Raw genomic sequence first — 52843 nt, 5'->3', positions numbered from 1 at the left:
TCAGTTCCGCCAACCACAGCACAGGCGCGTCTCGGCATACCTCGCCCGTATCGGGGTTGATACGCTCAACATCGCGCACCAGTGCCATCCCTGTGGTCTTGCTGCCCGGATCGAGCTTCAGGCGCAGCGGCTGAGTCTCACCGCCGATGCGATCCTTGAGCCGAATGGTGAAGGGAGCCAGACGCACCACCACGGCGCGTCCGCTCTCCAGTAACAGCCACGCGCGTTTCTCCGTGCACGGCATCAGCGGACACTTCTGTTTGTCGAGGACGAAGACAGCCATTTCAATTCCTGCCCTTACGGGCCTGGTGACGGAGCCTGACGGCTCGCTCCCCTCGGGAAGGTTTGCAACCGGCTCCCACCTTACGGCGGCGATCAAAACCTTCGGCGCTTTGCCTTTCGCCCGCATGATCCTGATCTTCCAGAGTCCGGGACTGAGGAAGCATCCCGGAGTGGGTCTTGACGACCTGTTACAAACGTAGCGGGTTGGATACCGCTTTCCCTGGTCAACCGAGCTCTTGCAAGCTCCGGCCTTTAGGCCGGGGTAGTTGACTGAGGCTCCTGTTTTTATCTTGCTGCTCTGAGCTTGATTGAATCACACATTTGAAATATGAACCAACGGCTATCGCATTCGTCGCCGACATCGGCAGATAACCGTTGGGAACGAGGTCAACGGCGAACATGCGCCTGATCGACCGTCGTGAGGGGCGCAGGTGGACCCCGCTGTGCATTCTGAACGAATTTTGGCGCAAGCGGGCACAATAACGCAACAACCGCCAAGTCACCCGGCGGCAGGCTGATGTTGTGGATCACCAGCAGATCAATCAGCGTCCGGACCGGGCGCTGATCACAATTCGGCGACGGACTGGGGGCTGGGGGTTGGTGAAAGCTCCGTGTCCCCATGTTTGGGTACGGGTTTTTGCTTGGTTGAAGTCGCCGTTATTCGGACCGCAGGCGGTACCAGAAGGTTTTGCCGATGCGGTTAGCGCCCGTACTGGGTTCGGGTGCATCAAAGACATTCAGGCCAAGCACCGCAGCATAGTTAATCTTGTTATCGATCTGAATCACGGCAGGAACCGGCGGCGGCAGCAATCCGCCTCCAGGAACCTCCGTATAACGGGTTAGCTTTCCCTCAGGATACACTTTGGCGTCGCAATAAGTAGCCTGATAGACCCGCGCAACGCCAAGATTACCGGCGCAAGTTTCCGTATCGATCTCGGTCGCCGGAGGCTTGGATGTTCCGAAGGTAACCACACCGCCAATAATGAGCGGGTTGCCGACGACCTTTTCGCCCGATTCCAGATCGATATACCAGCCGCAGACATCGGCACCGCAGGCATTCGTGCCGCCGGTGCCACTATTGGCGGTCCAGTCGATCGTCGAGGCCGAGCTTGTCAGATCGGTGAGATGCGAGAGTACGATGGGTTCGCTGATCGCGCCGGTGTAATCCCGATCCTTCATCAGGAAGAAGCTGTTTTGGGTTTCAGCAAGGTTGGTGCCAAAGACTTCATTGTAAGTCGACATGGCGAGCGGATGCTCGCGGTCACCTGAACCGATCATTACCGCGATGGTGTTATCGGTCTTGGGTACATCACAGTCGTTACCAAAGAGTGCTAAATCGGGCTGATACAGAAATTTGACGCGATCCGAACCGACAGAAGCCGTGAAGCTGGCAAACTCGGCGACTGTCCAGGCCGCAGGATCACTGCCCACGAAGTTCATGCGCCAGATACGGCCACCGGTATCGCCCACATAAGCGACATCAGCAATGTCGTCGCCATCCACATCCACGATCGCGACATCGGAAGGAATGGCCTGCATGTCACTGTCTGAAAAAAACCGAATGACATCGCCAGTGACGGCATTGACCACAAAAATGCCCTCGCCGAGGCTGGCATTGCCGGCCGGCAGTGCATCGTCGGCCGTCGGATCATAACCCGCGCCAAAGACCAGCATAGGCGTTGCGACATCGCTGCCAGAAGCGTCAATGTTAAGTGTGACTACCTTGGGCGTCGACCAGGTTTGGCCTAACTTGGCCCAGGCGGCATCGGTACTGGAATCCGCATTGGAGCGATGCCAGAGCAACTTGGGCGAGGCCGGTACCGTAACATCGAGTGCGTAGATGAAGCGCCCACCCCGGCGCGCAGTCAGATAGATATAGACTTTGTCACCATCGGCGCTCTCAACAAGTCCATCATCGTCGTTGTCGAGCAGATAAACCGCCGTGCCGCCGTCGAAGAAAAAATCGCGGTTTTCATCGTCGTCATCCGCTGTGGTGCTGGGATCATCTGGCTTGTTGTGTGGCACCTTGATCAACGGGAGTTTGTCCCTGAGACGCTTAATGTTACCTAGAAATTCCTCAGCCACGAAGGCCCAGAGTTCCTCGCCAGCGCCGGTTCCCGTTTTGCCGCCACGCACGGCGTGATAGAGACCGCCATTATCACCATAATAGGCCATAATTAATCCATCGCCGTAGTTGATGAGTGCCGGCGAGGCATGCACCACATCGCCATGCAGATAAGGTCTCGGCGCATCACCATCATCCGAGTCAAATAGATTGAGATTATCGGCTCCGCGCAGCCATTCGATAATTTCCTCGCGCTCGGTAGCGTTATCCGCACCAAGTAAAGCCGCACTGATCGCAGTATTCGTTGTTGAAAATGGTTGTCCGGATAATGGTGCATTCGCAGCACAACCAATACAGGTATAAATATTGCGGCTGTCGAATTGATCGCGCTGTTGTTGCGCCGCCGCGCCTTTCTCGACGATATCCCCGTCTGGTGAATCCGAAGCGCCGCCCACACCACTCGGATCTGGCGTCCAAAATGTTGAATCTGTAGTCCAGTAACTGGTGACATCTTCGTTGACAAAACCGGTAACCGGGCTTTGCACCAGTTTGCCATTACGATCATGCAGCTTGAGTTGCTGGGTGGAAGACTCGAGTGCTAATTCGTATTCTTTGAGATTACCGATCCAGAGTGGTTCGCGGTTTGCATCCGGGCGAAACATGCCAAGATAGACCTGGTTCTCATTCGTGCCACGCACATTGACGCTAATAGGTAAGGCGCTCGCTGCATAGACACTGCTAACCGATTGTATTTCCTCAAAAATAGTGCTCAATACATCTTGTAATTGGGTAGCGATGTCGCCATCACTCTCATGAATGCCAAAATAACGTCCGTGCCCCTGATTGGCGATACTTTGATAGAGTGCTGAAACCGCTATTCCAGGATTGTTCTTCGTATTAGGGACAACCTCAATGACGTAAGTATGAATATCCCGCTGATAAAGAAAGCGCGCATATTCGTCCGCCCAATTATCTTCCTCATTGTTTGGAGATAGATTAATCGGGTCGGTTACCACGGTTCCACCGAGTTCGTCGAGTAAATCCTCGGCCGCGTTATTTTCTCCACTATCCGCCTTGCCATTCGCAATAAGAATGATGTAATTGCCGCCACAGGCGCTTAAATCCTCTGGTGACTGATAAAGATAACTCGATGCCGAAGACCAGGCGCCCGTATCGCCAGGACTATAATTGGGAATATTATAGGGTTTGCAACTTTGCCCGTCATCGGACTTCGTCTTAATACCTGTATAGGCTTCCAGGCCCTTAAAGTAACGATAGCCTTCGTTTAGCACGTGGGCATATTCTGTATTATTTGATTTGTCGTCTCCCTCATCGAGATTTCCGATCAGCGTTGCAAGCGCATTGGCATTGGTTGCATCCATTGGGCGAATTGCGTAACGAACATAGCCACCACCATCGGCATAAGGGTCTCTGTTTTGTTCGTCGCTGACCGTACAGCCTGCTGGCGAGAACCTACTTGATTCGGAAAACAGCATTAAACCGACATTGTATTCCGCAGACCCGCCGACCGCCGGTGCGAGCGAACTGAAAAAAGCTTGCAAGGCGGATTTTTCAAAAGCGAACTTGGTGTCCTTGCTACCACCGACAGGGGTAGCGGTGCTCGACCAATTTGCCGAATTATCTAATACCATTAGGACTTTCGGCATCACTGCGGCGGAGTCAGTGTTGACAGTTGGATTCACGAACAAATCGTAATCGGCGGCCCGTGCAATCGATCCAGCCGTGACAGCAATAAAAAACCCAAAGAAAAGCGAAAGTCGGCGACTCCAGGATTGTTCGCGGTTTAACATTATATTTTTCAACATTTCTCTCTCCTTTAAAGATTTAGCTCGCTGTCTGAAAAATCTTGGAGATTCATTAAGTGATTAAATTAATCAATGGCTGGAGCAGCGAAACCTTGATGAACTTCAACAGACGTATTGGTGGCTGTGTCGTTGATTGTTGCCACTAAATCCCAGTAATCCCTGCCACTACCGGTGGCTAAGCCGGTCAGCATCAGCGATGTTCCAGGTGCGTCTTCGGGAGGCGAATTGCCGAGATAAACCGCCGTTACTCGAGCGATCCAACTCTGGTTGCCGACGGTAATGGTGTAATCAGTGTAGGAAAATGGATAGTCAGTATCGGCAAAGGTGGTATCGGGATTAGCAATGGCTCGTTCGATGGCGACTTGTGCGGCTGCCTCGGCCGATTTGCGAAACTGGATGTTGTTCGTCACCTGGTTGTAGGAGACGGTATCCTGCACTGAGGAGATCGCAAGCATGGACATCATAGTCAACATGATGAGACTGACGATTAGAGCGACACCCTGCTGGTGGATTCGAGGACGAAAAAGATAAGACATATCCCTGCTCCTGCTAGCTCTCAATGTTGCGGTCAGAGAGGTTATTGAGACGGAGTTGAACACGAAACACCCGACGCTTAAAACCATCATCGGCATCGATCCAATTGGCATCCACGGTGGAATCCGGCCCAAGCAGATAGCGGCGATCCTGCTCGTTAGTACCCTGGATTGTCTCCTGGTCAGCGCGGAACAGCAGAAAAAGCTCGGCGCCCGTTATATGCGCCCAGGCGGCGATTGATGGCATGGCCGAGGGGGATATCTGGAAGCTGTCTGGGTCACCGTCGTAGGGAGAGGAATCAGTATTGAGAAACACCTGAAGGTTATCGATATTGCGCGAAATCGTCACCGGTTGCAGGGTGACATTTCCGGAAGTATCGGAAATAATCTGGCCCCGTTTCAATGTCGGTAGGTCATCTCCGTCGCTAGAACAATCGTCGCATGCACTGAGGTAATAGATATAGGTTAGCATTTCCCGCAGATCCAAAGCCGCAGCGGATGAAAAACAATCAAGATAATCACTCCAAGAATCATACCCTATGGGTTGAGCTTCAGTCGATCGATCACGCCCGCGAAAATCAAAACGATCCGCATTGGTTGCACAATCGGTGGTCGCTTGATCGACCGTGAAATTGGTCCCGAGTTCATCTGTTTGAATAAAGAAACGCCCGGCGTTATCCTTGAGCGCCGATGGGGCGATCAAAACCGTGGAAGCACGATGCACAACCACCACATCGGTATTCCTCAGGTAATTGCTCAGACAGCCACCGGTTGGATCGGTGTTCGCACCTTCATAAACGCGCAAAGGCAAGGAATCGCGGATGATGCTTTTGAGGGTGTTTTTATCGATACTGCAAGGGGTCGGCAACGGACCACTAGGCTCAAGATCGGGATCCGTCGCATAATGCCCAAAAAATCCAACATGGTTGATTTCGTTTGCTAACAGGTCGGTGACATAGCGCCCGTTATCCACCATGGCAGCTTCGTTCTGGACGGCGCGAAACGCACCGCTCGATTGCACCATGAGGGCACTCAGTCCGGTCAACAGCAAGAGGCCGAGAAACAATCCGACCAAGAGTTCCACCAGGGAGAACCCCCGAAGGTGCGCCCGAGGGCAAGAAAAACTGCGGCGGACGAGCGGAACAATGCCTCGATTCATGGTGGTTGTTCTCATGGAATGTAAACCGGCAATGTCACGACGCGTCGGAGATTTTCGCTTTCGTAATGGTTCTTGCCGCAACTGCTAATCCCTTCGGGAAGTGGAACTTCGCTCATTCCCTGCCAAGCCACGGTGACATACCAAAGATTGGTCTCGCTAAGGTCATTTTCGATACAGCCGAGCGCACCGAGCAGACCACCAACTTCGGTATCTGTTGATCCCGCCAATTCGCCACTGCCGCGTAGCATTTCATTCCAGGCCGCTAGATCGACATTGGAACTGGGGCTGCAACCGGCCATGGAAGTACTCACACCAGTGTCCCATTGACCGGGAAGTGTCTCCTCGCCAGCGGTATCATAACAACCCGGCGAGCGAGCAGCCGCCATGCGATTAACCATATCCTCGGCCATCACTAATGCCTGACTGCGCTGAAAACTGTCAAAATCGGTATTCTGAGCCTTGATTTGCAGCGCTAGCATGCCGAGCAAGCCAATGCCTAGTACGATGAAGGCAATGAGCGCTTCAATCAGTGTTGTGCCGCGCTGTGATTCTTGGTGGCCTATCATGAGCGCTTATCCCTCGCATGGACTGAGCCGGTTGAGAGTAATGGAGGAACCGGAAACAATGAGCCTGCGTTGATCAATTTGGACGCTGGTATCGGTTGGACAGATAGAGAAATCAGCTGCAGTGTTGGGGTCGACCCGCCCGGAAGCCTGGAAGGTAATCTTTGAGTAATTATTGTCCTCGACAATGGACCAGATTGACGCATTAACAGTGCGGGCCGCTGGGCAGCCAGTGCCGTCGACCGTGCAGTTGCCACCGCAATCGACGATCTGCCAGCCGGCGGACCAGCCACTGGCATTCGCCTTCAAGGAGCAATCGGTATTTTTGTTAATCGCCTCACTGCGCGCGTTTCGCAGGTCGGCCATCAGGCGGTAACTGACGGCTTGAGCGCGCTGGTTGGCCATATAGATGCGGTAATTTGGCGCAGCAATGCTCAGGAGTATCACAAGGATCGCAATTGTGATGACCAATTCGATTAAGGAGATGCCGATTTGGTGGTTACTAAATGCCATCGTTTTTCGAATCTCAAACGATTGAATGATTATAATTAATTCATTAATAAATTGTCAGTCTTTCCAGGTATTTACTGGCAATTTATTCCCCTTATGATCGAGCTTTAGGGTGTCCATTCCCGCTTGGCGCGTGCTGGTTTTCGGCGTTGCCGTGACACAGAATCCAGGTGCCGAAGTGCTGTTATTACAGTCCTTGTCCTCGGTTAAGGCAATGCTGTAATAATCCCCAACCTCTTCCGGAGCCGTCGCCATACCAATCGTGCTGAGGCTGCCATAATCACGCATATTGACGAAATATTTCGATTGGACCGAAGCAATTTCCATCAGCCAGCTTTTCGCAACATCTTCGCTAGCGCGCTTGATGTGTTGCTGATAGCTTGGGTAGGCAATTGCTGAAAGGATGCCGATAATGGCAACGACAATCATTAACTCAATCAGGGTGAAACCGGATTTTTCCATTTTTGCACTAAATCGATAAGATAGGATTTTAAATTGTATTGTTTTGAGATGCCATCAGTATTGATTTATACTTAAAGTCTGGCAAGCTGGAGGCTCTCGGTGATACAATTGTGGTTTTCTTGTCTTTTTTAAAGTATAGCAGGTCCAATGGATACAATAAGTGACAATTACCTAAATTGAGAACCGGCACTCAATAGTGTTGACGCAACGCCATGAAAGGATTAAAAAATTTCTGTTTTTGGGCAACTATTTATATATTCTTTGAATTACGTATATCTTACTGTCGTTATTTAAAGCACGAAAAAACAATCGCCCAAGAAATGATTAGCTTTTTATTTAGCATCTTAGCTTCGATTGAGAAAGCTATTTCTTGAAAAGTCAAAATTTTACGTGTGTTCCAGTGAGTGCAATAAATATCCGATTTGAAATTAATGATAGGCTGCTTTATGTATCTTTAGACACACCAAAAAAATCGCCTTAACTGGCCAAAAGCGACCCACTGGGCCGCACAACTGACCGAAGTGTGCAGAAACTGTGTAATTTTGAATGCGTGATAGAAACCGGCGGGGCATCAAGGAGCGGTGCGGCCGTGGGTGCTGGCACTGGGTTATAGAGGACCCCAGATGTTGAACAGCCATTTAAGCTGCTTGCCGTTTGTAGGTGGTACGTCTGCCAAAGGTGGCGTGGGGATCATCAGTTCACACGCCACCCGAGCCCAAGAAGGTTCGAATAGACGATCAGAAGAATCCAGAAGCCAGCGACGAGCCAAATGACGCTCGGCGCCATCGAGAGCGTCTGAGCAAGTCCTGGCTCCGCAGGCAGGCCGCTGAGCTTGACCCCAATGCGTAGAAAGGCTGCACTGGCCAGGGCGGCGAAGAGCAAGCCGGTATAGGTCGACAGCCTTCCTGGACTTCCCGATTCTGCCGCCATGCCAAACGCGCTGGGTAGAATCGCGCCCCAGCCGAATCCTGCGAGGACGTAACCACCAATAGCGGCGGCAATGCCTGGCAGGCCCGTCAACCCCACCCCAGCAGCCGCAGTCAAGCAGCCGGCCACGAAAAGTCGAGAAGATCCCCAACGCTTGGCGAGCCGCCCGGCACCGAAGACGACGAGACTGAACGCGCTCCAGAAAACGGGCATCAGCCAGGGCAACCAGACCGGATCGACCTCGCGCAGATAGCGCGGCCCCGCATTGATAAAGACGGCAATTTGAAAAGCGAGTGCCGCAAGCAGGATGCCCGGCAGCCAAACCCAGCTTGGTAGGCGCCATGACTTGGGCGTCGCGGGGGGCGCCGACGGCGCTGGTGCATGCCGCTCGGCTCGGATGACGCCGACAGCCGTCGCCATCAGGGCCAGGCTGGCGATCAGGAAAGGCAGACGAGGATCCTCACCTTTCAGCACAGTTCCAAGATAGGGCGATGCGGCGGCGGCGAGCCCCATGCCCACGAGACTGAGCGCGGCCAGCTGCGGCACCTCAGGTGTTGCCGCGTGGCGGGCCAGGAGTCCAAACAATGGGGAACGCAGTGCCGACGAACTAATCGCCCAGAGGGCCGTGATGGCGAGGAAGATCTCAGGACCCGCGCCGACCCGGGGCAGAAGGGGTAAGGCGACGAAGGCGAGACAGGACAGGAATGTGATAGTGACTACTGTGTATCCAATTTTCGCATAGAGCCTGAAAGCACGATCTGCCATGAAGCCGGCGGCAACATCGAAGCAGGCAAAAAGTACCTGATCGGCGAGCAGGACCCAACCAGTCCAGTGCCGGTCGACCCCAACCGCTTCAAGCAATTCAGGCAGATAGATGGCGTAGACCGTCCAACTCAGCAAGAGAAAGAACTGAACCATACCCAGATAGCGGGCCAAGGCCATCGGGTAATGATCGAGGCGTGCTGTCATTGGCGGCTCCAATCGGATCGGGTCAATCAGGGATGCTGCAACTCCGAATTCGGGCCTTCAGGTTCAATCTGCAAGTGTCAGAGGCCAACTATCTCGTCAGTCAGCCTGTCAAGTCCCGGAAGATTGTTAGGGCATTCACGGTTGTTTACTCCCATACATATCCTGCGGGGAGATCGCAATCCACACCGCCCTGACTTAGCTGGAACGATTCGCTAAATGTGATGGGGCATTCGCATTGCGCATACTCTTGACTGTCATCGGTGTAGTAACAGGGTGCTGTCATACATCCAGCGACATAGTCATTTGAGCACGAAGTCGTATCTGTCGTCTGGTAGTGGCTGTTCATGGTCAAGCCATAGGTAGAAATGAGATCCGCGCCGGGAATGAGCGAAAGATGGGGAAACCGGGAATCCTGGTAGGCAACGTATTTACAAACTGGTGCGATTGTGCCGGTGTAGCACGCTTCTTCCTGGCCAGTCGGGCAGGTGCTCATGTTGACGCAATTCGATCCATCCTCACCACAGGCGGCGATGGTTTCGTAATAGGCGCCTAGGTTCATAATGGCCGTCAGATTGACCCAGTTAGGACCACGTACGACTTCACATGTGCAGTTGGCGACCGTCGTTCCGGGTTGCACTTCGCAGGGCAGGGCAACATTGCTCGGGTCAGTCCCTGTGGCATAGGGCGGTCCCGAGAAGTGACAGTTAGCGTATTCAGCGTATGGGCAAAACAGCAGATCGTTCTGGGATTGACCGCCACCCGCCCAAGCTGGGCCCGCTTCAGTGGTGTAGCAGTCTGGAATGCAGTAAGGCAAATTCGAACAAAACGGTTCACAAAACGGCTTTACGTCGCTGCAAAGGGTCCCAGGCATCGTTTGCGGACACCACTGAACCTCGGCTCGCCAGGGCAAGTACCGGTGTGAATGAACAACAGATTCTGAGTATTCGTCCATGATTTCGCCTAAACCATCGCCATTATCGACGGGAATCTGTTCGGCCAAGGCCGCTGGTACCAAACAGACCAAGAACAGGAAGGCGACGAACGATACGGCAGAAAACATCAATGGCATGACTCGATGAGAAACATAACGTGCGGAATTGGACATAATGAGCCTCGCTAAGCTGGCATTAGGAGTCGAATAGATGCTACAGCGGAGTGATGGCCTGATGAGGTCTGGCAATCACTTGAGAATGTAGGCTAGCCACAACGGCCGGTCTAGTCAAGCGATCTCATCCGTGTGGTGCGTCTTTCGCATCGGTTGAAGTTGAGTTGGTGTATTCGGATGAGGCGACGAGACAAAGGAAGCGGCGGTTTGCGCGACGAATGTGCGTCTCAATAGCGACCATGTCGACAGGTAGATCGGCTCGAAACAACACCTGCTCGAAGAAGTTGCCAAGCCAGAGATTGCGTAGGTCGGTTGCTGCGTTAGCATGATCTATCGGTGGCAACCGGCCAAGTTCGGTCATTCGCTCCAGGCAAGTGGCGATGGCCCTTGAGGTTTTTTGGACACCGCCCAGATAGCTTTGAGCAAGGCTCGGATAAGACGCGGCTTCTCCGATTACAGTTCGCCGAAGAACAGCGAAGTCGGGGTTCAGAATGATCGCCATATAGCTGATGCCAAGCGACAACAAAATCTCTTCGGCCGATGCGGTAAAGTCGAACGTATCCGGCTCAGCACCAAAGGTTGGGAGCTTGCTGGGAAGTAGTGCGACCAGCAGCGCTTCCTTGTTGGGAAAATGTGAATACACTGTCTGTTTGGCAACCCCAGCGTTCCTCGCAACCTGTTCGATACTGGTGCCGCGCAGTCCTCGTTGTTTAAACAAAGCCTTTGCCGCCTCTAGGATGGCCGCCCGTTTTTCTGGATCCTTGAATGGTCCAGTGCCAGCCCGACCCGCATGGGTCAACCGTCGTTGGGCCGGATCCTGTCCTGGATCCGAGCACGTATTCCGCATGACTGATCTCCTTGAAAAAACTCATATAGCCGTTGGCTATGATGCCAACTCCGGGTCGGCATTGGAATGTGTGGATTATCAAGTTTCTGCGTTGACCTTGAACTGGCCAACGAGCTGGTGCAGATCCTCGCCCAGATGGGAGAGTTCATGGCTGGCAACGGCGGTCTGATTCGAGTTTCCGGCTGATTCCTCCGCCAGATCTGAGATCCTCACTACGCTGCGGTTGATCTCTTCTGCTACGGTAGACTGCTCTTCCGCCGCGCTTGCGACCATGGTGCTCATATCGCGGATACGCGTGATGGACTGGACGATTTGGGTGAGCGACTCTTTTGCCTGAACGGTCTGGGCAAGCGTCTCCTGGGTTGTGGCCTCTCCCACGAGGATGGCATCCACTGCTTCCTGGGCGCCGTTGCGAAGGGTTTCAATCATGCCCTGGATCTCGGTGGTCGACTGCTGGGTGCGACCGGCCAGCGAGCGCACCTCGTCGGCAACCACAGCAAAGCCACGTCCCTGCTCTCCAGCCCTGGCGGCCTCAATCGCGGCGTTGAGCGCTAGCAGATTGGTCTGCTCGGCGATGCCCCGGATGACGTCCAGCACGGTTTCGATCGCGACGCTTTCTTTAGAGAAGCGGCGGATAGTTGCGGAGATGTGCTCAACCTCCTTGGTCAGTTTCTGGTTGGATGCAACGACGCTGTCGACCGTCTTACCTCCTGCATGTGCATTGCTATCGGCTTGCGTAGCGGCGGCGGCAGTTTCTTCAGCGTTCCTGGCAACCTCTTGGATGGTCGCAGTCATTTCCGTCACAGCCGTGACAACCTGCTGGATCTCGTTACGCTGGCGATCCATGCTCTCGTTGCTGGAATTGGTGATCGCAGACAGCTCCTCGGCGGCTGTGGCAATCTGGCGCGTCGCCTGGCCGACACTGGCAATAGCGCGCTCAGTCTTAACGGCGAAATCGTTGAATCCGATCGCCATATCGGTGATTTCATCGCGCCCGTCGGTCTCAAGACGCTGGGTCAGATCCCCGTCGCCCTTGGCGATGTTGTGCATGGCGTGGGCCGCGGCACGGATCGGCAATACCACCGAGCGTCCCGTCATGGTGGAGATGAAGGCAATGATGAGCAGGAGACCGCCAGCGAGAACGCCAAACCACTTGACACTGCTCCAAAACTTTTCGTTCACATCATCGACATAGATCCCTGTGGCGATGAGCCAGTCCCAATCCGCTAGCCGTTGAAAATAGACGATCTTGGGGACAGGTTTGCTGGAACCGGGTTTGGGCCAGACGTAATCGATGACCCCTTCGTCCTCGGTACGCGCCCGGTTGAGCATTTCTTCTGAGAAGCGTTTTCCATTGCTATCTTTGGTTTTGCTGGCATCGATGCCGATGAGTTCAGGTTTGATTGGATGCATCAGCATGCGGTTGTTGCTGAGGTCTATCACCCAGAAGTAATTATCATCGTCATAGCGCAGATCCTTTATCATCGCCAGCGTGGCCTCCTGCGCGTCGGCGAGCGATAGCTCACCAGAAACGACACTTTGCTGAAAGTGCTGTTTAACACTCTGAGCGTTTTCCACTAGCTTCCGAACTTGCACAATCTTCTCTGCCATCAGCATGGTGCGTAGCTGCAAGAGCGCCAACAGAAGTATGACGACCAGACCGGTCACCATAAGACCCGCCTGTATCCACAAGCGTTGCTTGATTGAGATGGCCCGCAAGAATTTCATCTGAATGCTCCTTGATAGTTCGAAGACGTCTCCAGACCGACCAGTGACTTCACCATTCCTTTCGTTCCATGGGCCTTGACCACATCGCTTGACCCAAAACTAAGTGTACAAGTATCACCACGGCCATCACCGTCTCAGCCCGCGCTGACGGCCATGCAGCATTTCGCTGCAGGGGCAGGCCCTGCGCCGTCGCTCATGCGACAAAGCCGATGCATGATCCACGCCGGGTCGGCATTGGAATGTGTGGATTATCAAGTTTCTGCGTTGACCTTGAACTGACCGACGAGCTGGTGCAGATCCTCGCCCAGATGGGAGAGTTCATGGCTGGCAACGGCGGTCTGATTCGAGTTTCCGGCTGATTCCTCCGCCAGATCTGAGATCCTCACTACGCTGCGGTTGATCTCTTCTGCTACGGTAGACTGCTCTTCCGCCGCGCTTGCGACCATGGTGCTCATATCGCGGATACGCGTGATGGACTGGACGATTTGGGTGAGCGACTCTTTTGCCTGAACGGTCTGGGCAAGCGTCTCCTGGGTTGTGGCCTCTCCCACGAGGATGGCATCCACTGCTTCCTGGGCGCCGTTGCGAAGGGTTTCAATCATGCCCTGGATCTCGGTGGTCGACTGCTGGGTGCGACCGGCCAGCGAGCGCACCTCGTCGGCGACCACAGCAAAGCCGCGTCCCTGCTCTCCAGCCCTAGCGGCCTCAATCGCGGCGTTGAGCGCTAGCAGATTGGTCTGCTCGGCGATGCCCCGGATGACGTCCAGCACGGTTTCGATCGCGACGCTTTCTTTAGAGAAGCGGCGGATGGTTTCAGCGATGTGCTCGACCTCCTTGGTCAGTTTCTGGTTGGATGCAACGACGCTGTCGACCGTCTTGCCACCGGCGTGTGCATTGCTATCGGCTTGCGTAGCGGCGGTGGCAGTTTCTTCCGCGTTCCTGGCAACCTCTTGGATGGTCGCGGTCATTTCCGTCACAGCCGTGACAACCTGCTGGATCTCGTTACGCTGGCGATCCATACTCTCGTTGCTGGAATTGGTGATCGCAGACAGCTCCTCGGCGGCTGTGGCAATCTGGCGCGTCGCCTGGCCGACACTGGCAATAGCGCGCTCAGTCTTAACGGCGAAATCGTTGAACCCGATCGCCATATCGGTGATTTCATCGCGCCCGTCGGTCTCAAGACGCTGGGTCAGATCCCCGTCGCCCTTGGCGATGTTGTACATGGCGTGGGCCGCGGCACGGATCGGCAATACCACCGAGCGTCCCGTCATGGTGGAGATGAAGGCAATGATGAGCAGGAGACCGCCAGCGAGAACGCCAAACCACTTGACACTGCTCCAAAACTTTTCGTTCACATCGTCGACATAGATCCCTGTGGCGATGAGCCAGTTCCAATCCGCTAGCCGGTGAAAATAGAGGATCTTGGGGACAGGTTTGTTGGAACCGGGTTTGGGCCAGACGTAATCAACAACCCCTTCGTCCTCGGTAAGCGCCCGGTTGAGCATTTCTTCTGAGAAGCGTTTTCCATTGCTGTCTTGGGTCTTGGTGGAATCGGCGCCGATGAATTCAGGATTGATCGGGTGCATCAGCACGCGTTTTTTGCTGAGGTCTATCACCCAGAAGTAATTATCATCGTCATAGCGCAGATCCTTTATCATCGCCAGCGTGGCCTCCTGCGCGTCGGCGAGCGATAGTTCACCGGAAACGAAACCTTCCTTAAAGTGCTGTTTAACACTCTGAGCGTTTTCCACTAGTTTCCGAATTTGCACGATCTTTTCTTCCATCAGCATGGTGCGCATCTGCAAGAGCGCCAACAGAAGTATAACGACCAGACCGGTTACCATAAGACCTGCCTGTATCCACAAGCGTTGCTTAATTGAGATGGCCCGCAAGAATTTCATCTGAATGCTCCTTGATAGTTCGAATACGTCTCCAGACCGACCAGTGACTTTCACCATTCCCTTGGTTCGATGTGGGATCAGAGGCTGGCTGTGTCGCGGTTTGCCGCCTTATTAGCCTAAATGCCTTATTGGCCTAAATATTTAATCTATAAGTACTTATTAACAATAAATGAGGCCAATGGCCTCACAGCTTATCAGGCGCGCAGCGGGCATTTTGCCGTATTGTGCGCTCGATAGAAAGATGATACATCTCCAATAGTCAGCATAGCGCGCTATTTTAGCGCACAGTGCTAACAGGCGTATTTAGGTAGGGCATCGACGCTCATCAAATCGTGTCCTTAGCTGACCAAAACACGTTTTGGTTTTAGGTGGCAATCTTCAGAAATGGGCAAAATGATCTCTGACTCCTCCGCCAACATCTCGCCACAAAGAGCCGCCTTCGTTGCCGGACTCTTGTTCTTTTTGACCGTCTCCGTTTTTGCTGTCTTTCTGGAGAACAGCCTCTGGCAGGGAAAGGTCGAGACCGCGCGGCAGGTATCCGAACGGATGGCGCGCAATCTGTCGGCGACCTATGCCTTGGCGGCGCTGGTCCGTGAAGGCGATGGGGCGATCGGTCTCAATCTGCTGACCGACGTGCCACGCAATCGCGAGACCCGGCAGGCCCTGGAGACTGGCCAACTGACGCTGGCCGGGCCTTTTGGCCTGATCCAGGGCGGCACGGCGGTGATCGGACGTCTGCCGCTTTTCCTGGACCAGCCGCAGCCGCAGCCGCAGCCGCAGCCGCATACATTCTGGGGCTTCACCACCGCCCTGATCGAATTGCCTGAATTCCTGGAGATCGTCCATCTTGCCGACCTGGAGGCCGAGGGCTATCGCTATGCACTGTGGCAGCAGCGCGCCGACGATCGGCAGCGCCACGCCTTCGCAACCTCCCGCCAACCCTTGACAGCGACGCCGGTCACCTCGGTCATTGATGTCCCCAACGGTCGCTGGATGCTCGACATCGCTCCTGCCACCGGCTGGTTCTCCGTGCCCCGCCTGATCCTGGAGGCCACGGCTATCCTGATCCTGTCAATTCTGCTGGGCTGGATCGTGCGGCGCCATCTGGAGCAACAACGTCAAATTGAAGACAATGCTGGACTGTTCCAGGCGGTGATGGAGGTCTCTCCCATTCCCTTCGTTATCCTGGAACAAGATTCCATTCGCGCTCTGAATCCAGCCTTCGTATCACTGTTCGGCTATACCTTGAACGACATTCCAACGCTGGATGCCTGGTGGCCCAGAGCCTATCCGGATTCGGTCTATCGGGAGCAGGTGGCGCGGGAATGGCAATCTCGGATCGAGCAGGCACACCGCGCGGGCACGCCGTTTGAGCCCATGGAGGTGCGTGTTCATAGCAAGGATGGCACCGTCCGCACGATCCTCGCGTCCGCCCAGCCCTTAGGGGCCGCCTTTGCCGGTCGCGTTCTGGTGTCACTGGCCGACATTACCCAGGTCCGCGCGGTGGCCGAGCGCCTGAGAATCTTGCTGGACAGTGCTAGCGACGGCGTTCACATCCTCGATGAAGACGGCAACATCCTTGATTGTAGCCAGTCATTCGCCCGAATGTTGGGCTACTCCCTTGACGAGGCCCGGCGTCTCAATGTCACCGACTGGGAGGCCCAGACCCCTCGCGATCAGTTGCTCCCCGAGCTGCGTCGGCTGATCCGCGAGCCGGCTACCTTCGAGACTCTGTATCGTCGCAAGGATGGCTCCACCTTTTTTGTTGAGATCAATGTGGCGGACGTTGTCCTCGATAGTCGACGTTATTTGTATGCCTCATCCCGCGACATCTCGGAGCGTCATTTCTACGAGGCCGCCCTCAAGGACCGTGAGACACGTTTCCGGCTGCTCTTCGAGAACATGAACCTCGGCGCGGCGGTTTATGAAGTGGTGGACGACGGTGACGATTTCGTGTTCCTAGATGTCAACCAGGCTGTTGAGCGTTACGAAAAGCGACAACGCACCGACCTTATTGGCCGTCGAGTCACCGATGTTTTTCCGGCAGTACGTGACCTCGGTTTGCTCGATGTATTCAAGCGCGTGTGGTGCACCGGTATTTCCGAACATTGTCCGCTCGGTTTTTATCGGGACAACCGCGTTTCGGGCTGGCGGGAGAATTTCGTCTATCGCCTGAGTCACCATGAAATCGTGGCCTTATACGAGGACATCACGCCGCGCAAACAGGCCGAAAAGGCGCTCAGGGACAGCGAAGCCCGTTTTCGCGGCATCTTCGAGCGTGCCAATATGGGTATCGCCTTCAGCGATCCGGCGGGTAATCTTATTGTCTACAATGCGAGCTTCAAGACCCTGTTGGGATACAGCGCAGACGAATTGAAGGGGGTGAATTTCGTCGATTTTACCTATCCAGAAGACCTTGAGCAGGAACAGGTTTTCGTCAAAGAAATTCTTGCCGGCACGCGTAACGACTACCGCATGGAAAAGCGTTATCGGGTGCGTGATGGTGGCGCGGTGTGGGTCGATCTGGTCGTGACAGCGATTCGTGACGATCAGGGCGAGGTGGTCAATTTCATTGGCATCGTGGTGGATATTACGGAACGTAAGGCGGCCGAGAAGTCTTTGCGCGAGAGCGAGGAAAAATTCCACACGGCGATGTTCCATGCCCCTATCGGCAAAGCACTGGTTGCGCCGGACGGCCACTTTCTAGAGGTGAATCCAGCCTTGTGTCAACTCGTCGGCTACACACGAGACGAGTTTCTGACGTGCGACTTCCAATCCATCACCCACCCGGACGATCTCGATACCGACCTCGACTATCTCCACCAATTGCTCGCGGGGAAGATCGAGACGTACCAGATGGAAAAGCGCTATTTCCACCGGGACGGACATCTGGTCTGGGTGCAGCTCAATGTTGCACTGGTGCGTGATGAGAGTAAGGCGCCACGTTACTTTATCTCCCAGATTCAGGACATCACCGAACGCAAGCTGACCACGGCGAATCTTGAGGCCAGCGAGCGGCGTTATCGCGCCCTGATTGATGCCTCCGCACAGATCGTCTGGAGTTGCAACCCCGCTGGAGTTATCACCGAGGACTCGCCCAGTTGGCGGGCCTATACCGGTCAATCCTTCGCGCAATGGAGCGGGCATGGCTACGCCGAGGCTATCCATCCGGATGATCGGCCGGCGGTCATGGCACAGTGGCACGATGCCTTGGCCAAGGGGGAGGTCAATACCAACGAGTACCGACTCCGGCATGTTTCGGGCGAATGGCGTTGGAATCTGGCGCGGAGCGTGCCGATTAAGGACGACACAGGAAGGGTTCTGTCGTGGGTCGGCATGAATTCGGACATCCATGACCGGCGCATGATGGAAGAAGAGTTGCGCGAGAGCCAGGAACGTTATGACCTCGCCGTGCGCGGCAGCAACGATGGTATTTGGGACTGGAACATCCACACCAACGCGCTCTACCTGGCGCCTCGGTTCAAGGAGATCATGGGGTATCAGGATGACGCGTTTGCATCCACCCTGGAGGGGTTCTGGTCCCAGATTCACCCTGAGGATAAAGACCCCGCCTGGGCCTCGGTTGAGGCCCACCTGAGAAACGCGGCGCCCTACGAAGACGAATATCGTCTGCGCCACCAGTCAGGCGACTATCTCTGGATCAAGGCACGCGGTGCGGCGATCTTCGACCTGCACGGCCAGCCCTTGCGCATGGCGGGCTCAATTCGCGATATCACGGAGCAGAAAGAGGCCGATCTGCGTCTTCAAGAGGCATTGAGCTTCAACGAGTCGGTCCTATTCCAGTCGCCGCTGGCGATCGCGGTGTATCGCGCAGCGGGGCCATGCGTGGTCGCTAACCAGGCCCTCGCAAGCCTCGTGGGCGCCACCCGCAAGCAACTACTGGCGCAGGATTTTCACCAAATCGATATGTTTCACGAGACCGGGCTGCACGACGATCTCCTTGGCGCGCTGGCGGACGGCCGATTGCGAGAACGGGAGGTCCACACCAAATCATCCTTCGGCAAGGACCTTTGGGTCACCTGCCAGATCCTGCCCACGGTTCTGAACCATGAGCCGCATCTCGTCATGCAATTCTCGGATCTGACGGAATTGCATGCGCGCAATCTCGCGCTGCGCTCGGCGATGAATCGTCTGGAGTTGGCAGCCGAGGTGGCGGCGATTGGCATCTGGGTGTGGGATCTGGTCGATCACAGCCTGACCTGGGACCAACGGCTATTCGAGATCTATCAGGTGCCGGAAGACACCCGAGCCAGGGGTATCGACTATGACTTCTGGCGTTCGCGCTGCCACCCGGAGGATCTGGCGCGTACCGAGGCGGCGCTGGCGGCTGCGGTGCGAGGAGAACGGCTCTTCGATAACGCATTCCGGATCTTGCTGCCGGATGGTTCGATGCGTCATGTACAGGCAGCCGCGATTATTGAGGAGGACGAATCCGGCGAACCGCGTCGCCTCGTCGGCATCACTCGCGACCTGACCGACGAAAAAGCCGCCGAAACGGCGCTGTTGGTGGCAAAACAGCAGGCGGAGACCGCCGCCTGGGAAGCGGCCGCAGCCAACCGTGCCAAGAGCGAATTCCTGGCGAATATGAGCCACGAGATCCGCACGCCGATGAATGCCGTGATGGGGCTCGCGCAATTGCTGCTCGATACCGAACTCACCACGCGCCAGCGCGACTATCTGACAAAGCTGTACAACGCGGCACGCTCACTACTCGGCATCCTCAACGACATCCTCGACTACTCCAAGATCGAGGCCGGCAAGCTGGACCTGGAGACGGTCGATGTCGAGATGGCCGAGCTTTTGGAAAATTCAGCCAATCTGTTCAGTCTGTCTGCGGAAGATAAAGGCTTGGAACTGATTTTCGAGGTGGACCCGGACATTCCGCCGATCCTGGTGGGCGATCCGCTGCGCTTGCGGCAAATCATCAATAATTTGCTTGGGAATGCCATTAAATTCACTCACAAAGGCCACATCCTCTTGTCGATCAGCCTGTTGGAGCAGAATAGCGATGAGGTCACCCTGAAGATCTCGGTGCGTGACACGGGGATCGGCATGACGCCCGAGCAGCTTGGCCGACTGTTTAGCGCCTTCGAGCAGGCCGATACCTCGACCACGCGCCGATTTGGCGGTTCCGGGCTGGGGTTGGCCATTAGCAAGCATCTGGTCGACATGATGGGCGGCGAGCTCTCGGTCGAGAGCAAGCCGGATCAGGGCAGCACCTTTGCATTCAGCGTGAGCCTGCAACGCTCGCCCACCACCAAGCAACATACCGCCGCCCATCTGCCGGCTATGCGCACCCTGATCGTGGATGACCAGGCGATTGCCCGCGATGTGCTGAAAAACCTGGTGGATATCTGGTCGTTCGAAGCTGAGGTCGCCGACTCGGGCGAGGAGGGCTTGGCAAAGGCGTCGGAAGCGCTGCGTAACGGACGCCCCTACGACCTAATCCTGATCGACTGGAAACTGCCAGGGATCGACGGGATCGAGCTCGCCCGCTACCTCCGCGAAGAGGAGCGTCGGTTTTCCGGTGATGCGTGCCAGTCGATCGTGATCATGGTGACTGCCCATGGGCGCCTGGCGGCCCAGCAGGCGACGCAGCAGATTAAACTTGATGCCATTCTGGACAAGCCGGTCATGCCTTCTCAGCTCTTCGATGTGGTTGTCGGTTTGCGCAATGGAGGATTCGACGCCAAGTCGGTCCAGCAGTTGAGCGCCCTACAGCATGTCCGTGGCCGCCTGCAGATGATTCAGGGTGCCCGCATCCTGCTGGTTGAGGACAATCCGACCAACCAGTTGGTCGCCCGGGAGCTGCTGGAGAACATGGGGCTTGCGGTGGCCCTAGCCAACCAGGGGCGCGAGGCCGTCACCCAGGCGATAGCGCAGCGCTTCGATGCCATCCTGATGGACTTGCAGATGCCGGAGATGGACGGGCTTGAGGCGACACGGCGGATTCGCGCCTTACCGCAAGGCCTTGAGGTGCCCATCATCGCCATGACGGCCGCCGCCATGACGGCCGATCGCGAAGCCTGTCGGTCCGTCGGCATGAACGATTTCTTGTCCAAGCCCATTGATATCGCCGAGTTGACCACCGTCTTGTTGCGCTGGATCTCGCCGCAAGCGGTGGAGGCGGAAGAGGCGTCGGTCATCAGGATGACCCGATCCGACGGCCTGGACACCCCCTTCACAATACCCGGCCTAGACCTGGACCAGGCGCTGCGGTACATGGGGCAGAACTGGGGGCTGTTGCAACGGGCGCTGGACAGTTTTGCCCGAGACTTCGCCGAGAGCGCCTTAGACCTGGACGACCATCTGGCCCAGGGGCGGTGGACGGAGGCCCACCGTCTGGTCCATACCCTCAAGGGGGTTGCCAAGACCATTGGTGCGACCGCGCTGCATGAGGCCAGCCAACGACTTGAAAGCTCTTTAGCGGCCAAAAAACGCGACTCGACGACGCCGTTCAAAACCGCACTGGCCGATACCCTGACGGCTCTCACGACGCTGTCACCGGTCGCGTGCGCTACGCCTGTGTCCCGCGCTGCGCCGGTGTCCTATGATGACGAACGGATTGCAACGCTGTTGCGGGAACTGCAAGTGTATCTCAAACGCTCCGAGTTCGTACGGCCCGAATGGCTGGACGAGATCGAACAGGAATTGGTTGCACCCCAGGCCCAGGCGGCGTTTCGCACGCTCAAGACCGCGATTGAGGCATTCGACTACTCAGCCGCCAAGACAGCGCTTACCACGCTCGCGTCACTGCTCGACATTGCCCTTGATGCGTGAAACCCGATCAAGACAACATCGTAATGCCGCACAGGCCCCCGCCCAGTTCCGCCTAAGCCAGCTTACCGACAAGAGCATTGACAACAATTTTGTTGATCGTATAATTCAACGAAACTGTTGACGATGGCCGCATCATGAAATATTCCGCAGATCGCTGGGATCTTCCGCTCAGCTATCACCAACAAACCGGCCGCTGCCTGCGGGACACCATGAGCAAAGCGACCGTTACGCCGCGACCGCGACTACGCAAATTCCACGTCGGGACCGGGCAAAGTGACCAGGAAATCATCGACCAGTTCGTCATTCGCCAGAACGCACTCGCGACCGTTCTCGAGGTTCTGAAGGGGAATATCGAGTCGGACTCCTGCCAGCACCTGCTGGTGGTGGCACCGAGAGGTCGGGGCAAGACGACGCTGCTCGTACGGGTCATCGCCGAACTGCGCACCAATCCTCACTACAGGGAGCGACTCTTGCCCCTGAGATTGATGGAGGAGAGCCAGGAGATCTTCACCCTGGCGGACTTCTGGCTGGAATGTCTGTACTACCTAGCCAAGTCATCGACCGAAATCGACCAAGCCCTAGCTGACGACCTGCGCGCCAGTCACGCCATGCTGGCAACGAGCTGGACGGATCCCACACTGGAAAGCCGCGCCCGCGCAACCGTCCTCAATGCCGCTGACCGACTCGGCCGCAAGCTGGTGATCATGGTCGAAAATTTGCAAGCGCTGTGCCAGGATGCCGACAAGGATTTCAGCCGGGAGCTGTGCCAAGCCCTGCAAGCGGAGCCGCAGATCATGCTGTTGGCCACCGCTACCGGTCGATTCGCGGCTCTGGAAGATGCGGAAGCGCCCTTCTTCAAGCTGCTCCGTACCCTCGACCTGCCACCCCTGGATACCGAGGAATGCTGCCGGCTGTGGGAGGCGATCACCGATGAAGAGGTCGACAGGCGCAGAATTCGTCCCTTGCGGATTCTCACCGACGGCAGCCCGCGGCTGCTAGTGATGTTGGCGGGATTCAGCCGCGATCACTTACTGTGCCATTTGATGGAACGTTTGGTGGAGTTGATCGACGACCATACCGAATATTTCCGAGGACACATTGAGGAACTCGCGGGGTCCGAGCGTCGCGTCTACCTTGCGCTGATCGATCTTTGGCAGGAATCGACTACCGCCGAGGTCGCGGCCCGGGCCAGGATGGAGATCCGCAAGGTGTCCGCCTTTCTTAGCCGACTGGTTGAGCGGGGCGCCGTGGTGGCTGAGGGATCGGGCCGCAATCGCACCTACTTCCCTGCAGAACGGCTCTACAGCATCTACTACAAACTGCGTCGGGATCGCGACGAGGCAGTGGTGGTGCGCCATCTCATTCAATTCATGATCACCTACTACCAGGGCGACGAACTGGCGGACCTCTCGCGCCAACTCGTGAACGAGGCGCGTGAATCGGAAAGCATTCGCGAAGGGCTTGCACGCGCGGCAAGCGAAGTGCCAGAGTTGCTGAGTCTGTTGGGGCGTCAAGGCATGAAAGGCGCCGATATGCCCAAAGAGGAGGGGAGCTGGGAATCGTCCAAGGCACTGATCCAGATCTGTCAGCACTTCGAGTCCGGTGATTTTGAAGCGGTGATTCAATTGGTGGATAACCTGCTGGACGAAAACACGAAACATTCGATCACCAATCCGGTTACGGAGGCCAAAGCCATCATTTGGAAGGGGGTCGCGCAAGGCCGGCTCGGTGACTCGGCGGCGGCGATCGAGACCTACGCGGCGGTGATCGAACGCTTCGGCGACAGTAAGGACCGGGAGTTGCAGGCTCAGGTCACCCGGGCGCTCTTCAACACGGGCGTCAGGCAGGGCCACCTCGGCGACGCAGCGGCGGAGATCGCCACCTACGCAGCCGTTGTGAAGCGCTTCGACGAATGCGCGGGCCGGGAGCTACAGGTTCAGGTTGCCCGGGCGCTGTTCAACACGGGCGTCAGGCAAGGCCAGCTTGGCGATTTGGCGGTGGCAATCGTGACCTACGCGGCAGTGGTCGAGCGCTTCGGCGAGAGCGCGGACCGAAAACTGCGGATTGAGGTTGCCCGGGCGCTGGTCAACATGGGTGTTGCGCAAAGCCAGCTTGGCGACGCGACGGCGGCGATTGCGACCTACGCGGCGGTCGAGGAGCGCTTCGGGGACAGCGCAGACCGAAAATTGCGGATTGAGGTCGCCCGGGCGCTGGTCAACAGGGGCGCGAGTCAAAGCGAGCTTGGCGATTCAGCAGCGGCAATTGCAACCTACGCGGCGGTGGTGGAGCGCTTCGGCGAGAGCGCGGACCGGGAACTGCAAGTTCAGGTCGCCCGGGCGCTGGTCAACATGGGTGTTGCGCAAAGTCAGCTTGGCGACGCGGCGGCGGCGATCGAGACCTACGCAACAGTGATCGAGCGCTTTGGCAATGGCACGGGCCGGGAACTGCAAGTTCAGGTCGCCCGGGCGCTGTTCAATACCGGTGTCAGACAGGGCCAGCTCGGCGACGCGGCGGCGGAGATAGCAACCTACGCAGCTGTCGTGGAGCGCTTCGGCAAAAGTGCGGGTCGGGAACTGCAAGTTCAGGTCGCCCGGGCGCTCTTCAATACAGGGGTGAAGCAGGGCCTGCTTGGCGACGCGGCGGCAGCAATCGCAACCTATGCGGCGGTGGTGGAACGCTTCGGCGACAGCACGGACCCGGAACTGCAAGCCTCTGTTGGTGCTGCAATGCGCAATGCCGGAGAAACCCTGTGTATGATAGGCGATGCGGAAAGCGCCTTACGCAAGGTGGATGAGCTGCGCGCCTTAGCTAGTCGTGCCCATGCCACTGTACCTTTGACCTATGCCGCTTGGGTTGAAGCCATGGCTAGAGCCTTGCTCGGAGAAACGCCGCGCGTCGAGGCGCTATTCCGGGAGATTCGCTCCACCTTTGATCCCGATGATAAGGCGATGCTTCGCGCCTTCCAGGAGGATATTCCCACCCTCGTTGCGCTCGGCGCCGAGCCGGGCGTGCTCGCGGGCGTGCTGGAGGAAGACAGCGAAACACATGAGGTTCTGCGGCCGTTTGTAGTTGCGCTGCGCCTAGAGGCGGGCGACAAGATCCGCGCGCCCGCCGAGATGCTGGAAGTGGCGGCGGATATCCAGATAGCGATCGAGGAGAAACGCAGGTCGCGCAGCCGCTGAAGGGGTTCGTTCGCCAAGAAGAGAGAGCCACCCATGGCCACAATCTAGCTGCGTAGTGTGGATAACAGCATATCTACCCGACTCTCAGAAACCCTCCATCGCTATGTCAGACTCTACACGGATGTGGCGATCAAGGGTAGGATTTTCCGGCTGGGCGGTTGGTTTTTTCGGGGGCGCGGGTGGTGCTGGTGAGCGAGGATGCGCGGCTGACTTGGTGGTGGCCAATATCCGATCAGGCTGTGCCGCAAAAGATAATCAATGAACTGAAGCAGCGTGAGCGTCAGCACCTCGTGCTGATCGCCTCGCTGCGCGCGATCATTCGCCCCCGCCAAGCGCGAGATATGAGAGTATGAGTTGATCAGTCCCAAACCAGCCCAGACGGAGTGACCCGAGATGCTGACTAAGAAGATCGAAGCGATCCACCCGGAAGACGCCGATGCGCTACTGGCGCCAGCCTATGCACGTCGTGGCATGCAGCGCGCCGTGCCTAAGTATCGGCTTCCTGAGCATGAAATGGCCCCGGATACCGCCTATAACGTGATTCATGACGAGCTAATGCTCGACGGCAACGCGCGACTCAACATGGCGACCTTTGTCACCACTTGGATGGAGCCGCAGGCCGAGCGGTTGATGGCTGAGTGCTTCGACAAGAACATGATCGACAAGGACGAATACCCGCGCACCGCCGAGATCGAGGCGCGCTGCATCAACATCGTCTCCGATTTGTTCAACGCCCCGGACCAGGGCGTCGGCGCCTCTGCGATCGGCTCCAGTGAGGCGGTGATGCTGGCCGGCATGGCGCTCAAGTGGCGCTGGCGCGAGCGCCGCCGGGCGCAGGGTAAGGACACCCATCGCCCCAACCTGATCCTCGGCGCCAACGTCCAAGTGGTGTGGGAAAAATTCTGCCGCTACTGGGACGTCGAGCCACGCTACATCCCGATACAAAAGGGCCGCTACGTGATTACACCCGAGGAGGTGATCGAGCGCACCGACGAGCGCACCATCGGCGTGGTGGCGATCCTCGGCACCACCTTCACCGGCGAATACGAGCCGATCGAGGCCATCCACGACGCGCTCGCCGCACAGAATGCAACCAGCGGCTGGGAAATCCCGATGCATGTCGATGCTGCCAGCGGCGGCTTCGTCGCGCCCTTCCTCCAGCCGGAGCTGAAGTGGGACTTCCGCCTGCCGCTGGTCAAATCGATCAACGTCTCGGGCCACAAGTACGGCTTGGTCTATCCCGGCATCGGCTGGGTGGTGTGGCGCAACCACGCCGATCTGCCCGAGGATCTGGTATTCCACGTCAACTATCTCGGCGGCGACATGCCGACCTTCACGCTGAACTTCTCGCGCCCCGGCAATCAGGTCGTCGGCCAGTACTACAACTTCCTGCGTCTGGGCCGGGCCGGCTACACCCAGATCATGGAGGCCCTGCGGGACACGGCGATGACCCTTGCTAAGGGAATTGAGGCGCTCGGGCCTTTCGAACTGGTCAGCGACGCCAGCAACATCCCCGTCTTCGCCTTCAAGCTCAAGGACTCGATCACGAATTACAGCGTCTTCGACGTCTCGCACAAGCTGCGCGAATCGGGCTGGCAGGTGCCTGCCTATACCATGCCCGAGTCTGCCGAGGAAGTTGCGGTGCTGCGCATCGTCGTGCGCGAGGGGTTCAGCGACGACATGGCCGAAATGCTGCTCGCTGATATCAGTCAGGTGGTCGAGCACTTCGAGGGACTGAGTGGACATGAACCCAAGGCCCCAGCGCCACAGTTCACGCACTGAGCGAGATCACATATTCAAGTGGACGCAATTCAAACCTGACACGAGGTTCCAAATGATCATCAACAGCTATATCAAGACAACGCCTCCCGAGTACGGCCAAGGCATTCGCCTGGCCGTGTTTCAGGGCCAGGGACCGGCCGGAACGAAGCAGGCCATGCAACACAACCTCAATCAGCTCAAATCCGCCGCAGAGGTCGCGCTCAGCTTCGGCGCCCAACTCATCAGCTTTCCAGAACTCTATCTGAGCGGCTACGCGGTCCCACCGGAGCAGCTCTACGCACTTGCCATGAGCCCTGATGACGAACCCCTGAGCCAGGTTGCGGCCATTGCCAGGGAGCAGGGCATCGGCATCATCTGCCCCTATCCGGAGCGGGCCGAGGTCGCCGGCGAGACCCGCTACTACGATGCGATCACCCTGTTCGGCCCCGATGGCAGCCTGCTCAAGAACTATCGCAAGACCCACCTCTGGGGGCCCGACGAGAAAAAGATCTGGACACCTGGCTATCTCTACCCGGAGGAAGGACAGGCCTTCACCGTCCACGAGATCAACGGCTTCCCGGTCGGTTTGCTGAACTGCTACGAGGCTGAATTTCCCGAACTCACGCGACGACTGGCACTGAATGGCGCCAAGCTGGTGGTCATCCCGACCGCTGCGGATGAATCGACCAAGCTCTCGACCGGAACCTGGACCTCACCCGCCTACCCGGACATCGCCAAGACCCTGATCCCGGCTCACGCCTGGGAGAACGAGCTGTTCGTGTGCTACAGCAACCGCTGCCAGGGCGAGACGCTGGACTCGGAACCCGTTGGACGCTATCTAGGCAACAGCGTGATTGCCAATCCGCACGGCGAGCTCATGGTTGCCGCCAAGAATGAGCCCACGCTCCTGATCGCCGACTGCATCCCCTCCGACTATGGCCCGACGCATCCGGAGAACACCGACTATCTGCAGGATCGGCGCCCTGAGCTCTATTGAGGATTCGAAGGGCACGGGTTCGGTAACGTCGTCTGTTCGACCTCGACCCGATTGCGGCCGCCTTCCTTGGCCCGATACAGGGCGGCGTCCGCCCGCGCGAGCAGGCTTTCGATGCAGTCGCCCTCACGATACGCGCTGACCCCAAAGCTCGCACCACAGCAGTCGCTGACCGGAAAGCGGTGGGCCGCGACCTCGGCCCGCTGCTTCTCGGCCAGGTGGGCGGCACCTGCCAGAGCCGTCTCGGGGCAGATGATGAGGAACTCCTCTCCCCCCCAGCGCCCGGCCCAATCGGTGTCACGAATCGTGCGGCGTAGAATGTTGGCAAGCTCAATGAGAACCCGATCGCCCATCTGGTGGCCATGGGTGTCGTTGACCCGCTTGAAGCGATCGATGTCCAGCAGCAAGATAGCAAACGGCGTGCCATAACGCTTGGCCCGTAACAGTTCGCGCTCGAGTTCCTCGTCCAGCTTCAGCCGGTTATAGAGACCAGTGAGGCGGTCTGTGACCGAGAGCTGCTCAAGCTCCCGATTTTTTTCCGCCAGCTCGCGGGTGCGCGCGGCGACCTTGAGTTCCAGCTCCTCGTTGAGCCGACGCAACTCCTCGTTCTGACGCTCCAGTTCACGCTCTTGGTCGTAGGCAGTGAGCGCGCCCCGCAGTGTCAGCAGCAAATCCTCGTTTTGCCAAGGCTTCTCGATGAACCGATAGAGATCGGCCTCGTTAATCGCCTGTTTCACCCCGCCGATGTCGCTCTGCCCGGTGAGCAAGATCTTCTTAATCCGTGGCAGGCGCCGATGGATGCGTACCAACAGCTCGTCGCCACGCATCTGAGGCATGATGTAGTCGGCGACGACCACCTTCAGCTCGATACCGTCACTCAGCAGCTCGTCCACCACCTCCAGCGCCTCGGCGGCCAACTCGGCCACCTCAATGACCTGGACTTCCTTCAGATGCTGCTCCAGCAGCGTGCGCAACGCGCTAATGACCATCGGCTCGTCATCGACACACAGGATCGCACTCTGGGTCATACATCTCACCTCGGCTCAGCAGGGGCGAACTGACTTGGAATCCAAGCCCACCTCCGCACACTCCGCGCGCTCAATCAGGTGACGATCACCATAGATGCGTTGCAGGTGGTCTTGTAAGGCACTGAGCGCCATTATTTCGACTCCGGATAGGGTAAATAGATCTTGAAGGTCGTGCCGACACCCATCTCGCTTTCCAGCTCAATGTGGCCGTCGTGCTTGGCGACGATCTTCTTGACGATGTCGAGCCCTAAGCCGGTGCCTTCACCCGCCCGCTTGGTGGTGAAAAAGGGCTCGAAGATGTGCTCGCGGATCTCTGGCGGTATCCCGCCGCCAGTATCAGCGATCGTCACCACGGCACCGCCATTTTCGGCGGCGAGATCGATCTGGAGCGTGCCACGACAATCCATCGCCTGCAAAGCATTGTGTATGATATTGGTCCACACCTGACAGAGCTCGTCGGGATAGCAGGGCAGTGGCGCGATCTCGGCATAGTGGCACACTAGTTCAACGTTCTGCTTAATCTGATTATGATAAAGCGTGAGCACGGTCTCAATGTTCTGGCGCAGATCGGTCTCGCTGCGCTCCCCGCTCGTGTCATGTCGGGAAAAGGACTTGAGCGCTATGATGATCTTCGCGGCACGCTCGACGGCGTGGTTGATGTTGGCGGTATTGGTGGTGATCGCCGCCAGGCTATAGGCCGTCTCGAGGATGAAATCGCGCTGGGGATGGCAAATCAAGGGAAGATAGCGAGTCACTGAATCATGTACGCCGATTCGTACCAGGATGTCGGCGACCCCGCGCGCGGCCGTTACTCCGCGTTCCTCCAACTCGCCGGTTAGTACACGGGTCAGCCGACGCGCCTCGCGGCTGGAGAGGACGCCCGTTCGCGCCCGCGCGCATGTTAGCAAATCGAGGAACAGCGGTTCTTCTTCCGGCGTAAGGAGGCGGAAGAGCTTGGGCAGATTGCCGAGTGCCTGCTCCAATGAGTGAGCGATATTGTCCCCGCTGGACTTGACCGCACCCAGCGGGGTATTGATCTCGTGGGCAACCCCGGCGATCAGATGTCCAAGTGCCGCCATCTTCTCGGACTGGATGAGCTGCGCCTGGGTCGATTGCAGCTCCGCCAAGGCGTGCTCCGCCTGCTGGGTTGCATCAAGGAGGCGCTGTTCGGTCTCCTTGATATGACTGATGTCCATATGGGTTCCCACCACGCGGGCAGGATGGCCATCGGGGTCGCGCGCGACAATCTTTCCCCGTGCTAAAATCCACAGATAGCCTTCATCCTTGGTGCGCACCCGGTACTGGGACTCGTAATGTAGCTCTTCTCCAGTTAGATAGCGCTCGAAACGCTGGAGGGTCTGCTGAATGTCGTCGGGATGAATCAGCGACTTCCACACATCGAGACGAGAGCCATTCTTGTCAAACTCGAGACCGAACATGCGTGCCCAGCGTTCGTCGATACTGTATAGGTCACTCGCAATGTCCCAGTCGAACGAGCCCAGACGCCCACCCTCAAGACTCAGCTCCAACTTTTCGTTGGCTAGAAGCAGCTGACGGGTGCGTGCCTCGACCTTTTGCTCGAGCGTCGCGTTCAATGCGTTGATCGATTGGAGTAGCTCGGCACTGACTTCAATGTTCTTATTAAGCGAGCGGGCCATAGCGCCGAACTCGTCGCCGCCACCGAGCGCAATGGGCGCGATATGATCGGCTTGACGCTGCAGGAAGGCGAAGAATCCATCCAGCCCCAAGTGCAATGTACGCAGCGGCACCAGCACAAAGCGATAGACGAGCAGAAGGACACTACCGGCCAGCAATAAGGCGGCAACAACGAAGATCAGGAGTTGAAAATAGACACGTTGTGTCAGCATGCGCTGGACGTCCGCCTTGATCTGCTCGATACGACCGAGCGAGGCACGCTCCATCGCATCGACCTCCTCGAGCAAGCGGGCATCGTCGTAGTAGATCGTGATCGAGCCATAATCGACCTCCCGAGTGTCGAAGTGACCCGTAAGACGATGGCGAAACGGCTGATAATCCGCCAACCCCTCCGGCAACTCAGTGCCAACCACGGATTGCCCACCTTCTCGGTAGGCCGCGACAAAAATCTGATCTGTGGTGGCATCGAAGACCTCCACAGCCTTGACGCCATTGAGGGCGAGCAGCTCCGAGATCGGCTGCTCGATCCCCGAATAATTCATATTGGAGACGAACTCGACCGCCACCTTTGCCGCCATGCTGGCGACGAATTCCAGATAGGCCCGCTCGGTTTCAAGGCGCCGCTCGCGATACTGGGCGAGCTGGTCCATGATGACCCGGCTCGACTGCTCTTCGAAAGCGTCGAGCATCGCTCGCTCCGAGTGGATCGACAGCGCATAAAGCAGTCCAAAACCGAGGATGAAAATCAATACCAGCGGGATTAGCAGCTTGTAAGCGATTTTCATGGTGTCTCAGGCTCCTGCGGTGCGTCCGGTCGATAGCTGAAGACCGGTGCGAAGTTGCGAGCGCCGAACAGCCGCTCGAACGGATACTCCTTGATAGTATCCGCAGTGATGATCGGGATCTGCGGGCCGGCACGGAAGGGAAAATCCACCCCAGAGCGTTGCCCATCCAAGAGCCGGATGATCATATCCATGGCGATGCGCCCTTGGTCGATATTGAGGTCGGCCGAAGCGGCCTCGACCTGTCCGGCCTGGATGTGCGCATAGACTTGTGGAATCAAGTAGGTCGAGAGGATTCGCACCTCCCCGGGTGAGCGCCCGAGCTCGGCCAAAACACTCGGAGCGACCTGGGCCATCACGGCGTTGCCCACCAGATAATCGATGTCTGGATAGAAATGAAAGGCCCGTCGAATCAAGCTGCGCTGAGTCCTGGCGTCGGTGTCGCCCCAGAAAGGTGTCAGTGGTTGGATCTCCGGTGTATCCTCAATCGCCTCGACGAATCCAGCCAGACTCTCGGGTGCCCAGCCGCTGTCCTGCGGCCCTGGGAAGAAGGCGATCTTCACCGGTCGCTCAGCCACCTTGTTGTCACGCAGATAGTCACCCACCTTGGCGCCCATCTCGCGGAAGGACACCATCGACTTAGCCTGGATTTGCGGTGCCCGGATGTCGTTGATCATCGCCACCACCGGGATCCCTGCCGCCACCGTCGCGGCCACCTCATTATCCAGCTTGTCGTAGGCGATCCCAGCCAAGATCACCCCATCTACTTTTCGCTCTCGAAATTGACGCAGCTGCTGAATTTGCACAGCAAGATTGGGATATCCCCCCGCTTCCATAAGCTCGAAAGCGACGCCACTCGCGACCGCTCGCTCGGTGACTCCGAAAGCGACCGCACTCCAGTAGGAGTCTTTAAGATGGGGAAAAAGTACACCAATCCTGTAGGTCTCTTGTGCCTGCTCGACGTAGTGCCAGGGCTCTACAACCGGCCCCCGCAGTGAGGCGGCCGGTGCACCTGGTATCTTGGTGTCCACCAGATACTCGCCATCGTAGGCATTGACCATTACAGCTCGCGCCGACTGCGCCCCAACGAGCAAGAACGCGGCCACTACAACGAAAAGACCCAACCAATTGATACGGAACACACTGTTCTCCCGAATCGTCCGACCTGTCCCGCGTCGGCCAAGAGCAGGGTCGATGTTGCGCCCAGTTAAGGATAGGAACTCCAAGCCACCCCGAGGATCCAGTACCAGTACGGGTGTCAGCACGCAGATTATCGGTCGTTGGGAACGAGGTCAACAGCGGACATGTGCCTGATCGACCGTCGTGAGGGGTGCAGAACGGACTCAGTCGTGCGTTATGAGCGAATTCATGCGCGGGCGGGTGATCACAATCGGACAGGCCAGGGTTTGCATGCAAGTTAAAGGTGACCGCCCCAAACGTCCTGCATGATCACGAACAAGAAAGCCGCCGAACAGCCAAACATCAGCACTCCGGAGATAGCGATCAGTGGCCCGATATGTCGCCAGGGATATTTCAGCAGGACACCGTCGCAGCCCAGCATCGTGATGGACGCGGCGGCGAAATAGACGCCTTCGGTCAGGCTTGGCAAGAGCCGCGCTCCGCGCAAAAACAAGCCCCAGGCGGCGGATTCGGCCAAGTGGGCCGCGAACAACAGAAAGAAGCAGCCAAGCATGACAGTCTTGCCAGTATGGTGCCCAAAATGCTCCAGCAGCCACGCCTTCCGTCCAATAATTTCGCCAGCCACATCGAAAATCACAACAAGGTGAAACAAGAACAGAGCAAGCGCAAACAGTAGTGCAAAACCATAGATCCTGACAATCTTGTGACGGAAACCCGGGTAATGTCCTGCCAGTGTGGTTGGATCTGACTCGTATTGATGCCTGCTTGCGGTTTCGAGCTGAGGGGTAAGTGGCAATTCGGCGTTCTCTGGTGTCGAGGTCTTGGGATTTCGCGCTAGTGTCTTTTTCGGGCGCCTGGTCTGATCGAGTTTGCGATCATGGATTTTACGACGCAGGAAGAACCAAGCGATGAGAGCAACGATGATAGATAATCCCGTCACTATCCAGAAACCAAGCGGATCGTGTTGATCAGGAATTCCTGCGACATTCATCCCGAGCAGACCGGTAATGAAGGTCAAGGGTAAAAACACGGTCGCGACAATGGTCAGATTCAGGTTGGAACGCGTCATGGTCTCCGAACGTTGCGCATCGATTTGATCCTCCAGCAACTGCACCCGCGTACGACATTCATCCAGCCCTTCCAAATAGCGGGTCACGTAATTTGAGGATCGAACCAAGGTTTCGCGGTCATCGGCATCCAACACCAGGGCGGGGTCGGTCGTCATCGGCGCGAGCACTTGCTGGGTGGCATTCACTTGCCGTCTGGTGCGAAAAATTCGCCGCCGCAGCTCGCTCAGCGCCTGCGGGGGAGGCATGGTACCGCCGTCGAGCAGGGCATCCTCGACGGCATCAATGTCTTGAGTCAGATCAAAGATGACCGCCTCCATCCGCTTGGTCATCGCCGACACCATGAATCCGAGTAAATCCACGGCTGTGACCAGTGAGCTGTCCGACGTGTGCCGCCGTAATACCTCCACGGCGGCGATCTGGCCGGATCGCACAGTAATCGCCCGGGCCGGGCTGATCAGTAACTTCAAATCGGCGAGTTCGCTGATATCCTCGATCTGCTCGGAGCGTGGGGTTCTGATGCTGACCAAGGTGCCGTCGGGCACCTGCTCATAATGGTTGAAACGCACTGGCGCCAATAACGCCTGCCTGGTCTGATCCTCAATCTCTTGCAAGCCCATCAGCCATTGGCGATCAGCGTCGTCGGCCATGTCGACGTCGATCCAAGTGGCACCAGCAGCACCGGAGTTATGCGCAGCTTTTCCGAGCCCGAATCGGGAAATCTCAGGCATGGCAGATCATCTTTGGTAAATAATCCTCCGGGACTGGGCACGCCCCCTGTTCCGGGCCGTAGTTCAGATTGATGTTGTTGTTCTGAAAGGGCACACTGATGAGGTTACCGACCGGATCTTGCGCCAGCCTGGCCAGATCCTCGGCACTCATCTCGGTTATGGCCAGCGCGGTGATGGTCAATGCCCTGACCAGCAAGCGCCAAGTGCTGATTGTTTTGTTCACTCAATGAGTCTTCGCTTTGATGCCATGGGTACCCAGGCAAGACCATTTGGGTCAGCGTGAGGCTGCGCTTCGTGATTGCCTGCTCCGCTGGGACAGAAACCCTGTGGGACGGGCGACCTAAGGCTGCCCATCCCTCGCGGACTGATTTATTCGACCCGTTCGATCTCGCTTGGCCGCCAGGATTTGTCAAAGAACGACGGCAGCGGGCTGTAGAGTCGCAGGAGCGTAAACCAACCCTTGTCCGGATCGGTTTGGATCCAATTCCCGTCAGCTACGCCCTCGGGTTTCTCGGGGGCGAAATACACTGTGGTGGTTCCGTCTGCTGCGGCCTCGGCGGCTGGAGTCGGATAACTCTGCGAGCCGGCGCGTGGGTATTGCTGTGGTGTCTTCAGCATGGAGCGCGTCTGGTTGTCATAGAGCGTCAAGGACCAGAAAGCCGCCGCCGGGATGTCTTTGGGCAAGGTCACCTGGTAGGTCTTGGCGCCATCGAAGGGCGTGCCGGTCGCGTCGCTGCCCGCCATCAGGTACTGCGAGCCGACGCCCGGAATCCGCATGATCATGCCGGGGCTGTCGAGCGTGTAACTGTAGTAGAAATCGGTACGCGAATCGAGCGTGCGTGCCCCCGTGGCTGGCAAGGGCTTGAACATCCCGTCCTCGAACACCGGCGGCGGGGTTTCGAAGAAGGCGCCGCCATCCCACAGCATGTTCCACCATTGGGAGCCTTCGTAATAGGCCCATTCGGGATGTTTGTCGGCCCAATGCCAGTTGAGTGCGCGCCCGACGCCCAAACCAACGGCGGCAGCGTCGGCGAAGATCTTCTTCATGCGCGCATCGGGCGCAAAGGGCTTGCCATGGACGATGCCGATAGCGGCGAGCTGCCCGGCGAGCTCGACATCGTAGCTGGTGGCCGGCTCGTTCTGGACGTTCTCGTTGACCATCTCAAAGAAGCTTTCATCACTGGGCGGGATGGTGTTGAAGGCTAGGCCGCTCGCGTTGATGAAGGTCATCTCGGGGATCTTCGGCTCGCCGGCGAGCCGCACCTCGCCTTTCAGTGCCTCAGCGATGGATGTCCCGAAGCTGCCGGCGGCGTAAGGATAGATCTTGAGGTTGTCCTTGATGTTCTTGACCGTGGGTTCGGGATCGTTGCCGTTCTCGATGAAGGCGCGCAGCGCATAGAGCACGGTGTTGGTCTTGGCATGGGCGAGGAAATAGCCGTCTTCTGGCAGTGGGCCGTCATAGTCCGGGCCGACGATCAGGTACTTGCCACCGAGTCCGCGGTCCGGTCCCGGCTTGCCGATGTCGATGACCCACTGGAACCACATGTCATTGATGGTGCCGAGCCCGTCTGTGGGTTGCTCGATCACCATCGGCCCCTTGGAGAGATCGATCCAGCCGAGGTAATAGACGGTGTCCGCGTTCGCGGTCAGAAACAGGGAGTCGGAATCCATCAGCTCCTCGAAGATGACAATGTCGCCACTGCCGGCGCCGATGCTCTCAATGCCTTTTTTGATCGCCAAGGCCGAGGCACCACGGAAGCTGTTGTTGTAGGCATTGAGCGCGCGGGTGAAGTCGAGGGCGTCGTAGATCGTCTGTGCGGTCTCGGCCGTCGGTACTCCGTTCTCAAACTTAAGCCTGCCGATGCGGGTTTCGACATGATCGGGTGCGGAAATCGCAGTGAGCGTCGCCGCCGGGACTTCGGCGGAGGCCGTGATCGGCACGGCCAGGCAGAGGGCCAGGGCGCTAAGCGACCCGGAGAGGGATGGGGAAAGGCGGTAGGTCATGGTGGGTTGGCTCCTGAAAAGAGGCGCTTCTGCCAGACGGCAAGCGCGACGGGGTTTGCGGGTGTTGGGGGAGATCCCTTGCCCCTTGGTCGTTCATTTTGTTCGTCCATTCATGGGTTTGTTGCTCGATCGGCCAACGGCTGAGCACGGCCGACATCACTCAGCGCCGTTCCGCCGTCTTTACGCAGATAGAGCGTCTGACTCGGAAAGGCAATGCTCAGCCCATTGGCCGCGACGATGGCGCAACAGCGCAAGATCACGTCCTGCTTGACCTGGAGCCAACCTTCCCAGTCGATGGTCTTGGAGAAGCAGTAGATCAGAATGTCGATCGAGCTGTCGCCGAGGGCATCGAGATAGACCAGCAGCGTGCGCTTGATGCCGTAGCCGTCCATGGCGTCGGCAATCTTGGCGAGTTGTTGGCGGGTGTAGCTGGAGGTGTCCGTGCCACTGTCGGCGATGCCCTCATGCGCGATTAGCATGGCGCGAATGTCATCGACTGTCTTTTTCACCTGCTGCATGTCACTGCCGTATTCGAGCCCGATGGTAAACTTGATGCGCCGCCCGAGTTTGCGCCGACTCCAGTTGCGCACGTCGATGCTGGCCACATAAGCGTTGGGCAGAAAGATCACCGCATTGTCGAAGGTGCGGAGCTTGGTGCTGCGCAGTCCAATATCGATCACCGTGCCCTCACCGTCCGGTGTCACGATCCAATCGCCCTGCTGAAACATGTCGTCAATGATGATGGAGATGCAGCCGAAGATGTTGGCGATGGTCTCCTTGGCCGCGAAGGCAACGGCCAGACCACCGATTCCGAGTGACGCCAGCAGGGCGCGAATGTCGAAGCCGAAGTGCTGCAAAAGGTAGAGTGCGGCGATCACGATCACCAGGAAGCGGCTCATGCTCGCCAGGAAGTTCACCAACTCGCCGCGCAGGGTTGGATGGCGACGCAGCAGGGTTCCCGAATACAGCATCACGACGTTGTCGATCAGCCGCAGCAGCGCCCAGACAATCAGCACGACATAGAGACTGCTTAGCAGTGCCAGCATGCGCTCGTCGGATTCGCGCAACAACAGGATGCGCGACGCCTGGGCGATGGCGATCAGCACCAGCAGGACGCGCAGCGGCGCAAGAAAGGATTGCCGCAGCAGGCGCACAAAGCGCTCGGTATGGGAAGGGTCCGCCGGCGCGTTTCGCGTCCCTTGGGACCAGGCGCGGCGCAACAGCCGCAGCAGCAATGGCAGCAGAACCAGCGCAATGCCGAGGAACGCCAGAAAGAGCAAGGTCGCCACGAGGATCTGGCCGACGCTGATGAACTGGCCGAGACTGGCTTGGCGGCCCGGCAGCAGGCTGGCATTGATGTCCATCGCCCAGGGCTGAGCGTCGATGGCACCGATCAGCGCGCTGATGCCCAGCCAATGCAAGAATCGGTTACTGGTTGACGAGCCCTTAACGAAGGCGAACAAAGATTGCGCCACGGTATCAAAGACCTGGGCGCGCTGGTTGTAGTCTTGATAGGCATCAATCAGCGTTTGCTCGGCTGCATTCGGCGCCGTCGCCCCGGGGGCTTGCAGCTGCTGCACGGCGCGCCCGAAGGGCACCTGATTGAAGGTGGTGCGATGCTCGAAGCGGGTAAAGGCACGCTCGAACTCCGCAGTCGGAGCGAACCGCATCCAGGCATTCGCCACCGTCGTGAGCAGACCGGCAAAGCTCTGGCTCAGGATCGCATTATTGAGGCGCAGAATCGCGATCATCTCGGCGGTCTGGTCTCCGTCGCGCCGAGCCTGGGTGACAGCCTCGCGCAGCGGTTGCAATGCATGCGCAGGAAGCTGGTCGACAAAACGGCGGCCGCCTTGAGACAGGATGGCCCGGTTGAGCTGCTCCAGCACCAGGGCGCGCTGATGCGTCAGCCGCGCCCGATTGCTTTCATTGGTGGTGGCGCTGATCCGCTGCTCGAGGTTAGCCACCGCGAGCAGCAGCGGCTTGGTGAAGGGCGCGGTGTCGCCGAGATTCTCGGCGCGCAGAACCGGCGCTTCCTCGGCTGGCACGCTGGCCGAGAACAGCCAAAGCCCGGCCAGTAGTGCGACCAGCAGCCCAGGAGTCCTGCGACGAGGAACCCTGACCAGGGAATGCCCAGGTTTCAATCGATCACCGCGCATTGCCCGCCGACTAGGGCGAGTGCCGAGAGCGCCCGATAGAGCGTTGCAACGCTGAGACTGCCCGCTCGCCGCTGTCTCTGGTGCCTGCGTATCAGCTGCATGGGTGTAGCCTGGCTCTGAAAGAAGCGCGCAAAGTTTATGGTCGGATTCCACTGGTTTGGGTTTTTTGGGAATCCTGACAGATTCCGGTGCGTCAGTCTGACCATTTCACGCCAATTTGTGGCGCGGGGCGGCGACGGCGACCTGACGATCCCTCAGATTCATTCCCACTCAGGCACTCGGAAAGCGTCATGAGTTATCGTGTGGCCTGAAGCAGCATGGATGAACCGGCGGGGGATCGCAATTAAAATCGTGCTAGCGTGAGTATTGCAAACAGGTGCCGCATGTTAATTGGCACACTAAGTGTTACATAAGGGTGTATTGGCGAGATGTTTTTTAAAAAGCTACAGTGGTCATTGTTTCGTCTGCTTGCATACTTGATTGTGCTGGTGAATTTTATTACGTTTGGTACATTTTTATATATGATAGCGCCCTTGACGTCCTACTTCTTTTTTAACGACTTCCGCTTTTGGAAATATTGGCGCTTCTATCACAAGTTTTATGTGAATACTTTTTCATATTTTAAAGCCATTCTGGTTGGAGATGGAGCACTGCTGCTATCGCATCTTCCCCTATCGGCCCCGCCGATGGAGCGTCCTGACAAATCTCTCTTTCGCCTATCCACTCATTGGAATACCGCAACAGAGAACTGTGGGAGTTGTTCAGCATGCTGCACACTAACCAGCAATTGTTGTTTTCGAGATGAAACAACAAATCTGTGCCGGTCCTACAAGTCGCCATTTTGGAATTTTTTCAATTGTGGGCGCTTCCCGATCTCCCAACAACAACTGGATTACTACGGATGCAAGAAGTTTGAAGTTGTGGACGCCGTCAAGAACGCATGCAATTCTGAATGCTCGCGCGGATCTTCTTCATAGCACTGCCACTGCCTGTTTTACTCGCTCGATGCAGCCACCACTCACTTGCGATTTTTGCAGACATGGGCGGCGTCTGTTGCGTTAAGCTTTTGGTTTGAGCTTCGCCTTCCTTCTTTCCCAGCTACTGCATCAGGACGACTCTTGAGCGTTTCCAGTTCCAGCTCGCCCGAACAGCATGTTTCCAAACCGACCAAGCCCGCGTGCCGGAGCCGCGTGCTGGGTCTGCAAGCGCGGCTGACGCTGCTGTTTTTCGGTGTCGCGCTCTTCGTTTCTGCCTTTACCACCCTGACGCTGCTCTATGTTGCGCGCGATCAAGTGCGTCATGACTTGCGCCAGCGGTTGCTGGATCTGGCCCAGGTCGGCAGCCTGAGCATTGATGGCGATCTGCATGCGCGCATCACGCCCGCCGCCGGCATGCAAACGCCTGAGTACCGGCGCCTGCAAACCACGTTGCAACGCATCCGCGATACCTCCGCCGACCTTGGCGAAGTCTACAGTCTGCGCGCGGGCACTGAAGGTGGCATTGAATTCGTCGTCGATGCTGAGGAAGACCCGGCCAATCTCGCCGCCCTGGGCGAGGCGTATGAGGAGCCAGGCGCGCAGCTAGCCGCGCATTTTCGCGATCTTGATGGCCCGGTGGCGGAAGCAGACTTTTACACTGATCCCTGGGGCACCTGGTTGTCCGGCTATGCCCCGATTCGCAACGCCAATGGCGAGCGTACCGGCGTGCTCGGTATCGATATCTCCGCCACCACCGTGCTGGCCTATGAGCATCGGCTCAGCTGGATCGCGGGCGGTATTTTTCTGCTGTCCATTCCCCTGGTGCTGTTCATCGGAATTGTGGTTGGTCGCGCCATTGCCCGCCCGATCACCCAGCTTGAGCACGCAGTCTCGCAGGTGGGGGACGGCGATCTGGAGATGCGCATCGGCAGTGACCGCCCGGATGAGATCGGTCGGTTGGCGGATGCTTTTGATCGGATGATTCACCGGCTGGCCAGCAACCGCGAGCACATCACTGAGTTGCTCAACCAATACCGTGGTCTGTTCGACAACGCGATTGAGGGCATCTTTCAGACCACTTTGGAGGGCCGCTGTTTGACCGCGAACCCGGCCATGCTAGACCTGCTTGGCTACCCCTCGCTGGAAGTGCTGCAAACCGAAGTCCACGACATTGCCGCCGAATTCTATGTTCAGCCCGAGGTGCGTGCCGAACTGATCGCGTGCGTCCAGCGCGACGGGCGCGTCGATAGCATGGAAGTCGCTTTCAAACGCCGTGATGGTCGCACCTTTTGGGGGGAAATCAGCCTGCACCGGGGGCATACCCCCGGCACCGTCGAAGGCATACTGGTCGATGTCAGTGCGCGGCGCGAGCGCCAGCAGGCCGAACGCGCCCGCGAGGCCGCCGAGGCGGCCAGTGCGGCGAAAAGTGGCTTCCTGGCCAACATGAGCCACGAAATCCGCACGCCGCTTAACGCCATCATGGGCCTGACCGACCTGCTGCTGCGCGGCGCGCTTGAACCTCGCCAGCAGGAATTCCTGAGCAAAATCAAGCTTGCCTCTAAAAGCCTGCTGGCGGTCATCAACGACATTCTCGACTTCTCCAAGATCGAAGCTGGGCATCTGGAGATCGAGCAAACCGAATTCTCGCTGCACGAGCTGATGGCCAATCTCAGCGAGATGTTCGCCCTACGCGCACATGAAAAGGGCGTGGAACTGATCGTGGCCATCGAGCCCGGCACCCCCACTGAGCTGATCGGCGATCCCACCCGTCTGAGCCAGATCCTGATCAACCTCACCGGCAATGCGCTCAAGTTCACCGAGCAGGGCGAGGTACAGATCACCGCCGATCTCGCCTCCGAGCCGGTCGATGACGGCGTGCCGCTGCGACTGCGGGTGCGCGACACCGGCGCCGGCATCCCCCCCGAGCGGTTGGAAGCCATTTTTGACGCCTTTGCCCAGGCCGATGGCTCGATCACCCGCCGCCACGGCGGCACTGGGCTGGGGCTGGCCATCTGTCGCCGCCTGGCGCAACTGATGCAAGGCGATGTCCGTGCCGAAAGCACGCCCGGTGCCGGCAGCACCTTCACCGCTACCGCACAGCTGCGCCGCCAGCCCGCCCGCGACACGGCACTGCTGCAAGCCCCCGCCGACCTGCGCGGTCTGCGCGTACTGGTGGTCGAGGACAACGCCACCTCGCGCGAGATGCTGGTGGCACAGATCGAATCCTTCCAGATGCAGGCCACAGCGGTGGCCTCGGGTGAACAGGCGCTCGCCGTGCTGACCGAGCCGGGGCAGGTCTTCGACCTAGTGCTGCTGGACTGGAAAATGCCGGGACTCAATGGTCTGGAAACAGCGGTGCACATCCGCCAGGATCTCGAGCTGCCGCGCACGCCGGTGGTGTGCATGGTGTCGGCCTACGCACGCGAGGATCTGCTGCAACAATCCGAGCGCTCGGTGCTGGACGCCTTCCTGCACAAGCCGGTCAATCAATCTTTTCTGTTCGACACCATCGTGTCGCTGTTCGGACACCAGGAGGCGGCCACCACCACCCGACCAATTCAGCTCGCCGCCCAGGCCAGCGACCAACCGCCGCCGGACCTCAGTGGCTATCGGGTGCTGCTGGCCGAGGACATCGAGATGAACCGGCTGGTGGCACTTGAATGGCTCAATGCCGCCAAGCTCGATACCGACATTGCCGAAAACGGCCTACAAGCCCTGAACAAGGCCCGCGAGGAGCACTATGATCTGGTGCTGATGGACATTCAGATGCCGGAACTGGACGGCCTGGAAGCCACCCGGCGCATGCGTGCTGAATTCCCCGAGCCCCGCGTACCGGTGATTGCCATGACTGCGCATGCACTCAAGGGCGACAAAGAGCGCTGTCTGGCCGCCGGCATGGATGATTACCTGAGCAAGCCAATTGACCCAACGCAGCTGTTCAGTGTGCTAGAGCGCTGGTTGCGCCCCAAGGCACCGCGCACAGGCGCTGATGACAGTGTGGAGGCGCCAGCAGCGGCGCGTCCCGCTGCTGTGGCGGATACTCCGGAACTCGATCAGTACCCGCTGCCCGCCATTGATCTGCCAGCCGGTCTCGCCCGCGCCAATCAGAACCGGCGCCTGTATCTGAAGATTCTGCGCAGTTTCTTCGCCAGCAATGAGCATAGCCTGGAGGACATCCGCACGGCGCTGCACGCCGGACAGACTGAAGACGCCCGGCGCCGCATTCACAGCATCAAAGGCATGGCCGGCAATCTCGGCGCCGAGGCGCTGTATCAGGCCGCCATCACCGCCGAAACCACTGTGACCACGCATCAGGACGCCGACGCGGTGCTGGCCGAACCGAGCTGGGAGGACTTCAGCGCGCGACTCACAGAGGTGGTCGAGAGTCTGCGCCCGCTGGCGGCCGCAGCGAACGCACCTCAGAGCGCCGTAGGCTCCGCCTCTACGCCGACGGCGCCTCACTCTGATCACTCCGGGTCAGCGCCCGACGCCAGTGCCACCCAGGCACAACTCCAGCAACTGGCCGCGCAGCTCGACGACGATCTTGGTGCTGCCGGCGAGACACTCGAACAGCTGCGCGCCGCTCTGGAACCCATGCCCGCGACCGCCGCCGGCGCCGCCAACCGCCATGCCCAGATTGTCGCTGCCATTGATGACTTTGACATCGATACCGCGCTTGAGCTGGTTCAGCAGTGCCAGGTCGAACTCAGCAGCACGCCCAGCTGACTCCAACCATAACCAGCCATAATCACTCCGCATCAAAATTCCAAACCAACCACCGACTGCGATGAATACCAGCCACAACCGCCATAAAATTCTGATTGTCGATGACACCAAGGAGAATATCGAACTGCTGATGGAGCTGTTTCGTGGCGATTATCGCGTCAGCGCAGCCACCACCCCGGAGCGTGCGCTTAAGCTCGCGCACAGCGACCCCCAGCCCGATCTGATTCTGCTCGACATCCTGATGCCCGAGATGGACGGCTACCAGGTCTGTGCCGCCCTGAAAAACGACGAAGCGACCAAACGGATTCCGATTATCTTCGTCACCGCCGTGTCCGAGGTCATGGACGCCGCCAAGGGGTTTGCCAGCGGTGCGGTGGACTACATCACCAAGCCCTTTCATCCACCGATGGTCAAGGCCCGGGTGGCGCTGCACCTCGATCTGAAAAACAAATACAACCTGCTCGAAACCTACGCCTTTCTTGACGCCCTGACCGAAATCCCCAATCGGCGCCACTTCGAGCAAACGCTCGACGAGGAATGGCGCCGCGCCCAGCGCACTGGCCAACCGCTGTCGCTACTGTTGTTCGATGTGGATCACTTCAAGCGCTACAACGACAACTATGGTCACGGCAAGGGCGACGAGTGTCTGCGTCAGGTCGCCCAGGCCGCCGCCAGCGTGCTGCGGCGCTCGGGCGACTTTATCGCCCGCTATGGTGGCGAGGAATTCATGGTCATTCTGCCCCATGCCGACACCGAGCAATCCACTGCCATCGCGCAGGACATCAGCGCTGCCGTGGATGCGCTCGGCCTCGCGCACGAACACTCGCCGGTTGAGTGGCATGTCACCATCAGCACCGGCCTGGTCACCGTCCATCCACAGCCGCCCAATGACTCCCGCTTCACCATCGCCCAGCTGATTGATTGCGCCGATGAAGCCCTGTATAACGCCAAACACGCCGGGCGTCACCGCATTGAGCGCTCTATCCTCGAATCCGAGACCAAGGCCGCAACCAAAGCCCCGACTGAATCAGCCGCCCAACCCTAGCTGGAACACACTTCATGAATATCCGTATTGCCACAGCCGCCCGCCAGCTCAACCTGTTTCCTTGGTTAGTAGCCGCCAGCTTCCTGCTACTCAGCATTAGCTTGGATACTCTGGCCGGTGCAGCCCAGGAAACACCGCCAGCATTAGCGCCAGTGCCAGCTCGCCCTGCCACACCTCCCCCACCCAACTTAACCGCCGATCAGGCCGCCGAGCGCGCCCGCCAGCAAACCGGTGGACGTCTGATCAGCATTCGCCCCCGGGCCGACGGCTACTGGGTGCGCATGCTAAGCGCGCGCGGTGAAGTGCGCGAGCTCTGGATCCCGGCCACCTCGCCTTAACCAACATCCGCCTGACTGCCACTGCATCCCTAATACGTCTTGTGATTTCCAACGACCTCATTCGCACCTTTCAAAACGAATTCGACCTCCAAAGCTTCGAGCGCGGGGCACGCTACTTCCGCAATTCCCGAGTGCAGACTTTGAACATCGACCACGAGCGCAACATCATCAGCGGTCGTGTGCGCGGTTCCGGGCAACAACTCTACTCGACCACCATCTCGATCGACACCACTGCCGAGGGGGCACCGAGTATGCTCGGGCGCTGCTCCTGTCCGGTGAGCCTCAACTGCAAACATATGGTGGCACTGCTGTTCGCGGCCCAGGCACGTTTGAGCGAAACCTCCGGCCACGGAGCTGCCGCCCATCCGGCCGAAATGGCCAGCCTGCCGCCCGAATTGATTGGCTGGCTGTCAATCGCTGAACGGGTCCAACAGCAGCTCAGCAACACCGATCCCTATTGCCTGCTGTTTCACCTGGAGCTGGGCCGCCCCTATCATCGTTTGGCACTGTTCCTGCGAACCTACAAAACCCGCCGTACCGTCGATGGCGGCTTCGGCAAACGCGAACCTTTCCACCTGCTCGGCCGCTCGCGGGCACGCTTTATCACCAACATCGACCAGCGCATCATGGCGATGGCCGAAAGTGTTGCCCGCAACCCCGGTGCGAGCACCCACGATCAGCTGAACATTACCGGTCCGGGCAGTGCCGATCTGCTGCAACTGCTGGTCAGCAGTGGGCGTGCCTACTGGCAGCCGGGCGATCACCAGTTACACTGGCAGGGCCAGATAACGGCGCAATTGCGCTGGGCTTTGCAGGAGAATGCCACCCTGACCGTCACCCTGGACGGCGGCCCACCAGGGGCTCTGGTGCTGCCCTGCGAGCCACCCGGCTGGCTTGACCCGGCCACGGGCGACTGCGGGCTGCTCGACACCGACCTTGATCCGGCCACCGCCACCCTGCTTGCGGAAGCACCCGCCGTACCGGCCAGCGCCATCGAAGGGCTGCGCCAACGCTTCGACCAGCGCCTGACCAAGCTCCAGCTGCCCATGCCACCCATGGTGGAGCGCCAGCACGTCACGGATCTCCGGCCGGTGCCCCGGCTGGAACTCTGGAGCGAACACCGCCAGATCGCGCGCGAGCTGCGTCACTGGGGCATGCCGGACCAACCCTCCTGGGTCGATGGCGCCACCTTCAGTTTCCGCTATGGCCAGCAACTGGTCGCCCCCGATGCCCCTCAGACGCTGGTCGAGGATGTTCGCGAGGGCATGGTGATGGAAAGCCCGCGTCATCGGGAGCTTGAACAGCAGGCCAGTCAGACGCTGCGCGCGCTGGGCTTCGACTTCGAGTACGGCACTCACGGCCAGCTGCACCTGACCGATGCCGACAAGGACTGGTTGCAAGTGGTGGTCTACGACCTGCCCAAGCTCCGCCACCAGGGCTGGGAGATTGTCATCAATCCGAGCTTCCGTTATCAGCTCGCTGACATCGACGACTGGGAATTCCAGCTTGAGGACAACGCTCAGGACGCCTGGTTCAGCCTGGCGCTGGGGGTTGAAGTCGATGGCCAGCGCATCGACCTGCTGCCGCTGCTGGTGGATCTGATGCATCGCTATCGCGACGAACTGACCCCGCAAGCCCTGGCCGAGACCCCGGATGATACCGAGTTCACTATTCGACTGCCGGATGGCCGCTATGCGCTGATGCCGCTGCAACGCATTCGCCCCTTGCTGACCACGCTGATCGAACTCTATGACGACAAGCCGCTCGACAAGGACGGGCGCCTGCGCCTGGCACCCAGCCAGCGCGGCCAACTGGCCGAACTGGAGCAGGCTCTGCCGCAGGACACCCGTTGGTCAGGCGCCGAGCAGGCGCTGGCCTGGGGTCGGCGCCTGCGCGATTTCGACGGCATCGCCCCAGTCGAGCCACCAGTTGGACTGAATGCCGAGCTGCGTCCCTATCAGCGTAAGGGGCTCGACTGGCTGCAATTCCTGCGTGACTTTGACCTCGGTGGCGTGCTAGCCGATGACATGGGGCTGGGCAAAACCATCCAATGCCTGACTCATCTGCTGGTCGAAAAACAGGCCGGGCGTGCCGATCACCCCAGTCTGGTGGTGGCCCCGACCAGCCTGATGTTCAACTGGCGCCGTGAGGCCGAGCGCTTCACCCCTGAACTCAAGGTGCTGCTGTTACAGGGTCCGGCACGGCGCACCCGCTTCGCCGAGATTCCCCAGCATGATCTAGTCCTGACCACCTACCCGCTGCTACCGCGCGATTATCGGGAACTCTCCGCCTATACTTATCACCTGCTGATTCTTGACGAAGCTCAGGCCGTGAAAAACCCACGCAGCAAGGCCGCTGAAGCGGTACGGGCGGTCAAAGCCCGCCACCGCCTGTGCCTGACCGGCACCCCGCTGGAAAACCATCTGGGGGAGCTCTGGTCGCTGATGGATTTTCTGATGCCCGGCCTGCTCGGCGATGATCGCCGCTTCAAGCGCCTGTTTCGCACCCCGATCGAAAAATTCGCTGACCAACCCCGCTCCGAGCAACTGCGCCGCCGCATCGCTCCTTTCATGCTGCGTCGCACCAAGGAAGAAGTGGCTCCAGAGCTGCCGCCCAAGACCGAGATTCTGCGCGAAGTCCCCATCACCGGCACCCAGCGCGATCTGTACGAAACCCTGCGGCTGGCCATGCACGAGCGGGTGCGCAAAGAGGTGGAGCGCAAGGGGTTGTCGCGCAGCGGTATTGTGATTCTCGATGCCCTGCTGAAACTGCGTCAGGTGTGCTGCGACCCGCGCCTGGTGCCGCTCGACAGCGCACGTCAGGTAAAGGAATCGGCCAAACTGGATTTGCTCATGGAGTTGTTGACCGACCTGCTCGACGAAGGCCGGCACATTCTGCTGTTCTCGCAGTTCGCCAGTATGCTCGATCTGATCGAAGGCGAACTCAAAACAAAGCGCAAGCTGCGTCCTGATCAGGACTATGTGAAACTCACCGGGCGCACTCGCAACCGCGATGTGTTGGTGGATCGCTTCCAGTCCGGCGAAGTGCCGCTGTTTCTGATCAGCTTAAAAGCCGGTGGCAGCGGGCTGAACCTCACCGCCGCCGACACCGTGATCCACTACGATCCCTGGTGGAACCCGGCCGCCGAGCGCCAGGCCACTGACCGCGCCCATCGCATCGGCCAGGACAAGCCGGTGTTCGTCTATAAACTGCTCACCGAAGGCACTGTGGAGCAAAAAGTGGCCGAACTTCAGGCCCGCAAGCAGGCACTCGCCGATGCCATGCTCAGCGGTGGCAGCGGCGCTGCCGCCAGCCTCAGCGCTAATGATCTGGAGATGTTGTTCTCCCCCATCGCCGAGGCTGAATGACGCAATTAGAGTATATTAAACAATTAGCATTTTCTAATGGTTGAAATTTAGACATTGCTGGAATTCAAATATTCTAATATATTGTTTTTGGAGCTTTTTTGCTATTTACTGACGCAGATCAATCCTGAGCGGCCAATCGACCGATAATTATCAATTCGCCTACTTATAATTGGGCCTACTTGTCACCGTATCGCAACCGCGCGTTCACCCTGTCAGTAAGCCTATGTCCAGCCCAATCTCCACCTCAGATACCTTTTACAATCACTTCCGGCGCCACGGCATCAGCCGGCGCACCTTCCTCAACTTCTGCGGCGTCTCCGCAGCCACCCTTGGTCTGGCACCGACCATGGCGGGACGCATCGCCCATGCATTGGAGACCAAACCGCGCACGCCGGTGATCTGGCTGCATGGGCTGGAGTGCACCTGCTGTTCGGAGTCCTTCATCCGCTCGGCGCACCCGTTGGCCACTGATGTGATTCTGTCGATGATCTCGCTTGACTATGACGACCTGATTATGGCCTCGGCGGGGCATCAGGCTGAGGCGATTCTGGATGACATTCGCACCCGCTATCGCGGCCAGTACATTCTGGCAGTCGAGGGCAATGCACCCTTCGGGCAGGACGGCATGAGCTGTTTCATCGCCGGGCGCCCCTTCCATGAGCAGCTCAAGGAGATGGCGGCGGACTGCTCCGCCGTGGTGGCCTGGGGTTCCTGTGCCTCCTGGGGCTGCGTGCAGGCGGCGCGGCCCAATCCGACGCAGGCCACACCGGTGGACGAGATCATCCGCGACAAGCCGGTTATCAAGGTGCCCGGTTGCCCGCCCATTGCCGAGGTGATGACCGGCATCCTCACCTACATGCTCACCTTCGACCGGCTGCCGGAGCTTGACCGCCAAGGGCGGCCGAAGATGTTCTACGGCCAGCGCATTCACGATAAATGCTATCGCCGCCCGCATTTCGATGCCGGGCAGTTCGTCGAGCGCTTCGATGACGAGGGCGCACGCAAGGGCTATTGCCTCTACAAGGTCGGCTGCAAGGGACCGACCACCTACAACGCCTGCTCCACGGTGCGTTGGAACAATGGCGTGTCCTTCCCGATTCAGTCCGGCCATGGCTGCATCGGCTGCTCAGAGAAAGGCTTCTGGGACAAGGAGGGCTTCTATCAGCATGTGACCGACACCCATGTATTCGGCGTCGAGGCCAATGCCGACAAGGTCGGACTGGCGGCGGTTGGTGGTGTGGGCGCGGCCATTGGTGCCCATGCGGCTTACAGCGCCTATCGGCGCGGCAAGCAGAGCGTCGATCAATCCGCAGGGGCGGGGGAGCAGACCACCGCCAAGGCCACTGAAACCGAGTCGCAGGACTAAGCAACAGGGAGGTAACCCAGCATGACAGTCACCACACCCAATGGTTTTTCACTCGACAACAGCGGCCAGCGCGTCGTTGTCGATCCCGTCACCCGCATTGAGGGCCATCTGCGCGTCGAGGTCAATCTCGACGAGAGCAATGTGATTCGCAATGCGGTGTCCACCGGCACCATGTGGCGCGGGCTTGAGGTGATCCTCAAGGGCCGCGATCCGCGCGATGCCTGGGCCTTTACCCAGCGCATCTGCGGTGTGTGCACCGGCACCCACGCGCTCACCTCGGTACGCGCGGTTGAGGATGCGCTCGGCATCGACATCCCCGAGAACGCTAACTCCATCCGCAACCTGATGCAGCTGACCCTGCAGGCGCAGGATCACCTGGTGCATTTCTACCATCTGCACGCACTCGACTGGGTGGATGTCGTCTCGGCACTCAAGGCCGACCCCAAGGCCACCTCGCAACTGGCGCAATCCATCAGCCCCTGGCCGCTGTCCTCGCCCGGCTATTTCCGCGACATCAAGGCGCGGCTGACGCGCTTTGTCGAATCCGGCCAGCTCGGGCCCTTCATGAACGGCTATTGGGGTAGCCCGGCCTACAAGCTACCGCCGGAGGCCAATCTAATGGCAGTGGCGCATTATCTGGAGGCGCTCGACTTCCAGAAGGAGATCGTCAAGATCCACACCGTCTATGGCGGCAAGAACCCGCACCCCAACTGGCTGGTCGGCGGCATGCCCTGCGCCATCAATGTCGATGACACCGGCGCGGTGGGCGCGATCAACATGGAGCGGCTGAATCTGGTCTCCTCCATCATCGACCGCACCATCGAGTTTATCGATCAGGTCTATCTGCCCGATCTCCAAGCCATCGCCTCCTTCTATAAAGACTGGACCTATGGCGGCGGCTTGAGCGGCCAATCCATGCTGTCCTATGGCGACATCCCGGATCACGCCAATGACGACTCCGAAGCCAATCTGCTGCTGCCGCGCGGCGCCATCATTGGCGGGGACCTGAACACCATCCATCCGGTCGATCTGCGCGACCCCGAGCAGATTCAGGAATTCGTCGATCACTCCTGGTTCCACTATGCCGACGAGACCCAGGGCCTGCATCCCTGGGACGGCGTGACCGAGCCCAATTTCCAACTCGGCCCCAATGCCAAGGGCAGCAAGACCCACATTCAGGCCGTCGACGAGAACGCCAAGTATTCCTGGATCAAGGCCCCGCGCTGGCGCGGTCATGCGATGGAAGTCGGCCCCTTGTCGCGCTGGGTCATCGGTTATGTCCAGGGCCGCCCGGACTTCAAGGAGCCGGTCGACAAGCTGCTGACCGATCTGGGCTTGCCGGTGACGGCGCTCTTCTCCACCCTGGGGCGCACCGCCGCGCGCGGGTTGGAGGCCTCCTGGGCGGCGCACAAGATGCGCTATTTCCAGGACAAGTTGGTCGCCAACATCAAGGCCGGCGACACCGCCACCGCCAACACCGACCACTGGGAACCGCGCACCTGGCCCAAACAAGCCAAGGGCGTGGGCACCACCGAAGCCCCGCGCGGCGCGCTCGGCCACTGGGTGAGCATCGACAACGGCAAGATCGACAACTACCAGGCCGTGGTGCCCACCACCTGGAACGGCTCGCCGCGCGATCCGGCTGGCAACATCGGCGCCTACGAGGCCGCGCTGCTCAACACCCCGCTGGCCAAGGCCGAGGAGCCGTTGGAGATTCTGCGCACCCTGCACAGCTTCGACCCCTGCCTGGCCTGTTCGACCCATTTGATGAGCCCTGATGGCTCACCACTCACTGAAATCCGCGTGCGCTGACCATGAGGGAGGAACCTGTCATGCAGCCATCCCTGCCCACCACGCGCCAGACGGCCGTGTATGTCTACCAGGCGCCGCTGCGCGCCTGGCACTGGATCAACGCCGCTGCCATCACGGTGCTGGCTATTACTGGTTGGTTCATTGCCAATCCGCCGCCGTCTTTGAGCGGCGAGGCCAGCGCGCACTTTCAGATGGGCTATATTCGCTTCTTTCATTTCGCAGCGGCTTATGTCTTCGCGGTCGGCTTCCTGTTCCGGCTCTACTGGGCCTTCGTTGGCAACCGCTACGCCCGCCAACTCTTCACCCTGCCGTTCTGGCGCCGCTCCTTCTGGGCCGAGCTGCTGCATGAGTTGCGCTGGTACGCCTTTCAGGAGCGGGAACCGCGCAAATACGTTGGTCACAATCCGCTTGCGCATCTATTCATGGTGGTCATCATCACCGTCGGTGGCCTGGTGATGATCTTCACCGGCTTCGCACTCTACTCCGAGCAGACGGGCCTTGGCAGTTGGCAGGACCGGCTGTTCGGCTGGGTGATCCCCCTGGTTGGCCAGAGCCAGGATGTGCGCATGTGGCACCATTGGGGCATGTGGGTACTGGTGGTCTTTGTCATGCTGCATGTTTACACAGCCGTGCGTGAGGATGTGATGTCGCGCCAGAGCCTGATCAGCACCATGATCAGCGGCTGGCGGATGTTTAAGGATGATCGACCATGACGGCGGCGTCTGGGTCGCAACCAAGGGTTCTGATCCTCGGCATCGGCAACCTGCTCTGGGCCGACGAGGGCTTTGGCGTGCGCTGCATCGAAATCCTGAGCGCGCGTCATGCGTTCGAGGATCAGGTGCGCCTGCTCGACGGCGGCACCCAGGGCATCTACCTGGTGAACCTGCTCGAAGGCGTCGAGCACCTGATCATCTTTGACGCCGTTGATTACGGCCTGCCACCGGGAACACTCAAGGTCGTGCGCGATAACGAAGTTCCCCGCTTTCTCGGCGCCAAGAAAATGAGCCTGCATCAGGTCGGCTTTCAGGACGTGCTGGCCATGGCCGAATTGCTCGGCCAGCTGCCGCCCAAGATGATTCTGATTGGCGTGCAGCCCGAGCAGCTGGAGGACTATGGTGGCAGCCTCAGTGACAGCGTCAAGGCGATGATCGAACCCGCCCTAACCGAGGCGCTGATCTATCTGGACGCCCATGGCATTCGGCCAGTCGCTGCGGCGGCTGACGCCGAGCCGCTGGTCGATGGCGCCCATCTGCACCCGGCGCTCGCATTGACCGACTATGAAAGCGGGCGTCCATCGCCGACGCAAGCTTGGCGCCATGGCGATCCGCGCGTTCTGCAAACCACCTCCTGAATCCATCTCATAAACGCAGCACCCTGGTGAGGCCATGAACAAAAACTGTCCACCGGCCATCAACGTCCTTTTCCAGACTGCGGGAGCTAGACTCTAGTCTTATAAAAAATGCGCGATAGTGTATTATTGTCTCATGGAAAGCACCATGAGTACAGGCAAGGCGGCGAAGCGGCTGGGTGTTTCGGTCAAGACATTGCAGCGTTGGGAGCGCGAGGGGCGTCTCATTCCCGTGGCGCGCACCGACAGCAATCGTCGTCTTTACACCGAGGCCCAGTTGCGAGCGTTCATCGGATGGCGACAGACGCCCGAGTGTCCAGCGCGAATAGTGGCCTATTGCCGAGTCTCATCGGCCGCACAGAAGCCAGACCTGGCTAACCAGCGCCGGGTGCTGGAAGCGTTTGTTGTGGCGAGAGGTTTAGCGAACGTCGAATTCGTCGAAGACGTGGGAAGCGGCTTGAACTTCAAGCGCCAGCGTTTTTTGGCACTGATGGATGAGATCGGGCAGCGGAGCATCAACACCCTGATCCTCGCCCACAAAGACCGGCTGACGCGCTTTGGGTTCGAGTGGTTCGAGCATTACGCCAAGACACACGGCTGCGAAATCCTGGTACTGAATCAAGAAAGGCTGTCGCCCGAACAGGAGCTGGTGCAGGACTTGATGACCATCGTGGATGGTTTTTC

The 52843-nt window shown here is 58.6% G+C and carries 32 protein-coding genes; 13 read left to right on the top strand and 19 right to left on the bottom strand.

The genetic code is table 11. The features are described from left to right. From CKO36_RS09020 to CKO36_RS08965, 12 genes are all read right to left on the bottom strand, one after another. Positions 1–283, bottom strand: a 283-nt coding sequence (locus tag CKO36_RS09020; protein ID WP_200283681.1) for an RRXRR domain-containing protein, incomplete at its 3' end; no start/stop codon positions are given. Positions 284–939: 656 nt separating this feature from the next. After that, positions 940–4173, bottom strand: a complete 3234-nt coding sequence (locus CKO36_RS09015; RefSeq protein ID WP_200283680.1) for a pilus assembly protein — start codon at positions 4171–4173, stop codon at positions 940–942. A 65-nt stretch (positions 4174–4238) separates the two neighbouring features. Then, entirely contained in the window at positions 4239–4709 is a 471-nt protein-coding gene (locus tag CKO36_RS09010; protein ID WP_200283679.1) for a pilus assembly PilX family protein, read from the bottom strand. 13 nt (positions 4710–4722) lie between these two features. After that, the gene (locus tag CKO36_RS09005; protein ID WP_200283677.1) at positions 4723–5865 is read right to left on the bottom strand and encodes a PilW family protein; all 1143 of its coding nucleotides are present in this window, start codon (positions 5863–5865) and stop codon (positions 4723–4725) included. A gap of 11 nt (positions 5866–5876) precedes the next feature. Then, positions 5877–6431, bottom strand: coding sequence for a type IV pilus modification protein PilV (gene pilV, locus CKO36_RS09000; protein ID WP_200283676.1), 555 nt, complete (start codon positions 6429–6431; stop codon positions 5877–5879). A 6-nt stretch (positions 6432–6437) separates the two neighbouring features. After that, entirely contained in the window at positions 6438–6941 is a 504-nt protein-coding gene (locus CKO36_RS08995) for a GspH/FimT family pseudopilin (RefSeq protein WP_200283674.1), read from the bottom strand. Between the two features lie 54 nt (positions 6942–6995). Continuing rightward, positions 6996–7400, bottom strand: a complete 405-nt coding sequence (locus tag CKO36_RS08990) for a type IV pilin protein (RefSeq protein WP_200283672.1) — start codon at positions 7398–7400, stop codon at positions 6996–6998. A gap of 693 nt (positions 7401–8093) precedes the next feature. Beyond that, entirely contained in the window at positions 8094–9296 is a 1203-nt protein-coding gene (locus CKO36_RS08985) for an MFS transporter (RefSeq protein ID WP_200283670.1), read from the bottom strand. A gap of 145 nt (positions 9297–9441) precedes the next feature. Further along, entirely contained in the window at positions 9442–10401 is a 960-nt protein-coding gene (locus CKO36_RS08980) for a hypothetical protein (protein ID WP_200283668.1), read from the bottom strand. Positions 10402–10525: 124 nt separating this feature from the next. Beyond that, positions 10526–11200 carry a TetR/AcrR family transcriptional regulator gene (locus CKO36_RS08975; protein WP_200283667.1) on the bottom strand — a complete coding sequence of 225 codons (675 nt, stop codon included), beginning with the start codon at positions 11198–11200 and terminating at the stop codon, positions 10526–10528. Between the two features lie 126 nt (positions 11201–11326). Then, the gene (locus CKO36_RS08970; protein ID WP_200283665.1) at positions 11327–12976 is read right to left on the bottom strand and encodes a methyl-accepting chemotaxis protein; all 1650 of its coding nucleotides are present in this window, start codon (positions 12974–12976) and stop codon (positions 11327–11329) included. Positions 12977–13227: 251 nt separating this feature from the next. After that, positions 13228–14877 carry a methyl-accepting chemotaxis protein gene (locus CKO36_RS08965; RefSeq protein ID WP_200283663.1) on the bottom strand — a complete coding sequence of 550 codons (1650 nt, stop codon included), beginning with the start codon at positions 14875–14877 and terminating at the stop codon, positions 13228–13230. Between the two features lie 384 nt (positions 14878–15261). Between CKO36_RS08965 and CKO36_RS08960 the strand changes: the two genes are divergently transcribed. The 4 genes from CKO36_RS08960 (at position 15262) to CKO36_RS08945 (ending at position 27618) form a co-directional block, all read left to right on the top strand. Further along, positions 15262–21678: a PAS domain S-box protein gene (locus CKO36_RS08960; protein WP_420826321.1), complete on the top strand. Its 6417-nt coding sequence runs from the start codon at positions 15262–15264 to the stop codon at positions 21676–21678. Between the two features lie 134 nt (positions 21679–21812). Then, positions 21813–24860, top strand: coding sequence for a tetratricopeptide repeat protein (locus CKO36_RS08955; protein WP_200283660.1), 3048 nt, complete (start codon positions 21813–21815; stop codon positions 24858–24860). Positions 24861–25253: 393 nt separating this feature from the next. Then, complete coding sequence (gene gad, locus CKO36_RS08950; protein ID WP_200283659.1) at positions 25254–26642, top strand: glutamate decarboxylase; 1389 nt, start codon at positions 25254–25256, stop codon at positions 26640–26642. Positions 26643–26694: 52 nt separating this feature from the next. After that, on the top strand, positions 26695–27618 hold the full coding sequence (locus CKO36_RS08945; RefSeq protein ID WP_200283658.1) for a carbon-nitrogen hydrolase family protein: 924 nt from the start codon (positions 26695–26697) through the stop codon (positions 27616–27618). Here the strand turns inward: CKO36_RS08945 and CKO36_RS08940 are convergent. The 7 genes from CKO36_RS08940 to CKO36_RS08910 all read right to left on the bottom strand — a co-directional run bounded on the left by CKO36_RS08940 (position 27612) and on the right by CKO36_RS08910 (position 38164). After that, the gene (locus CKO36_RS08940; RefSeq protein ID WP_200283657.1) at positions 27612–28643 is read right to left on the bottom strand and encodes a GGDEF domain-containing response regulator; all 1032 of its coding nucleotides are present in this window, start codon (positions 28641–28643) and stop codon (positions 27612–27614) included. The two genes, CKO36_RS08945 and CKO36_RS08940, sit on opposite strands and share 7 nt — an antisense overlap. A gap of 131 nt (positions 28644–28774) precedes the next feature. Then, positions 28775–31048: a sensor histidine kinase gene (locus CKO36_RS08935; RefSeq protein ID WP_242469481.1), complete on the bottom strand. Its 2274-nt coding sequence runs from the start codon at positions 31046–31048 to the stop codon at positions 28775–28777. Positions 31049–31080: 32 nt separating this feature from the next. Beyond that, positions 31081–32142 (bottom strand): TMAO reductase system periplasmic protein TorT, encoded by a 1062-nt coding sequence (gene torT / locus CKO36_RS08930; RefSeq protein ID WP_207161425.1) that lies wholly within the window; start codon positions 32140–32142, stop codon positions 31081–31083. 356 nt (positions 32143–32498) lie between these two features. After that, on the bottom strand, positions 32499–34019 hold the full coding sequence (locus CKO36_RS08925; protein ID WP_200283639.1) for a magnesium transporter CorA family protein: 1521 nt from the start codon (positions 34017–34019) through the stop codon (positions 32499–32501). After that, a complete protein-coding gene (locus tag CKO36_RS08920; protein ID WP_200283636.1) occupies positions 34012–34242 on the bottom strand; it encodes a hypothetical protein in 231 nt (76 codons plus the stop codon). The genes CKO36_RS08925 and CKO36_RS08920 overlap by 8 nt, the downstream gene beginning before the upstream one ends. 146 nt (positions 34243–34388) lie before the next feature. Beyond that, complete coding sequence (locus CKO36_RS08915) at positions 34389–36023, bottom strand: DUF1254 domain-containing protein (protein ID WP_200283633.1); 1635 nt, start codon at positions 36021–36023, stop codon at positions 34389–34391. Positions 36024–36133: 110 nt separating this feature from the next. Continuing rightward, complete coding sequence (locus CKO36_RS08910; RefSeq protein ID WP_242469480.1) at positions 36134–38164, bottom strand: mechanosensitive ion channel family protein; 2031 nt, start codon at positions 38162–38164, stop codon at positions 36134–36136. Between the two features lie 1133 nt (positions 38165–39297). Here CKO36_RS08910 and CKO36_RS08905 point away from each other — a divergent pair. From CKO36_RS08905 to CKO36_RS08865, 9 genes are all read left to right on the top strand, one after another. After that, complete coding sequence (locus CKO36_RS08905; protein ID WP_200283627.1) at positions 39298–42882, top strand: hybrid sensor histidine kinase/response regulator; 3585 nt, start codon at positions 39298–39300, stop codon at positions 42880–42882. Between the two features lie 61 nt (positions 42883–42943). Next, positions 42944–43927, top strand: a complete 984-nt coding sequence (locus CKO36_RS08900) for a diguanylate cyclase domain-containing protein (RefSeq protein ID WP_200283624.1) — start codon at positions 42944–42946, stop codon at positions 43925–43927. Between the two features lie 14 nt (positions 43928–43941). After that, the gene (locus CKO36_RS08895; protein WP_200283604.1) at positions 43942–44265 is read left to right on the top strand and encodes a PepSY domain-containing protein; all 324 of its coding nucleotides are present in this window, start codon (positions 43942–43944) and stop codon (positions 44263–44265) included. Between the two features lie 41 nt (positions 44266–44306). After that, entirely contained in the window at positions 44307–47633 is a 3327-nt protein-coding gene (locus tag CKO36_RS20270) for an SNF2-related protein (protein WP_200283601.1), read from the top strand. A gap of 223 nt (positions 47634–47856) precedes the next feature. Further along, positions 47857–48999 carry a hydrogenase small subunit gene (locus tag CKO36_RS08885; RefSeq protein WP_207161424.1) on the top strand — a complete coding sequence of 381 codons (1143 nt, stop codon included), beginning with the start codon at positions 47857–47859 and terminating at the stop codon, positions 48997–48999. Between the two features lie 21 nt (positions 49000–49020). Beyond that, on the top strand, positions 49021–50811 hold the full coding sequence (locus CKO36_RS08880; RefSeq protein ID WP_200283598.1) for a nickel-dependent hydrogenase large subunit: 1791 nt from the start codon (positions 49021–49023) through the stop codon (positions 50809–50811). Positions 50812–50831: 20 nt separating this feature from the next. Further along, positions 50832–51524 (top strand): Ni/Fe-hydrogenase, b-type cytochrome subunit, encoded by a 693-nt coding sequence (gene cybH, locus CKO36_RS08875; protein ID WP_200283595.1) that lies wholly within the window; start codon positions 50832–50834, stop codon positions 51522–51524. Continuing rightward, positions 51521–52162 (top strand): HyaD/HybD family hydrogenase maturation endopeptidase, encoded by a 642-nt coding sequence (locus tag CKO36_RS08870; protein WP_200283592.1) that lies wholly within the window; start codon positions 51521–51523, stop codon positions 52160–52162. Before cybH ends, CKO36_RS08870 begins: the two co-directional genes overlap by 4 nt. Before the next feature lie 145 nt (positions 52163–52307). Further along, positions 52308–52843, top strand: a 536-nt coding sequence (locus CKO36_RS08865) for an IS607 family transposase (RefSeq protein ID WP_200283590.1), incomplete at its 3' end; no start/stop codon positions are given.

Source organism: Rhabdochromatium marinum (assembly GCF_016583795.1).
GTDB lineage: Bacteria > Pseudomonadota > Gammaproteobacteria > Chromatiales > Chromatiaceae > Rhabdochromatium > Rhabdochromatium marinum.
The sequence above is the reverse complement of the archived record's forward strand: the minus strand, read 5'-3'. Positions and strand labels throughout refer to the sequence as shown.

Coding starts and splice junctions, on each gene's coding strand:
- CKO36_RS09015 (WP_200283680.1), bottom strand. CDS start 4,173: ATGTTGAAAAATATAATGTTAAACCGCGAACAATCCTGGAGTCGCCGA.
- CKO36_RS09010 (WP_200283679.1), bottom strand. CDS start 4,709: ATGTCTTATCTTTTTCGTCCTCGAATCCACCAGCAGGGTGTCGCTCTA.
- CKO36_RS09005 (WP_200283677.1), bottom strand. CDS start 5,865: ATGAATCGAGGCATTGTTCCGCTCGTCCGCCGCAGTTTTTCTTGCCCT.
- pilV (WP_200283676.1), bottom strand. CDS start 6,431: ATGATAGGCCACCAAGAATCACAGCGCGGCACAACACTGATTGAAGCG.
- CKO36_RS08995 (WP_200283674.1), bottom strand. CDS start 6,941: ATGGCATTTAGTAACCACCAAATCGGCATCTCCTTAATCGAATTGGTC.
- CKO36_RS08990 (WP_200283672.1), bottom strand. CDS start 7,400: ATGGAAAAATCCGGTTTCACCCTGATTGAGTTAATGATTGTCGTTGCC.
- CKO36_RS08985 (WP_200283670.1), bottom strand. CDS start 9,296: ATGACAGCACGCCTCGATCATTACCCGATGGCCTTGGCCCGCTATCTG.
- CKO36_RS08980 (WP_200283668.1), bottom strand. CDS start 10,401: ATGTCCAATTCCGCACGTTATGTTTCTCATCGAGTCATGCCATTGATG.
- CKO36_RS08970 (WP_200283665.1), bottom strand. CDS start 12,976: ATGAAATTCTTGCGGGCCATCTCAATCAAGCAACGCTTGTGGATACAG.
- CKO36_RS08965 (WP_200283663.1), bottom strand. CDS start 14,877: ATGAAATTCTTGCGGGCCATCTCAATTAAGCAACGCTTGTGGATACAG.
- CKO36_RS08960 (WP_420826321.1), top strand. CDS start 15,262: ATGGGCAAAATGATCTCTGACTCCTCCGCCAACATCTCGCCACAAAGA.
- CKO36_RS08955 (WP_200283660.1), top strand. CDS start 21,813: ATGAAATATTCCGCAGATCGCTGGGATCTTCCGCTCAGCTATCACCAA.
- gad (WP_200283659.1), top strand. CDS start 25,254: ATGCTGACTAAGAAGATCGAAGCGATCCACCCGGAAGACGCCGATGCG.
- CKO36_RS08945 (WP_200283658.1), top strand. CDS start 26,695: ATGATCATCAACAGCTATATCAAGACAACGCCTCCCGAGTACGGCCAA.
- CKO36_RS08940 (WP_200283657.1), bottom strand. CDS start 28,643: ATGACCCAGAGTGCGATCCTGTGTGTCGATGACGAGCCGATGGTCATT.
- torT (WP_207161425.1), bottom strand. CDS start 32,142: ATGGTCAATGCCTACGATGGCGAGTATCTGGTGGACACCAAGATACCA.
- CKO36_RS08925 (WP_200283639.1), bottom strand. CDS start 34,019: ATGCCTGAGATTTCCCGATTCGGGCTCGGAAAAGCTGCGCATAACTCC.
- CKO36_RS08915 (WP_200283633.1), bottom strand. CDS start 36,023: ATGACCTACCGCCTTTCCCCATCCCTCTCCGGGTCGCTTAGCGCCCTG.
- CKO36_RS08900 (WP_200283624.1), top strand. CDS start 42,944: ATGAATACCAGCCACAACCGCCATAAAATTCTGATTGTCGATGACACC.
- CKO36_RS08895 (WP_200283604.1), top strand. CDS start 43,942: ATGAATATCCGTATTGCCACAGCCGCCCGCCAGCTCAACCTGTTTCCT.
- CKO36_RS08885 (WP_207161424.1), top strand. CDS start 47,857: ATGTCCAGCCCAATCTCCACCTCAGATACCTTTTACAATCACTTCCGG.
- CKO36_RS08880 (WP_200283598.1), top strand. CDS start 49,021: ATGACAGTCACCACACCCAATGGTTTTTCACTCGACAACAGCGGCCAG.
- cybH (WP_200283595.1), top strand. CDS start 50,832: ATGCAGCCATCCCTGCCCACCACGCGCCAGACGGCCGTGTATGTCTAC.
- CKO36_RS08870 (WP_200283592.1), top strand. CDS start 51,521: ATGACGGCGGCGTCTGGGTCGCAACCAAGGGTTCTGATCCTCGGCATC.